General features: G+C 66.6%; 51 protein-coding genes, 2 tRNA genes and 1 riboswitch (1 of these 54 running past the window's edge). Of the genes, 19 read left to right on the forward strand and 34 right to left on the reverse strand.

Features of this window, described 5'->3' with window-relative positions:
• Positions 1 to 50: 50 nt before the first annotated feature.
• From G342_RS0101050 to mnmA, 3 genes are all read right to left on the reverse strand, one after another.
• Positions 51 to 127: transfer RNA gene (locus G342_RS0101050), tRNA-Met, on the reverse strand.
• Between the two features lie 80 nt (positions 128 to 207).
• On the reverse strand, positions 208 to 897 hold the full coding sequence (locus tag G342_RS0101055; RefSeq protein WP_018181244.1) for a class I SAM-dependent methyltransferase: 690 nt from the start codon (positions 895 to 897) through the stop codon (positions 208 to 210).
• A 9-nt stretch (positions 898 to 906) separates the two neighbouring features.
• Positions 907 to 2,097, reverse strand: a complete 1,191-nt coding sequence (mnmA, locus tag G342_RS0101060) for a tRNA 2-thiouridine(34) synthase MnmA (protein WP_026303993.1) — start codon at positions 2,095 to 2,097, stop codon at positions 907 to 909.
• A 342-nt stretch (positions 2,098 to 2,439) separates the two neighbouring features.
• Here mnmA and sciP point away from each other — a divergent pair, with 342 nt between their 5' ends.
• Entirely contained in the window at positions 2,440 to 2,715 is a 276-nt protein-coding gene (sciP, locus tag G342_RS0101065) for a CtrA inhibitor SciP (protein ID WP_026303994.1), read from the forward strand.
• A 252-nt stretch (positions 2,716 to 2,967) separates the two neighbouring features.
• Here the strand turns inward: sciP and G342_RS0101070 are convergent, their stop codons facing one another.
• A complete protein-coding gene (locus tag G342_RS0101070) occupies positions 2,968 to 3,669 on the reverse strand; it encodes a metal-dependent hydrolase (RefSeq protein WP_018181247.1) in 702 nt (233 codons plus the stop codon).
• 159 nt (positions 3,670 to 3,828) lie between these two features.
• Between G342_RS0101070 and G342_RS0101075 the strand changes: the two genes are divergently transcribed.
• Both G342_RS0101075 and ruvX read left to right on the forward strand, forming a co-directional pair.
• The gene (locus tag G342_RS0101075) at positions 3,829 to 4,443 is read left to right on the forward strand and encodes a YqaA family protein (RefSeq protein ID WP_018181248.1); all 615 of its coding nucleotides are present in this window, start codon (positions 3,829 to 3,831) and stop codon (positions 4,441 to 4,443) included.
• Between the two features lie 10 nt (positions 4,444 to 4,453).
• Entirely contained in the window at positions 4,454 to 4,969 is a 516-nt protein-coding gene (ruvX, locus tag G342_RS0101080; RefSeq protein ID WP_018181249.1) for a Holliday junction resolvase RuvX, read from the forward strand.
• Here the strand turns inward: ruvX and G342_RS0101085 are convergent.
• The 3 genes from G342_RS0101085 to topA all read right to left on the reverse strand — a co-directional run bounded on the left by G342_RS0101085 (position 4,948) and on the right by topA (position 12,080).
• Complete coding sequence (locus tag G342_RS0101085) at positions 4,948 to 6,591, reverse strand: acyl-CoA dehydrogenase family protein (protein WP_018181250.1); 1,644 nt, start codon at positions 6,589 to 6,591, stop codon at positions 4,948 to 4,950. The genes ruvX and G342_RS0101085 overlap by 22 nt on opposite strands.
• A 198-nt stretch (positions 6,592 to 6,789) precedes the next feature.
• Positions 6,790 to 9,180 (reverse strand): ribonuclease R, encoded by a 2,391-nt coding sequence (gene rnr, locus G342_RS22860; protein WP_018181251.1) that lies wholly within the window; start codon positions 9,178 to 9,180, stop codon positions 6,790 to 6,792.
• 134 nt (positions 9,181 to 9,314) lie between these two features.
• Positions 9,315 to 12,080: a type I DNA topoisomerase gene (topA, locus tag G342_RS0101100; RefSeq protein ID WP_026303996.1), complete on the reverse strand. Its 2,766-nt coding sequence runs from the start codon at positions 12,078 to 12,080 to the stop codon at positions 9,315 to 9,317.
• A gap of 240 nt (positions 12,081 to 12,320) precedes the next feature.
• On the opposite strand from topA, the gene G342_RS25080 reads away from it, so the two are divergent.
• Positions 12,321 to 12,593 carry a hypothetical protein gene (locus G342_RS25080; protein ID WP_026303997.1) on the forward strand — a complete coding sequence of 91 codons (273 nt, stop codon included), beginning with the start codon at positions 12,321 to 12,323 and terminating at the stop codon, positions 12,591 to 12,593.
• Here G342_RS25080 and dprA read toward each other — a convergent pair whose 3' ends face one another.
• From dprA to G342_RS0101125, 4 genes are all read right to left on the reverse strand, one after another.
• Entirely contained in the window at positions 12,594 to 13,766 is a 1,173-nt protein-coding gene (dprA, locus tag G342_RS0101110) for a DNA-processing protein DprA (RefSeq protein ID WP_018181254.1), read from the reverse strand. It abuts the gene before it with no gap.
• Positions 13,767 to 13,770: 4 nt separating this feature from the next.
• The gene (gene plsY, locus G342_RS0101115) at positions 13,771 to 14,388 is read right to left on the reverse strand and encodes a glycerol-3-phosphate 1-O-acyltransferase PlsY (protein ID WP_026303998.1); all 618 of its coding nucleotides are present in this window, start codon (positions 14,386 to 14,388) and stop codon (positions 13,771 to 13,773) included.
• Positions 14,389 to 14,461: 73 nt separating this feature from the next.
• Complete coding sequence (locus G342_RS0101120) at positions 14,462 to 15,784, reverse strand: dihydroorotase (RefSeq protein ID WP_018181256.1); 1,323 nt, start codon at positions 15,782 to 15,784, stop codon at positions 14,462 to 14,464.
• 7 nt (positions 15,785 to 15,791) lie between these two features.
• Positions 15,792 to 16,748 (reverse strand): aspartate carbamoyltransferase catalytic subunit, encoded by a 957-nt coding sequence (locus G342_RS0101125; protein WP_018181257.1) that lies wholly within the window; start codon positions 16,746 to 16,748, stop codon positions 15,792 to 15,794.
• A gap of 209 nt (positions 16,749 to 16,957) precedes the next feature.
• On the opposite strand from G342_RS0101125, the gene G342_RS0101130 reads away from it, so the two are divergent.
• The 3 genes from G342_RS0101130 to rpmG all read left to right on the forward strand — a co-directional run bounded on the left by G342_RS0101130 (position 16,958) and on the right by rpmG (position 18,973).
• Positions 16,958 to 17,407, forward strand: coding sequence for a DUF983 domain-containing protein (locus tag G342_RS0101130; protein ID WP_018181258.1), 450 nt, complete (start codon positions 16,958 to 16,960; stop codon positions 17,405 to 17,407).
• Positions 17,408 to 17,539: 132 nt separating this feature from the next.
• Positions 17,540 to 18,718 carry an MFS transporter gene (locus tag G342_RS0101135; RefSeq protein WP_018181259.1) on the forward strand — a complete coding sequence of 393 codons (1,179 nt, stop codon included), beginning with the start codon at positions 17,540 to 17,542 and terminating at the stop codon, positions 18,716 to 18,718.
• An 87-nt stretch (positions 18,719 to 18,805) separates the two neighbouring features.
• Positions 18,806 to 18,973 (forward strand): 50S ribosomal protein L33, encoded by a 168-nt coding sequence (rpmG, locus tag G342_RS0101140; RefSeq protein ID WP_018181260.1) that lies wholly within the window; start codon positions 18,806 to 18,808, stop codon positions 18,971 to 18,973.
• Positions 18,974 to 19,382: 409 nt separating this feature from the next.
• On the opposite strand, the gene G342_RS0101145 is transcribed toward rpmG, so the two are convergent.
• Positions 19,383 to 19,754, reverse strand: coding sequence for a response regulator (locus G342_RS0101145; RefSeq protein WP_018181261.1), 372 nt, complete (start codon positions 19,752 to 19,754; stop codon positions 19,383 to 19,385).
• Between the two features lie 95 nt (positions 19,755 to 19,849).
• Here G342_RS0101145 and G342_RS0101150 point away from each other — a divergent pair, with 95 nt between their 5' ends.
• Entirely contained in the window at positions 19,850 to 20,143 is a 294-nt protein-coding gene (locus G342_RS0101150; RefSeq protein ID WP_018181262.1) for a DUF3572 domain-containing protein, read from the forward strand.
• Positions 20,140 to 20,772, forward strand: a complete 633-nt coding sequence (locus tag G342_RS0101155) for a GNAT family N-acetyltransferase (RefSeq protein ID WP_018181263.1) — start codon at positions 20,140 to 20,142, stop codon at positions 20,770 to 20,772. The genes G342_RS0101150 and G342_RS0101155 overlap by 4 nt, the downstream gene beginning before the upstream one ends.
• Positions 20,773 to 20,798: 26 nt before the next feature.
• On the opposite strand, the gene G342_RS0101160 is transcribed toward G342_RS0101155, so the two are convergent.
• On the reverse strand, positions 20,799 to 21,236 hold the full coding sequence (locus G342_RS0101160) for a flagellar export protein FliJ (protein ID WP_018181264.1): 438 nt from the start codon (positions 21,234 to 21,236) through the stop codon (positions 20,799 to 20,801).
• Between the two features lie 462 nt (positions 21,237 to 21,698).
• Between G342_RS0101160 and ctrA the strand changes: the two genes are divergently transcribed.
• Entirely contained in the window at positions 21,699 to 22,400 is a 702-nt protein-coding gene (gene ctrA, locus G342_RS0101165) for a response regulator transcription factor CtrA (protein ID WP_018181265.1), read from the forward strand.
• 269 nt (positions 22,401 to 22,669) lie between these two features.
• On the opposite strand, the gene chpT is transcribed toward ctrA, so the two are convergent.
• Positions 22,670 to 23,419: a histidine phosphotransferase ChpT gene (gene chpT, locus G342_RS0101170; protein ID WP_018181266.1), complete on the reverse strand. Its 750-nt coding sequence runs from the start codon at positions 23,417 to 23,419 to the stop codon at positions 22,670 to 22,672.
• 289 nt (positions 23,420 to 23,708) lie between these two features.
• On the opposite strand from chpT, the gene G342_RS0101175 reads away from it, so the two are divergent.
• Positions 23,709 to 24,284 carry a DUF1134 domain-containing protein gene (locus tag G342_RS0101175; RefSeq protein ID WP_018181267.1) on the forward strand — a complete coding sequence of 192 codons (576 nt, stop codon included), beginning with the start codon at positions 23,709 to 23,711 and terminating at the stop codon, positions 24,282 to 24,284.
• A 209-nt stretch (positions 24,285 to 24,493) separates the two neighbouring features.
• Entirely contained in the window at positions 24,494 to 25,606 is a 1,113-nt protein-coding gene (locus G342_RS0101180) for a coiled-coil domain-containing protein (protein WP_156830747.1), read from the forward strand.
• On the opposite strand, the gene G342_RS0101185 is transcribed toward G342_RS0101180, so the two are convergent.
• Positions 25,607 to 26,617: an NAD-dependent epimerase/dehydratase family protein gene (locus tag G342_RS0101185; protein WP_018181269.1), complete on the reverse strand. Its 1,011-nt coding sequence runs from the start codon at positions 26,615 to 26,617 to the stop codon at positions 25,607 to 25,609.
• Positions 26,618 to 26,711: 94 nt separating this feature from the next.
• Here G342_RS0101185 and G342_RS0101190 point away from each other — a divergent pair, with 94 nt between their 5' ends.
• Entirely contained in the window at positions 26,712 to 27,620 is a 909-nt protein-coding gene (locus G342_RS0101190; protein WP_018181270.1) for a LysR family transcriptional regulator, read from the forward strand.
• A gap of 71 nt (positions 27,621 to 27,691) precedes the next feature.
• Here the strand turns inward: G342_RS0101190 and G342_RS0101195 are convergent, their stop codons facing one another.
• The 3 genes from G342_RS0101195 to G342_RS26365 form a co-directional block, all read right to left on the reverse strand.
• Positions 27,692 to 29,050 carry an esterase-like activity of phytase family protein gene (locus tag G342_RS0101195; protein WP_018181271.1) on the reverse strand — a complete coding sequence of 453 codons (1,359 nt, stop codon included), beginning with the start codon at positions 29,048 to 29,050 and terminating at the stop codon, positions 27,692 to 27,694.
• Between the two features lie 205 nt (positions 29,051 to 29,255).
• Positions 29,256 to 29,330 (reverse strand) — tRNA-Glu (locus tag G342_RS0101200).
• Between the two features lie 119 nt (positions 29,331 to 29,449).
• Positions 29,450 to 29,845: a hypothetical protein gene (locus tag G342_RS26365; RefSeq protein WP_018181272.1), complete on the reverse strand. Its 396-nt coding sequence runs from the start codon at positions 29,843 to 29,845 to the stop codon at positions 29,450 to 29,452.
• On the opposite strand from G342_RS26365, the gene G342_RS0101210 reads away from it, so the two are divergent.
• From G342_RS0101210 to G342_RS0101220, 3 genes are all read left to right on the forward strand, one after another.
• On the forward strand, positions 29,844 to 30,854 hold the full coding sequence (locus tag G342_RS0101210; RefSeq protein ID WP_018181273.1) for an RluA family pseudouridine synthase: 1,011 nt from the start codon (positions 29,844 to 29,846) through the stop codon (positions 30,852 to 30,854). The genes G342_RS26365 and G342_RS0101210 overlap by 2 nt on opposite strands.
• Before the next feature lie 123 nt (positions 30,855 to 30,977).
• On the forward strand, positions 30,978 to 31,895 hold the full coding sequence (rpoH, locus tag G342_RS0101215; protein ID WP_018181274.1) for an RNA polymerase sigma factor RpoH: 918 nt from the start codon (positions 30,978 to 30,980) through the stop codon (positions 31,893 to 31,895).
• 180 nt (positions 31,896 to 32,075) lie between these two features.
• On the forward strand, positions 32,076 to 33,887 hold the full coding sequence (locus G342_RS0101220) for an adenylate/guanylate cyclase domain-containing protein (protein WP_018181275.1): 1,812 nt from the start codon (positions 32,076 to 32,078) through the stop codon (positions 33,885 to 33,887).
• Between the two features lie 41 nt (positions 33,888 to 33,928).
• On the opposite strand, the gene G342_RS0101225 is transcribed toward G342_RS0101220, so the two are convergent.
• The 7 genes from G342_RS0101225 to G342_RS0101255 form a co-directional block, all read right to left on the reverse strand.
• On the reverse strand, positions 33,929 to 34,873 hold the full coding sequence (locus tag G342_RS0101225) for an ABC transporter substrate-binding protein (protein ID WP_018181276.1): 945 nt from the start codon (positions 34,871 to 34,873) through the stop codon (positions 33,929 to 33,931).
• Between the two features lie 29 nt (positions 34,874 to 34,902).
• Positions 34,903 to 35,700, reverse strand: coding sequence for an ABC transporter permease (locus tag G342_RS0101230; protein WP_083930998.1), 798 nt, complete (start codon positions 35,698 to 35,700; stop codon positions 34,903 to 34,905).
• 62 nt (positions 35,701 to 35,762) lie between these two features.
• Positions 35,763 to 35,868, reverse strand: a riboswitch (TPP riboswitch).
• A 51-nt stretch (positions 35,869 to 35,919) separates the two neighbouring features.
• Positions 35,920 to 36,843 (reverse strand): lipid kinase YegS, encoded by a 924-nt coding sequence (gene yegS / locus G342_RS0101235; RefSeq protein ID WP_026304002.1) that lies wholly within the window; start codon positions 36,841 to 36,843, stop codon positions 35,920 to 35,922.
• 24 nt (positions 36,844 to 36,867) lie between these two features.
• Positions 36,868 to 38,706: a hypothetical protein gene (locus G342_RS25085; RefSeq protein WP_018181279.1), complete on the reverse strand. Its 1,839-nt coding sequence runs from the start codon at positions 38,704 to 38,706 to the stop codon at positions 36,868 to 36,870.
• Between the two features lie 52 nt (positions 38,707 to 38,758).
• Positions 38,759 to 40,051, reverse strand: coding sequence for an adenylosuccinate synthase (locus G342_RS0101245; protein WP_018181280.1), 1,293 nt, complete (start codon positions 40,049 to 40,051; stop codon positions 38,759 to 38,761).
• A gap of 151 nt (positions 40,052 to 40,202) precedes the next feature.
• Positions 40,203 to 41,852 (reverse strand): mucoidy inhibitor MuiA family protein, encoded by a 1,650-nt coding sequence (locus tag G342_RS0101250; protein ID WP_018181281.1) that lies wholly within the window; start codon positions 41,850 to 41,852, stop codon positions 40,203 to 40,205.
• A gap of 137 nt (positions 41,853 to 41,989) precedes the next feature.
• Entirely contained in the window at positions 41,990 to 42,502 is a 513-nt protein-coding gene (locus G342_RS0101255) for a ClbS/DfsB family four-helix bundle protein (protein ID WP_018181282.1), read from the reverse strand.
• 166 nt (positions 42,503 to 42,668) lie between these two features.
• On the opposite strand from G342_RS0101255, the gene G342_RS22875 reads away from it, so the two are divergent.
• Complete coding sequence (locus G342_RS22875; protein WP_018181283.1) at positions 42,669 to 43,598, forward strand: DMT family transporter; 930 nt, start codon at positions 42,669 to 42,671, stop codon at positions 43,596 to 43,598.
• Positions 43,599 to 43,857: 259 nt separating this feature from the next.
• Here the strand turns inward: G342_RS22875 and serA are convergent, their stop codons facing one another.
• Together serA and G342_RS0101270 are read right to left on the reverse strand one after the other, a co-directional pair.
• Positions 43,858 to 45,444 (reverse strand): phosphoglycerate dehydrogenase, encoded by a 1,587-nt coding sequence (gene serA, locus G342_RS0101265; protein ID WP_018181284.1) that lies wholly within the window; start codon positions 45,442 to 45,444, stop codon positions 43,858 to 43,860.
• A 196-nt stretch (positions 45,445 to 45,640) separates the two neighbouring features.
• Positions 45,641 to 46,813, reverse strand: coding sequence for a phosphoserine transaminase (locus G342_RS0101270; protein WP_018181285.1), 1,173 nt, complete (start codon positions 46,811 to 46,813; stop codon positions 45,641 to 45,643).
• A gap of 208 nt (positions 46,814 to 47,021) precedes the next feature.
• Between G342_RS0101270 and G342_RS26525 the strand changes: the two genes are divergently transcribed.
• Positions 47,022 to 47,147 (forward strand): hypothetical protein, encoded by a 126-nt coding sequence (locus G342_RS26525; protein ID WP_018181286.1) that lies wholly within the window; start codon positions 47,022 to 47,024, stop codon positions 47,145 to 47,147.
• Positions 47,148 to 47,213: 66 nt separating this feature from the next.
• Here G342_RS26525 and G342_RS0101280 read toward each other — a convergent pair whose 3' ends face one another.
• A complete protein-coding gene (locus G342_RS0101280) occupies positions 47,214 to 48,008 on the reverse strand; it encodes an outer membrane protein (RefSeq protein WP_018181287.1) in 795 nt (264 codons plus the stop codon).
• 300 nt (positions 48,009 to 48,308) lie between these two features.
• Positions 48,309 to 49,652 carry a phosphoglucosamine mutase gene (gene glmM / locus G342_RS0101285; protein WP_018181288.1) on the reverse strand — a complete coding sequence of 448 codons (1,344 nt, stop codon included), beginning with the start codon at positions 49,650 to 49,652 and terminating at the stop codon, positions 48,309 to 48,311.
• 298 nt (positions 49,653 to 49,950) lie between these two features.
• On the opposite strand from glmM, the gene G342_RS0101290 reads away from it, so the two are divergent.
• Positions 49,951 to 50,511 carry a cysteine hydrolase family protein gene (locus G342_RS0101290; protein ID WP_018181289.1) on the forward strand — a complete coding sequence of 187 codons (561 nt, stop codon included), beginning with the start codon at positions 49,951 to 49,953 and terminating at the stop codon, positions 50,509 to 50,511.
• A 69-nt stretch (positions 50,512 to 50,580) separates the two neighbouring features.
• On the opposite strand, the gene ftsH is transcribed toward G342_RS0101290, so the two are convergent.
• The 5 genes from ftsH to tolB all read right to left on the reverse strand — a co-directional run.
• Positions 50,581 to 52,503, reverse strand: a complete 1,923-nt coding sequence (ftsH, locus tag G342_RS0101295; RefSeq protein ID WP_018181290.1) for an ATP-dependent zinc metalloprotease FtsH — start codon at positions 52,501 to 52,503, stop codon at positions 50,581 to 50,583.
• Between the two features lie 126 nt (positions 52,504 to 52,629).
• Positions 52,630 to 53,955, reverse strand: a complete 1,326-nt coding sequence (tilS, locus tag G342_RS22880; RefSeq protein WP_018181291.1) for a tRNA lysidine(34) synthetase TilS — start codon at positions 53,953 to 53,955, stop codon at positions 52,630 to 52,632.
• The gene (gene ybgF, locus G342_RS22885; protein ID WP_018181292.1) at positions 53,942 to 54,934 is read right to left on the reverse strand and encodes a tol-pal system protein YbgF; all 993 of its coding nucleotides are present in this window, start codon (positions 54,932 to 54,934) and stop codon (positions 53,942 to 53,944) included. The genes tilS and ybgF overlap by 14 nt, the downstream gene beginning before the upstream one ends.
• Before the next feature lie 155 nt (positions 54,935 to 55,089).
• Positions 55,090 to 55,605, reverse strand: a complete 516-nt coding sequence (gene pal / locus G342_RS0101310; RefSeq protein ID WP_018181293.1) for a peptidoglycan-associated lipoprotein Pal — start codon at positions 55,603 to 55,605, stop codon at positions 55,090 to 55,092.
• Between the two features lie 258 nt (positions 55,606 to 55,863).
• Positions 55,864 to 55,904, reverse strand: partial view of a Tol-Pal system beta propeller repeat protein TolB gene (tolB, locus tag G342_RS0101315; protein ID WP_051094049.1) — the 3' end only. Its footprint extends 1,264 nt past the window's final position; 41 of the gene's 1,305 nt are visible here — the last part of the coding sequence; the start codon falls outside the window, past its right edge; its stop codon occupies positions 55,864 to 55,866.

The raw sequence follows: 55,904 nt of genomic DNA on the forward strand, positions 1-55,904 counted from the left end.
AAAGGCGCCTCGGAGGGCGCCTTGCAACGTACTGATCTCATTGAGAGATTTGGTAGCGGAGGAGGGACTTGAACCCCCGACACGCGGATTATGATTCCGCTGCTCTAACCAGCTGAGCTACTCCGCCCCAGGACCGGCGCGCCGCGCCGGCTGGAATGGCCCGCTTATAGGGAGCGGGGCCAAGCCCTGTCAAGCATCGACAGCGCTTCACACACGCTCGAATACGAGGAGTGTGAAAAACCCGATCGGACCGACCCGCCGGCGGTCGACCAGACGCAGGTCGGAACGGCCGAGAATGCGGCCAATGTCGAAATCCATGTGCCAGCCGAGCGAGGCGGAAAGCGGCGCCAGCGTCTCGCCGAGCCAGCCGCGCCAGCCCTTCTGTTCCGGAAAATGGCTGACCAGCACAACGGCGCCGCCCGGCCGGGTGACGCGGGCGAGCTCGCCCATCACCGCCTTCGGATCCGGCACGACCGTCAGGACGAACATGGCGACGGAGGTGTCGAAGCTGCCATCTGCCATCGGCAAATCGCCGGCGTCGGCCACTTCCAGCGCCTCGACATTGTCGAGCGGGCCGGTGGTGACGCGCTCGCGGGCGATGTCGAGCATCTCCGGCGAGAGATCGATGCCGGTGATGCGGTGGTCGGCGCGGTAATGCGGCAGGGAGATGCCGGTGCCGACGCCGCATTCAAGGATTCGGCCGGCCGGCAGCTCGTTGACGAAGGCGACGGCGGCGCGGCGGCCGGAATCGAAGACATAGCCGAAGACCCGGTCATAGACGGGCGCCCAGCGGGCATAGGTGCTGCGGACGGCGCTCTCGTCGATCCGCGCCGAACGCTTGCGGTTGTCGGCGAACGACTTCCACTTGCGGGCGACGTCCTCAAAAAATTCTGGCATTGCTCTCCCTCAAGCTGCTGCGACATGGTCGGGCACGATCAGGCGCCGGAGCGCTGCCTCGGCTTCGCCATCCCGTTCGGCGCGCGCGATCCAGCCTCCGCCGAGAACCCGCGCGCCCTCCCCTTCGCCCGCATAGAACACGCAGGCCTGGCCGGGTGCGACACCCGTCTCGCCATCGATCAGCGACACCTGCGCCTCGCCGTTCTCGACGACGATGCGCGCCCGCTGCGGCGCCCGCGTCGAGCGGACGCGGGCGAAGATCTCAATGCCGTCGGCGCCGATCGCCTCGAGCGGCGCGTCGCCCAGCCAGTTGACGTTGCGCAGCACCAGCCGGCGGGCGGCGAGCGCCTCGCGCGGGCCGACGATGACGCGCTGCCGGCGGGCATCGAGATGGATGACATAAAGCGGATCGGCGGCGGCGACGCCGAGGCCGCGCCGCTGGCCGACGGTATAGTGGATGATGCCCTCGTGACGGCCGATGACGCGGCCATCGAGATGGACGATGTCGCCGACTTCGGCGGCGCCCGGCTTCAGCCGCTCGATGACGTCGGAATACTTGCCGCTCGGCACGAAGCAGATATCCTGGCTGTCATGCTTGTCGGCGATCTCGAGCCCGAGCTCGCGCGCGATCTCGCGCGTTTCCGGCTTGGTCAGCCGGCCGAGCGGAAAGCGGATGAAATCGAGCTGCTCGGGCGTCGTCGCGAACAGGAAATAGCTCTGGTCGCGGTCGAGATCGGCCGGGCGGAACATGCCGCGATGGCCATTGTCGAGCAGACCGCTGCGGACATAATGGCCGGTCGCCAGCGCCGCCGCGCCGAGTTCGCGGGCCGTGGTCAGGAGATCGGAGAACTTGACCGTCTGGTTGCAGGAGACGCAGGGGATCGGCGTCTCGCCGGCGATGTAGCTCTCGGCGAAGCGATCGATCACCGACTTGCGGAAGCGCTCCTCATAGTCGAGCACGTAGTGCGGGATGCCGAGCCGCTCGGCGACGCGCTGGGCGTCGTGAATGTCCTGGCCGGCGCAGCAGGCGCCCTTGCGATGCGTCGCCTCGCCATGATCGTAGAGCTGCAGCGTCATGCCGACGACGTCGTAGCCCTCGCGTTTCAGGAGACCGGCCACCACGGAAGAATCGACGCCGCCCGACATCGCGACGACGATGCGCGTGTCCTCGGGGCGGCCGGGAAGATCGAGACTGTTCAACATGGTGGTCACTGCTTTGCCGTGTCGCCGCACGATTCTTTTTTCAAAGCAGCGGCTGGAACGCGTGAGGCGGCTACGCCGCGTTAGGGCCGGACTATAATGTCGATCGCGTCATCTTCAAGGCGCGAGTGCCCCGCAAACCCGCCAAAATGCGAGGGAAAGGCCGGGAAACCGGCACGATCCGGCCGTTTCTTCGCCCCGCAAACGAGAGCAATCCGCCATTCGGCGGCCGGTTGCAGGTCGTTGCAAACCTTACCGAATGATTGCCGACGGTTTAGCCAATTTTTAAAGCCGACGTCGTAGTCTCGCTTTCGACAAGGTCAGGTTGAGTGTGAGAGTAGAATGACCGATCAAATGCGTCCGCGCGTCAAATACGTCATCGGACCGGACGGAAGTCCGCTTACGATTGCGGATCTGCCGCCGCGTGACACGAAGCGTTGGGTTATTCGCCGTAAGGCGGAAGTTGTCGCGGCGGTGCGGGGGGGCCTGCTCAGCCTTGAAGAGGCGTGTCAGCGTTATACGTTGACCGTCGAGGAGTTTATCTCCTGGCAGCAATCGATCGACCAGCACGGCCTCGCCGGGCTCAGGACGACGCGGATTCAGCAATATCGCCAATAGATCGCCGGCCGTTACCCCGGCCGAGCCACAAGAACCGAAAAGGCCGGCGTTTCGCCGGCCTTTTCTTTTTTGCGACCGTGACGGAGAGCTCCCCTTCCTTCGCCACCCTCCGCCGTCATCCTCGCGAAAGCGAGGATCCATTCAGCCGAGGCGCGGGGAGGCTCGCTTTCCTATCAACCCGGCTGAATGGATCCCGGGTCTCCGCCCGGGATGACGCCGAGCTGCGGGTGGGTGTTGGCGCTAACCGCCCCCTCAGAGCGTCAGTGTCTCGCCGACCGCCGGCACTGCCACCTTCGTCTCGGCACCCTGCATGGCGGCGACGAACTTGTCCGCCGTCGCGTCGATCAGCGGAAACGTGCCGTAATGGCAGGGGATAACCGTCTCGAAATGGAAGAAGCGGCGCGCCGCCAAGGCGGCGACGGCGCCGCCCATGGTGAAACGGTCGCCGATCGGCAGGATGCCGATCTTCGGCTGGTAGATCTCGTCGATCAGCGCCATGTCCGAAAAGATGTCGGTGTCGCCAGCGTGATAGAGCGTCTTCTCGCCCTTGGCCGCGATGACGAGGCCGTGCGGATGGCCGAGCGAATGCGACACGCCGTTTTCGTCGAGCGTCGCGGACGAATGATGCGCCACCGTTAGCGACACGCGAAACGCACCCTGGTCCGTCGTGCCGCCGGAATTCATCGGATCGACCTTGGCGACGCCCTTGCGCGCAACGAAATCGGCGAGATCGGCGTCGGCGACGACCTTGGCGCCGGTCGCCTTGGCGATCGCCACCGTGTCGCCGAGATGGTCGCCATGGCCATGCGTCAGCAGGATATGGGTGAGGCCGCGCGTCCAGCGCGCCGTATCGCCGGCGAAGGCGGGATTTCCCGTGAAGAACGGATCGATCAGGATGACGGCGCCGTCGATCTCCAAATGAAAGGCGGAATGGCCGAGCCAGGTGAGCTGCATGATGTCGCGTCGTCCTTCTGTCGCGGTTCTGTCGGGATTTTCCGTCTCAATATGGCGACACGCGCCGAATTGACCAAGCCGCGCCACCCGGATGCTTGCCGCGCCGGGCGTGATCCTTGATAAGGGCGGGACCAATCGACCGGAGGGAATGGGACGGACATGGAAGCGAGCGCCTCAGAGATCCGACGTCGCGGCGTGATGAAGCGCCTGTTCGACCGGATCATGGTCATGTCCGCCGGGCCGCATGCGCTGTGGTTGCTCGCCGTGGTCTCCTTCACCGAAGCGTCGTTCTTCCCGATCCCGCCCGATCCGATCCTCGCCGCCATCGTGCTGGCCCGGCGCGAGCGCGCCTGGATCGCGGCGCTGGTCTGCACCGTCGCCTCCGTCGTCGGCGGCTTGTTCGGCTATGCCATCGGCTATGGCCTCTACGAGACGATCGGCGCGCCGGTCATCGCCTTCTACAATCTGCAGGAAGCCTTCCACACCTTCCAGCTGCGCTTCGACGAATGGGGCGGCTGGATCATCGTCGCCAAGGGACTGACGCCGATCCCGTTCAAGCTGGTGACGATCGCGTCGGGTGTCGCGCACCTGAACCTCTGGACCTTCGTCATCGCCTGCATCATCACGCGCGGCTTGCGCTTTCTCGTCGTCGCCGGGCTGTTCTATGCCTTCGGCCCGCAGGCGCGCGCCCTGATCGACAAGCATTTCTCCACCGTGATGATCGTCGGCACGATCCTCGTGATCCTCGGCTTCGTCGCCGTCATCTACATCTGAAGGCGACACCATGGCCGGCACGATCCTCGACCTGACCGAACTCGAGCAGGCGCTTCCGCCGGCCGCAGCCCTGATCGGACTCGATCTCGGCACCAAGACGATCGGCGTCGCCATCTCCGATCTCGGCCGGCGCATCGCCTCGCCGCTGGTGCTGATCAACCGCGTGAAGTTCACGCAGGACGCCGAGGCACTGATCAAGCTGATCGGCGAGCGTCAGGTCGCCGGCATCGTCATCGGCCTGCCGCTCAACATGGATGGTTCGGAAGGGCCGCGCGCCCAGGCGACGCGCGCCTTCGTGCGCAATCTCTTGCCGAAGATCGAGATCTCGGTGTCGTTCTGGGACGAGCGGCTGTCGACGGTCGCCGTCACGCGGACCTTGCTCGAGGCCGATACCAGCCGCAAGCGGCGCGGCGAGCTGGTCGACAAGATGGCGGCCGGCTTCATCCTGCAGGGCGCGCTCGACCGCATGCAGAAGCTGAAGCGCGACCGCGACGAAGCGTCCGATCAGACCTTCGGGCAGATATAGTCGACAAAGGCGCGCGCATCGAAGCGGGCGTCGAGCATGCCGTAGGTCGAACGCCACGGCTTGCCGAGACGCGATTCCAGAAAGGCATCGGCGACGACGGCCGGGAAGCGGCGGCGCATCGCGGCGGCGGCCACCGTCATGGCGAGCTGCTCGACCAGGATGCGGGCCGAGCCCTCGTCCGCCAGGCCGACGGCGGTCGCCGCCCGCAGCACGTTGAGCGTCGAACGCGCCGCCTGGCCGAGGCCGTCCTCGATCACCCGAAGCACCGCCTCGAGCGAATCCGACGAACGGCGCAGGATGCGCATCACGTCGAGGCAGAGCGTGTTGCCGGGGCCGTCGGCCAGCGCCGGCGCCAGCGCGTCGCGATAGAGCCGCGCCAGGTGGTTTTCCTCGACATAGCCATTGCCGCCGACGCATTCGATCGCCTCGGCGACGATCGACGGCGTCACCTTGGTGATCCAGTACTTGACCACCGGCGTCATCAGCCGGGCAAAGGCTGCCTCGACCGGATCGTCATGCGAGCGGTCGACGGCTTCCGCCAGGCGGAAGGCGAGCGCCGCCGAGGCGGTGACGTCGAGCGCCATGTCGGCGAGGACGCGGGTCATCAGGGGCTGGTCGAGCAGCGGCGCGCCGAAGGCGCGGCGATGGCGGGCATAATGCACCGCCTCCGACAGCGCGGCACGGGCGATGCCGGCCGACGTCAGCGCGCTGTCGACGCGGGTCAGCGTCACCGTCTCGTTGATGGTCGAGACGCCGCGTCCCGCCTCGCCGACGAGGAAACCGGTCGTGCCGGGGAATTCGACTTCGGCGACCGCGTTGGAGCGCGTGCCGAGCTTGTCCTTCAGCCGCGTCAGCCGGATCGGGTTGCGCTTGCCGTCGGGCAGGAAGCGCGGCACCAGGAAGAAGGAGAGACCCTCCAGCGTCTGCGCAAGCACCAGCAGCGCGTCGCTCATCGGCGCCGAGACGAACCATTTGTGGCCGACGAGCCGGTAGCTGCCGTCACCGAGCGCATCGGCGCGCGTGGTGTTGGAACGCAGGTCCGAACCACCCTGCTTCTCGGTGGTGGCGAAGGCGAACAGCGCGCCCGCCTTCTGCGCCGCCGGGATGACACGCGAATCATAGCGGCGCGAGCGGATCATCGGCAGCCAGGTTTCGGCGAGCTTCGGCGCATGCGCGAGGGCCGCGACGCTGGCGCTGGTCAGCGACATGGCGCCGACATGACCGGCCTCGACCTGCGCCGTCATGTAGATGCGGGCCGCGCGCGCCACGGCGCGAACGCTCGCCTCGTCGCCGCTGGCGTCCCAGATCGACGCCTGCAGGCCGGCGGCGACGCTGCGCCGCATCAGGGCGTGATAGGCCGGGTGGAATTCGACCAGGTCGGCGCGCTTGCCGGTCGCGTCATAGGTCTTCAGGACGGGCGGCACGTGGTTGGCGAGACGGCCGAGATCGGCCATTTCCGCCGATCCCCATTGCGCGCCATGCGCCGCCAGCCCCTCGACGACCGGACGCGGCAGGCCCTCGACAAGGGCGGCGAGCACCGGGTCGGACGCATAGAGGTTCGCGCCGACGCGGAACGCGACCTGGTTGTTGACTTCGTGCGTCTCGTAATCCGGCGAAACCATGCGACTCCCTGCCCCGTCCTCGGCCCGCGTCCCTTATGGCCCGCCAAGGTTAATAGGGGCAAAAGGCGCGGGTGTCTTGCCTCAAGACGATGAGATTTACCGAGATCCCGCTGCTTCGATCGGAAACGACGGGATCCCTAACTCTTTGTTTGGGCGCAGGAACCGATCCGGAATTCGACGATCCCGGCCGATCCTGCCTCAGCGGCGCTTGCCTCCCGGCCTTCCCTTGAACGAACCGCCTGCCGGCCGGCCGCCGCGCCCCCGGAACGCGCCGCTATCCGCCACCTTGCGCTCTCCCTTGGGCAGCATCTTGCCGTCGGACATCAGCTCGAAGCGAAGCGCGCCGGCGACCGGCGCCACTTCGACCAGCTTGACCTCGACCGCGTCGCCGAGACGGAACATCTCGCCGGTCCGCGAACCGATCACGGCCTGGCGGGCCTCGTCGAACTGGTAATAGTCCGAACCGATCGAGCCGATCGGCACGAAGCCGTCGGCACCGGTCTCGTCGAGCTTGACGAACAGGCCGGCCCGGGTAACGCCGGCGATGCGGCCGTGGAAATGCGCGCCGATCCGGTCGGCCAGCCAATGCGCGACGAGACGGTCGATCGTCTCGCGCTCGGCCGCCATGGCGCGACGCTCGGCGCCGGAGATCTCCTGCGCGATCGCCTCGAGATCCTTCTCCATGCCGTCCTGCAGACCGCCCTCGCCCATCTCCAGCGAACGGATCAGGGCGCGGTGGACGATCAGGTCGGCATAGCGGCGGATCGGCGAGGTGAAATGGGCGTAGCGGCGCAGATTGAGGCCGAAATGGCCGATATTCTCCGGGCTGTAGATCGCCTGGCTCTGCGAACGCAGCACCACCTCGTTGACGAGGGCGGCGTGCTCGCTGTCCTTCACCCGGTCGAGGATCAGGTTGAAGTGGCTCGGCCGGAGATTGCCGCTCTTCGGCAGGTTCATCTCGATCGAAGCGAGGAACTCGCGCAGCGCCTCGAGCTTGGCCAGCGACGGCGCGTCATGCACGCGATAAACTAGCGGCGAACCCTTGCGCTCCAGCGTCTCGGCGGCCGCGACGTTGGCCTGGATCATGAACTCCTCGATCAGCTTGTGCGCGTCGAGACGTTCGGGAACGACGATCCGGTCGATGCCGCCATCGGCGCCGACGATCACCTTGCGCTCCGGCAGGTCGAGATCGAGCGGCTCGCGGTTGTCGCGGCCGCGCTTCATCACGGCATAGGCCGCCCAGAGCGGCTTCAGGATCGGCTCCAGCAGCGGCCCGGTCTTGTCGTCCGGGCGGCCGTCGATGGCGTCCTGCGCCTGGCTGTAGGCGAGCTTGGCCGCCGACCGCATCATGATGCGGTGGAACCAGTGGAACTTCTTCTTGCCCTCGGCGGTGAACTGCATCTTCACCGCCAGCGCCGGGCGGTCCTCGCCCTCGCGCAGCGAGCAGAGATCGTTCGAGATCCGCTCCGGCAGCATCGGCACGACGCGATCCGGGAAATAGACCGAGTTGCCGCGCTTCAGCGCCTCGCGGTCGAGGGCCGAGTTCGGCCGCACATACCAGGCGACATCGGCGATCGCGACGGTGACCAGATAGCCGCCGGGATTCTCGGGATCGGGATCCGGCTCGGCATAGACGGCGTCGTCATGATCCTTGGCGTCGGCGGGATCGATGGTGACGAGCGGTACCTCGCGCCAGTCTTCGCGACCGCCGGAGATCTTCGCCGGTTTCGCCTTCTCGGCGTCGTCGAGAACCTGCTGCGGGAAGATATAGGGAATGTCGTGCGCGTGGATGGCGATCATCGAGACCGCCTTCTCGCTCGACATGTCGCCGATGATCTCGACGACGCGGACGCGCGGCGGGCCGTAGCGCGTGGCGCGTTTCGGCTCGACGGAGACGAGATCGCCGTCCTTGGCGCCGTTCAGATCGTCCGGCTCGACGTCGGCTTCCTTCTGCTTGCGGTCGACCGGCTCGATGCGGGCGCCGCCGGGCGTGATCCGTACGACGCCGAGGATCGAGGCGGCCCGCTTCTCGAGCACCTTGATGATGCGGCCGGTATGGGCGAAGCCCGTCTCTTCGAGATCGGCGGGATCGACATGGGAGAGCACGCGGTCGCCGATGCCGGGCGCGGGAACCAGCGGCTTGCCGCGATTGGCGCGGATCAGGACGCGCGGCGCATCGCCATGATCCCTGTCCCAGTTGACGGGCTGGGCGACGAATTCGCCGTGTTCGTCGCGCTCGACGATGAGAAGGACGGTGACGGGCGGGATATCGCCCGGACGGGTCAGCTTCTTGCGGTTCTTCTCGACGAGACCGTCCTCGCTCAATTCCTTGAGCGTGCGCTTCAGCGCGATGCGGGCACCGCCGGAAATGCCGAAATGCTTCGAGATCTCGCGCTTGGTCGCCTTGCCGGGGTGCTCGGCGATGAAGGCGAGGATCGCCTCGCGCGACGGCATGCCGTTGGCGGGCGGGGCGACGGGGGCCACGGGCTTGCCGGAGGCCTTGGCGAAGGCGGCGGAACGCGTCGCGGATCTCGCGCCGGGCGTCCGGACCTTGGCGGCTTTGGGGGGAGTTTCTGGCTTCTTGGCCAAGTAAATAATGTCCAGTTCGGAATGGGGTGTGGATGGGGCGGAAGCCCCTCCTCTCCCAGGGGGAGAAATGAGAATGGCCGGCCGCGCCACTTCTGGCAACAGCCGGCCTCGTTAACGCGTCCCGGGACGAGCGCCTATTCGACGTCCGCCTCGGTGCTTGCCTTCTTGGCCGCGGCCTTGGTCGCAGCCGGCTTCTTCGCCGCCGGCGCCTTCTTGGCGGCGGCCTTCTTGGCGGGAGCCTTTTCGGAAACGCCGTCCTCGGCCGCGACCTTGGCGGCGGCCTTCTTGGCCGGTGCCTTCTTCGCGGTCGCCGCAGCCTTCGGCTTCGCCGCCGCGCGCGTCTTCTTGACCGGTGCCTTGCCCGCCTTCTCGGCGATCAGGGCGACAGCCTCGTCGAGCGACACGGTTTCCGGCGGCAGCGTCTTCGGCAGCGTCGCATTGACGGCGCCGTGTTTGACATAGGGGCCGTATTTGCCCGCATGCACGGTGATCGGCCCACCCAATGTCGGGTGGTCGCCAAGCGTCTTCAAGGGCTCGGCGCCGGCCCGAGCCGGACGTCCGCCCCGCGCCTTCTTCTCGGCGATCACCGCGACGGCGCGGTTGATGCCGACCTCGAAGACCTCTTCGACGCTTTCAAGGTTGGCGTATTTGCCGTCATGCAACAGGAACGGACCATACCGGCCGATACCGGCCTGGATCGGCTTGCCGTCTTCGGGATGCAGGCCGACCTCGCGCGGAAGCGACAGGAGCGCCAGGGCCTTTTCAAGCGTAAGGCTCGCCGCATCCCACCCCTTGGGCAGGCTCGACCGCTTCGGCTTTTCCTTGCCCTCGGGCTCGCCGAGCTGGACATAGGGACCGAAACGACCGGTGCGCAGCGTCACCTCGAGATCCGTCGCCGGATCCTTGCCGAGGACCTTCGAACCGTCGGCGCCGAGAACGGAACCGTTCTCGCCATTCTCGCCCGGTGTTGCGTCGTCGCCCGACGCCACCAGCTGGCGGGTGAAGCGGCATTCCGGATAGTTCGAGCAGCCGATGAAGGCGCCGAACTTGCCGAGCTTCAACGACAGGCGACCGGCGCCGCAGGACGGGCAGGCGCGCGGGTCGCCGCCGTCGGCGCGGGCCGGGAAGATGTGCGGGCCGAGCAAATCGTTGAGCGCGTCCAGGACCTGCGTGACACGCAGTTCCTTGGTCTCGCCGACATCGGCTGCGAAGCGCTGCCAGAATTCGCGCAGCACGTCCTTCCAGGCGATCTCGCCGGCCGAGATCTGGTCGAGCTTCTCTTCCAGATCCGCGGTGAAATCATATTCGACATAGCGCGAGAAGAAGCTTTGCAGGAACGCCGTGACGAGGCGGCCCTTGTCCTCGGGCACCAGGCGCTTCTTCTCGATCCGCACATATTCGCGGTCCTGCAGCACGCCAAGCGTCGCCGCATAGGTCGAGGGACGGCCGATGCCAAGCTCTTCCATCCGCTTCACCAGCGTCGCCTCGCTGTAGCGCGGCGGCGGTTCGGTGAAGTGCTGGGTGGCGGCGATCGCCTTCTTGGTCAGGACCTCGCCCTTCTCCATGCGCGGCAGACGGCCTTCATCGTCGTCGCCGTCATCGTCCTTGTCCTCATTATAGAGGGCGAGGAAGCCGTCGAAGGTCATGACCTGGCCCGAGGCGCGCAGATCGATCTTGCGACCGCCGGCATCGACGAGGATGTCGACCGCGGTGCGCTGCATCTCGGCCGATTCCATCTGGCTCGCGACCGTGCGCTTCCAGATCAGCTCGTAGAGGCGGGCCTGGTCTTGGTCGACATAGCGCGCGACCTCGCGCGGGCGGCGCTGCGGATCGGTCGGACGGATCGCCTCGTGCGCTTCCTGGGCGTTCTTCGCCTTGACCTGGTATTTGCGCGGCGCGCCGGGCAGGTGCTTGGCCGAGAAATCCTGGCCGATGACGCCGCGCACGGCGGCAACGGCTTCCGGCGCCATGTCGACGCCGTCGGTACGCATATAGGTGATGAGACCGACCGTCTCGCCGCCGATGTCGACGCCTTCATACAGGCGCTGCGCCAGCTGCATGGTGCGGTTCGGCGCGAAGCCGAGCTTGCGGCTCGCCTCCTGCTGCAGCGTCGAGGTGGTGAAGGGCGCGAAGGGATGGCGCTTGGCCGGCTTCGATTCAATCTCGGCGACCTGATAGCGGCCGGCATCGAGGGCGGCCCGGAAGGCCTCCGCCTCCTCGGCCGTGCCGACGTCGAGGCGGCTAATCTTCTTGCCGTCGGCGCCGACCAGGCGGGCCTGGAACTCGTCGCCGCGCGGCGTCGCCAGCGTTGCCAGCAGCGACCAGTATTCGCGGGGCTTGAAAATCTCGATCTCGTTCTCGCGGTCGCAGACGAGGCGGAGCGCCACCGACTGCACGCGGCCGGCCGAACGGGCGCCGGGCAGCTTGCGCCACAACACGGGCGACAGCGTGAAGCCGACCAGATAGTCGAGCGCGCGGCGCGCCAGATAGGCGTCGACCAGAGCCTCGTCGATCGGGCGCGGGTTCTTCATCGCCTCGAGGACGGCCTGCTTGGTGATCGCGTTGAAGACGACGCGCTCGACCGGCTTGTCCTTGATCGCCCGCTTCTGCTTCAGCACCTCCAGAACGTGCCACGAGATCGCCTCGCCTTCGCGATCCGGATCGGTTGCGAGGATGATGCGGTCAGCGGCCTTGGCGGCGGCGGCCATGTCGACCAGGCGCTTGGCGGACTTCGGGTCCGCCTCCCAGCTCATGGCGAAATCCTCGTCCGGCAGCACCGAGCCGTCCTTGGACGGCAGGTCGCGGACGTGACCGTAGGAAGCCACGACCTGGTAGGACGAGCCTAGATATTTGTTGATCGTTTTCGCCTTTGCGGGCGATTCCACGATGACGAGATTCATCAATGCCATTTACGAAAAGGCCGAACGGGCGAAGGGCCCGATCCGGCGAGGAATTGGAACGAGGCGGATTTCCGCCGATCCCACGAGGGTGGGCGCAATCGGGCTGGACAATCCCGGAAAGCACCTTGCCTGTCAATGAAGGGCTCATTTGGCAACTGCGCGATCAGTCAGATTGCATATAGTTCAAAAACGGAACTATATTCTTGCTAGTCGAATTTAACCGGGTCGAGGTCACGGAATATGGCGTTGCCGTTCGAGGATGCAAGCGCCGCGACGATGGCGCTGACCGAGCCCATCGATACGCGGCAATTGACCGTATCCGGCTACTTGGCCGAAATGGCGAGGGATCTGAAGGTCCTTGCCACCAATGCAGACCTCTCCCTCCTCGCCTATCTCCTCTCGGTCGCCGAAGAGGAAGCCCGCTCCACCAACCGCGCCTTGCGCAACCAGGTGGCAATGCCGGCCGAGGCGAAAGTCCCCGATCCCGTTCCGGCATCGCAGGACGCCCCCTAGTCAGGACGCCCCCTGGTCCAGCAGCGACACACGCTGTCCGGCATGCCGTTCGATCCGCCCGGCCAGGTCCAGTTCCAGCAGCAGGACCTGCACGACGCCCGCCGCGAGGCCCGTGCCTCGAATCAGGGCATCGATTTCCGTCGGCACCGGCCCCAGGCCCTCGATCAGCAGATCCCGGTCGCGATCGCCCGGATCCGCCCGCTCCGCCAAGCCGGCCGCATCCGGCCCGCCCCCTCGCCAGACCGCTGCCAACGGCTCCCGCGTCAGCATCGGCGCGACGATTTCCAGGATGTCGGCGGCGCCCGTCACCAGATGGGCGCCCTGCTTGATCAGGCGATTGGCGCCGGCGGCGCGCGGATCGAGCGGCGAACCGGGCACGGCGAACACCACCCTGCCCTGCTCGCCGGCGAGCCGCGCCGTGATCAGCGATCCCGAACGCTCGGCCGCCTCGACGACGACGACGCCGGCGGCGATGCCGGAGACGAGGCGGTTGCGCCTCGGGAAATCCCGCGCCCGCGGCTCCCAGCCGAGCGGCATTTCGGAGAGATGGACACCGCCGGACGCCAGGATGCGATCGGCGAGTGCTGCGTTCTCCGGCGGATAGAGCCGGTCGAGCCCGCCGGCGAAGACAGCGACCGTGCCGGATGCGAGCGCCGCCTCATGCGCCGCCGCGTCGATGCCGCGCGCCAGCCCGGAGACAATGACATGGCCGGCCTCCCCCAGATCGCGCGCCAGCAGCGCCGCCATGCGCCGACCGGCGATCGAGGCATTGCGGGCGCCGACGATGGCGATGGCGGGACGGGAGAGGATGGCCGGATCGCCGCGAATGGCGACCAGCGGCGGCGCGGCGTCGATCTCGCGCAGCCAGGCGGGATAGTCCGGCTCGGGAACGGCGAGGAATCGTCCGCCGGCGCGGGCGAGCGCTGCCAGCTCGCGCTCCGCTTCACCGGCCCCGGCGACGCGCACCCGGCGACCACTGCGCGCGGCGAGATCCGGCAGGCCGGCGATCGCCTCGGTGGCGGAGCCGAAATGATCGATCAGGCCGCGAAACGTCACCGGACCGACATTCTCGCTGCGGATCAGGCGCAGCCAGGCCAGAAGCTCGTCGTCGGCGAGGCGTTGCGCATCGGTCAGGCGGTCGGCGCGGGGTGGATCGTCGGCCCCGCGCGCCATCCCGTCAGCCCTTCTGGCCGATCCGGCTTTCGCTGCCGGAGAGGAGCCGGCCGATATTGGACCGATGCTTGTAGCAGAGGATCAGCGTCAGCACGGCGAACAGCAGCGCCTTGGGATAGTCGCCGACGGCCAGCAGCGTCAGCGGCACGGCGACGCTGGCGATCAGGGCGGCCAGCGACGAATAGCGGCTGAAATAGGCGACGGCGAGCCAGACGGCGGCGAACAGGATGGCGATCGGCCAGGCGAGGCCGATCAGCACGCCGAGAAACGTCGCGACGCCCTTGCCGCCCTTGAAGCCGAGCCAGACCGGGAAGACATGGCCGATGAAGGCCCCGAAGCCGGCGAGGATCGCCGCCTCGGCTCCCCAGAAATGGCCGGCGAGCAGCACGGCGGCCGTGCCCTTCAGCGCGTCGCCAATCAGCGTCGCGGCGGCCAGCTTCTTGTTGCCGGTCCGGAGCACATTGGTGGCGCCGATATTGCCGGAACCGATGGCGCGGACATCGCCGAGACCGGCGGCGCGGGTCAGGATCAGCCCGAACGGAATCGATCCGAGCAGATAGCCGAGCACGAGCGCCGCGAGCACGAGCGGCGTGCTGAGATCCCAGCCGAACGGCTGCGACATGGTCATTCCCCCGAACTCAAATCCTATGGCGCGGACGCCGGCTCGCTGTGGCCGACGCCGGGCGCGTCCCCCGTCAGCCGGCAGCGTAAGCGTAGACGGTGCGGCCCGCAACGATTGTCCGGAGCACCCGGCCCTCGAAGCGCGCGCCCTCGAACGGCGTGTTCTTGGAACGCGAGCTGAGCTTCTCGCCGTCGCAGACCCACGGCATGGCCGGGTCGACGAGGATGATGTCGGCCGGCGCGCCCGGCGTCAGCCTTCCGCCGGGAAGCCCGAGCAGGTCGGCCGGACGGGTCGACAGCGCGCGCGCCACCGCGAGCAGATCCGCCTCGCCATTGTTGACGAGCCGCAGCCCGACCGCGAGCAGGGTCTCGAGGCCGACCGCGCCATCCGCCGCTTCCGCGAAGGGGTGGCGCTTGGTGTCGACGTCCTGCGGGTCATGGCTCGAGACGATGACGTCGATGGTGCCGTCCGCGATCCCTTCGATCATCGCCTTGCGGTCATCCTCGGAGCGCAGCGGCGGCGACAGGCGGAAGAAGGTCCGGTACGGCCCGATGTCGAGCTCGTTCAGCGCCAGATGGGTGGCCGAGACGCCGCAGGAGATCGCCAGCCCCGCCTTCTTGGCGCGGCGGATGATCTCGAGCGACTCGGCGCAGGAGATCTGGGCGGCGTGATAGCGCCCGCGCGTCAGCGCCGCGAGGCGGACGTCGCGCTCCAGCATGATGATTTCGGCTTCCTTCGGAATGCCCGAGAGCCCGAGTCTCGTCGCCGTCTCGCCCTCGTTCATCACGCCCGAGCCGGTCAGGTCCGGATCGGCCGGGTGATGCATGATCAGCGCGCCGAAATCGCGCGCATAGGTCAGCGCCCGGCGCAGCACCAGCGCATTGGTGATCGAATGACGGCCCTCGGTAAAGCCGACGGCGCCGGCTTCACGCAGCAGGCCGAATTCCGTCATCTCGCGGCCCTTGAGCCCCTTGGTGACGGCGGCCATCGGCATGACGCGAACCAGCGTCGTGTCGCGGGTGCGGCGCGCGATGTAGTCGACCAGCGCCACGTCGTCGATCACCGGATCGGTGTCGGGCATGGTGATGATCGTGGTGACGCCACCGGCGGCGGCGGCATGGCCGGCCGAGGCGAAGGTCTCGCGATGCTCCGCGCCGGGCTCGCCGACGAAGACGCGCATGTCGATGAGGCCGGGCATGACGACCTTGCCGCGACAATCGACGATCTCGGCGCCATCGGGACGGGGAAGCGCGTCGGCTTCGGGGCCGGCGGCGACGATCTCGCCATCGGCGATGATCACGGTGCCGGCGGCGTCAAGCTTGCGCGACGGATCGATGACGCGGGCATTGGTGAGGACGAGCGGACGCTCGCTCGGGTTCAGGCGCTCGGAGTTCATATCGCCCTCATCCGTTTGGAAGGTTCTGGGCCAGTGCCTCGAGCACCGCCATGCGGACCGCGACGCCCATCTCGACCTGGTCGCGGATCAGGCTCTGTGGCCCGTCGGCGATGGCCGAGTCGATCTCGACGCCCCGGTTCATCGGGCCGGGATGCATGACCAGCGCATTGGGCTTGGCGAAGGCCAGCTTCTCGGCATCGAGGCCGAAGAAGTGGAAATATTCTCGCACCGACGGCACGAAGGAGCCGTCCATGCGCTCGCGCTGCAGGCGCAGCATCATGACGATGTCGGCGCCGGCGAGGCCCTTGCGCATGTCGGTGAAGATCTCGACGCCAAGGCGGTCGAGCCCCTTCGGCAGCAAGGTCGACGGGCCGATGCAGCGGACCCGCGCGCCGAGTGCGTTCAAAAGCATGATGTTCGAGCGGGCAACGCGCGAATGCAGGATGTCGCCGCAGATCGCCACCGTCAGGTCGTGGATCGGCCCCTTGTGGCGGCGGATCGTCAGCGCATCGAGCAGCGCCTGGGTCGGGTGCTCGTGCGCGCCGTCGCCGGCATTGATCACCGAACAGCCGACCTTCTGCGCCAGGAGGTGCACCGCGCCGGCGGCGTGATGGCGGACCACCAGGATGTCCGGGTTCATCGCGTTCAGCGTCATCGCCGTGTCGACGAGCGTCTCGCCCTTCTTCACCGAGGAGGAGCCGACCGACATGTTCATGACGTCGGCGCCGAGGCGCTTTCCGGCGAGCTCGAAGGAGGACTGCGTCCGCGTCGAGGCCTCGAAGAACAGGTTGATCTGGGTGCGTCCGCGCAGGACGGATTTCTTCTTCTCGACCTGGCGGCTGACTTCGACGGCCTGTTCGGCGAGATCGAGAAGGGCGATGATCTCCTCGGGCAGGAGACCTTCAATGCCTAGCAGGTGGCGTTGCGCGAACACTGCGGCGGGACTTGATTTGAGCGCGTTCATTTGAAGCGATCCCTATATTGAGAGTCGTCCCGGGCGACAAGGCCGCGGGGCTCGTTCAACCGTCTTTTGTCGCGCTGCCCGGCCACGCCGCCTGTCTGCCGCCATCGCCCGCAAAGGGCAAGCCGCCTCCGCCACCGACGCGGTGGATTGCCGCGTCGGCTTGTACCACGGGACGCAGTCGCGATATCAACCGCGACGAGGAGAAGCGCATGAACGAATGGATCAGTAGTTCGGCTGCGGTGGCGCGACCCAAACGCGCGTTGTGGCAAGCGCTGGGCCGAGGCTTCACGTGCCGGTGCCCTGCCTGCGGCCAGGGCCGCCTGTTCCATCGCTATCTCAAGGCGGTCGACCATTGCGACGCCTGCGGCGAGGACCTGTCGCACCAGCAGGCCGATGACGCGCCGCCCTATTTCACCATCACCATCGTCGCCCACATCGTCGTGCCGCTGATGCTTCTCGTCGAGATGACGTGGCATCTGTCGAATATGACGCATCTGGCGATCTGGCTGCCGCTGACAGCCTTGCTCACCATCGGCCTGCTCCAGCCGGTCAAGGGATCGGTCGTCGGGCTACAATGGGCGCTGTACATGCACGGCTTCGACCCGGACGGCGATCCGGACGAGCACGGTCTCGCGCCGCGAGCGCCGGACAGCCGCTAGTCGTTCCCTCTCGACCCCGGCCGGCGCAGCGTCTAGAAGGGCGCCGTCATTGCATGACCGGGCCCCTCCGGCGTCCGGCACCGCAAGCCTCCGCAATCCAAGACTCCGCATCCAGTTCTCCGAGGCGAATACATGACCATGGCACCCGAGCGACGGACCGATGGCGGCGGCACGATCGGACTCGTGGCGGCCATCGGATCGGTCGCCGCTGTCGGCCTCGGCTTCTCGATTACCCTGCCGCTCCTGGCGCTGACGCTGGAAGACCGGGGCATCTCGTCGACCTGGATCGGCCTCAACACCGCGACCTGGGGCCTGGCCGCGATTGCCATCACGCCCTTCGTTTCGAAGCTGGCGGCGCGAATCGGCACCGCCCAGCTTCTGGCGCTGGCGATCCTGCTGCTGGCGGCGACGCTGCCGCTCTTCTACCTCTCGCCGTTCTGGGCCTGGTTCATCCTGCGTCTCGTCGCCGGCGCCGCCATCACCATCACCTTCGTGCTGTCAGAATTCTGGATCAGCTCCGCCGCGCCGCCGGCCCGGCGCGGCTTCGTCATGGGACTCTACGCCTCGATGTTGTCGGGCGGTTTCGCGCTCGGGCCGGTGATTCTGTCGCTGACCGGCACGCGCGGCATGCTGCCCTTCGCCGTCGGCGCCATCGTTCTGACACTCGGCGTCCTGCCGGTTCTGGCCGGAATGCGCGTCGCGCCGCGGCTCGACCATCGCGAGAAGCACGCCTTCCGCAAATATCTGTTCCTGGCGCCCGCGGCGACGGGAGCAGCCCTGCTGTTCGGCACGATCGAGAGCGGCGCCTTCGCGCTGCTGCCGATCTACGGCCAGCGCGTCGGCCATGCGCGCGATCTCGTCATCCTGCTCGGCATCGGCGTGACGGTCGGCAACATCCTGCTGCAGATGCCGATGGGCATGCTGTCGGACCGGATGGACCGGCGCCGGCTGCTGACCATCATCGCCGCCTTCGGCCTGCTCGGCGCCGCTGTGCTGCCGGTGGTGGCTGGGTCGTTCTGGCCCTTCATGATCGCGCTCGGCCTCTGGGGCGGCGTCATCGGCTCGCTCTATACGGTGGGCCTCGCCCATCTCGGCTCGCGCTTCACCGGCGCGGACCTCGCCGCCGCCAATGCCGCCTTCGTCTTCTGCTACTCGCTCGGCGGGCTGATCGGCCCTGCCACCCTGGGTGTCGCCATGGACATCTGGAATCCGCACGGCTTCGCCGTCGGGTTCGGCGCGTTCTTCGCCGCCTATCTGCTGATGCTGATCATTCGCATGGGACGAACGCGCCGCGCGCAGAACCTTTCTTGACTTTCGATCCTGAATCCGTAGGGTGCGCGCACAAAGGCGCCGGGCCAGTTCTTGCTACGCTGCGCGCAACAATTTTGAGGTTTGACCATGGCCAAGGCCACCACGATCAAGATCAAGCTCGTGAGCTCCGCTGACACCGGCTTCTTCTACGTCACGAAGAAGAACTCGCGCACCATGACCGAGAAGTTCTCGGCCAAGAAGTACGACCCGGTCGCGCGCAAGCACGTCGAGTTCCGCGAAGCCAAGATCAAGTAAGATCGGTTTCATGACTTTCGAAAAAGGCGCCGCTTCGGCGCCTTTTTTGTTGGGCGGATGATGGCCGGGGTGCCTGGCGACCTCAGAGCCATCGACATTGACGGCAGAGAAGTCTGCAGCCCCACCCCCGCCGTCACCCCGGACGCAGCGGAGATCCCGAATCCATTCCGCGGAAGCCGAATGGATTCGGGACCGGGTACAGACCCGCCTCGTCGGCCCGAGCTATCGATCGAAGAACGCGGCTGCATGGATCCCCGCCTGCGCGGGGATGACGCCGAGGGTGGATAGTCGGCTGGGCAGCGCACAAGTCGCCTTCGGCGGCGCCGCGGGTCGAAACTGTCCCGATAGCCCTCGCCCGGAGGCGCGCGCGTCCCCATCCCACGGGAGAGGCTCCAGCCGGGCCGATGACTCAATTGTCGCCGATATAGGTCTTTACCGTCTCGATGAACTTGCCGATCGAGATCGGCTTGGAGAGATAGGCCTCGCAACCGCCCTGGCGGATGCGTTCCTCGTCGCCCTTCATGGCGAAGGCGGTGACGGCGATGATCGGGATGACGCGCAATTCGTCGTCCTCCTTGATCCATTTCGTCACTTCCAGCCCGGAAACCTCCGGCAGCTGGATGTCCATCAGGATCAGGTCGGGACGATGCTTGCGGGCAAGGTCGAGCGCTTCCAGACCATTGCGGGTCTGGATGATGTTGTAGCCATGCGCTTCGAGCAGGTCGTGGAAGAGCTTCATGTTGAGCTCGTTGTCTTCCACCACGAGAACGGTCTTTGCCATTCGCCCCTTCTTGCAGCCCTCGATCCCGTCGACGGCGTCTACTAGATGGTATCGAAGGTGAAGTTAGCGAAGATTCGTTTCGGAAAGGCAAATGGATGATCCGGCAGAAAGAGCCGCCGCTCGACTTTGAGGGTGCCGAGAGGCTGGCGATCGAGGGGCTCGCCTTCCTGGCGTCGGAGCCGGAGGAGCTCGGCCGCTTCCTGGCGCTGGTGGGCCTCGGCCCGGAAACGCTGCGCGACGCCGCCGGCGATCCGGGCTTTCTCGCCGGCGTGCTGGAATATTTCCTCGAGAACGAGGCGCTGCTGCTCGTCTTCGCCGCGCGTGCGAACATCCGGCCGACGATGATCGCCGCCGCCCGCTATCTGCTGGACCGGGAAATGCCGGAATGACCGATACGATCGCACTCGACCTCGACGGCTACACCGACCTGCCGCACGGCCGGATCGCCAATGTCGTCACCTACCTGGAAATGACGGCGCCGCCGGTTGGTCTCGACACCGGTATCTCCAGCGGCCGCACGGTGCGCCATGTGGAGAAACCGGACCTCGCCGCCTACCGGAAGCTCTATTCGCGGATCGGCATGGACTGGCTGTGGTTCTCGCGCGCCGTCATGCCGGATGACAAGCTGGCGGCGATTCTCGCCAAGCCGACGACCGAGATCCATTTCCTCGAGGAAGACGGCGAACCGATCGGCCTGGCCGAGTTGCATCGCGGCGAAGGCGGGCCTTCGAATGTGGAGATCGCCATGTTCGGCGTCGTGCCCGAGGCGACCGGTACCGGCGCGGCGCGGCAGTTGATGAATGCAGCGCTTGCCGCCGCCTGGGACGGGGGAACGGAGCGCGTCTGGCTCCATACCTGCTCGTTCGACCATCCGGCCGCCCTGCGCTTCTACAGGCGATCCGGCTTCGCGCCGTTCAAGCTGGCGATCGAGGTCTCGACCGATCCGCGCCTCGAGGGCCATCTGCCGCGCACGGCGGGCCCGCATGTCGCGCTCATCGATCCGGCGTCATCGGACTGAAGCGTTAACGCGTTGCTGACGGACGGTTACCAGGAACGCCGCTCGGCGGCGGCCGCACGGGTTGCCCGGCGGGCGGCGAGATCCGGCGCATGCGGTCGCTGTCCGGCGGCGGCCGTCGTGCCGCGTTCGCGGTCCTGGTCGCGCACGGCCATCAGCTCGACCTTCTTCAGTTCGTCGAGCGCCAGGTCGAGGCCTTCCTGGGCGGCCGTCAGCTGGCTTTCGAGATCCTGCGCCGAGGCGCGGAGATTATCGCGCCGCTGCATCGCCGCCTTGGCGAAGGTCGGATAGGCGAAATGGGAGGTATCGCGGATGCCGGCCCGCTCCTGCTCGACATTGATCTGGTCCTCGAGATCCCGGGCCATGCGCTCGAACTCGGCGACCATGGTCTGGATCTGGTTGACCTGCCGACGCTTCTCGTCGGCCTGGAACCGCTTCAGCCGAATGAGGCTCTCACGCGACTTCATACTCGTTACTCCCTGGAACACTGAGACGCGGGCGCCGCGAAGCAGGCGGTGACGACGGGAGTTTTCCCCATTGTCGCTGCCAAATGGCCATCAAACTTGTCAAAACCTTAAGCCACCGACCTCGCGCTAACCTTTCATTTACGTCTCGCGTTAATCATGGCGCAGGAGGGCTTAAGGGCGGGTAAACCTGTCCTGCGGTGCCTTCATCCTAATTCCGTGAGTCCGACCAATTGGTTACCGGATTTCGTGCAATTGAATGAAATGGTGCAATCCACACCAAATCGTTCGGAATCTCAAAGACGTCAGGCGATTTCCGAATAAATCGCCTGAGGCCCTTGTGAGCACGAATCAGAATTTGTTAACCATTAAGCGTTAGCCTTCGAATCGGGGTGAGCCGTTTTCCAAGCACCGGTTTTCGAGGCCGGAGCGCCAAGCCCAGGATAGGCAATTGAGGGGATTGGTATGCGAGTTCTGCTGATCGAGGACGACAGCGCCACTGCGCAGAGCATCGAACTGATGCTCAAGTCCGAGAATTTTAACGTCTACACGACGGATCTCGGCGAAGAGGGTGTCGATCTCGGCAAGCTCTACGACTACGACATCATCCTGCTCGACCTGAACCTGCCCGACATGTCGGGATATGAGGTTCTCCGGTCGCTGCGGGTTGCCAAGGTCAAGACGCCGATCCTGATCCTGTCCGGCCTCGCCGGCATCGAGGACAAGGTTCGCGGTCTCGGCTTCGGCGCCGACGACTACATGACCAAGCCCTTCCACAAGGACGAGCTCGTTGCGCGCATCCATGCGATCGTGCGCCGTTCGAAGGGGCACGCCCAGTCGGTCATCATCACCGGCGAGCTCACCGTCAACCTCGACACCAAGACGGTCGAGGTGCATGGCAGCCGCGTGCATCTGACGGGCAAGGAATACCAGATGCTGGAGCTGCTCTCGCTCCGCAAGGGCACCACTCTGACCAAGGAGATGTTCCTGAACCATCTCTATGGCGGCATGGACGAGCCCGAGCTGAAGATCATCGACGTGTTCATCTGCAAGCTGCGCAAGAAGCTGGCGACCGCCACCAACGGCCTCAACTACATCGAGACCGTCTGGGGCCGCGGCTACGTGCTGCGCGAGCCGGATGAAGCCGAGATGCGCGCAAGCGCATAGCCGGTCCCTCCCACCGGCTCAGACTGAAGACCCCGCTGCGGCGGGGTTTTTTGTGTCTGGAATCGGCGTGAATGCCGATTCCAGACCGCGAAGGACCGGTCGTCGGGCATCGCCTGCGAGCCCACCCCCTGCCCTTCCGCGCGCGAGCAAGCACCAGCCCAAACAAAAAACCGCGCCGATCGGTGCGATCAGCGCGGTTGCATTCGTCCGGGCGATGCGTCGCCGCCTCGCGGTCCCAATGGCTTCGCCGCGCCTCGCAGCGCCGGCTGTCAGGCCTCGGTCGAGGCCGTGGCGCCGTCGACAGTTGCCGGCTCGGCTGCCGCCACATCTGTCTCGGCGACCGCCGCGACAGGCTCCACCGCCGGTTCCGCGGCGGGCGCGGAACGCACCGTGATGATGACATCCGCCCCTTCCAGTACGGCCGCAACCTTCATGCCGGAGCAGCGCGCCAGCAGGCCGGCGTAATAGGGCTGCACGGCATGGGCGTCGATGTTGACGTCGACGAGGGCGCCGGGAATGAGCTTCTCGAACGCGGCCGGGATGCGGGCGCTCGGACCCGAGCAATGGAAGGTGACGTCCGGCTTGGTCGGATCCCCCTCGATCGTCACCTTGATCAGGCCGCCGCGCGGCACGGCGGCCACTGCCATCAGCACGAGGTTCAGGATCAGCTTGACCTGGTTCTTCGGCATCAGCGCGCGCGGCGCGGTCCATTCGAACGCAGCCTTCTCGCCTTCCATGTAGCCGCGCGCCACCTTCTCGGCATCGCCGATGTCGATCTCGGCACCGGCCGATCCAGCCGCGCCGAAAGCGAGGCGGGCGAATTGCAGCTTGGCGGAGGCCTGGCGGGCACTCTTGCGGATCAGGTCGAAGGCGAAGCTCTTCATCTCCTCGCTGGTCTCCTCGTCGAGGACCTCGAGGCCATTGTTGATGGCGCCGACCGGCGAGATGATGTCGTGGCAGACGCGACTGCAGAGAAGCGCCGCGAGATCGAGAGCTTCGAGTTCGATCTCATTGGTCATGACGCATCATTCCCTTGTTTGGCACGAATCAACACATTGCGAAGAGCGCCTCGGGGATACACCGCCCCGGGGATGCTGCCAACCGGAGACCGTCCTGACCCGTCCGCAGACGCGCTTGGCCTGCCCGAAGGTCGACTTGGCGAGCTTTCCCGCCGATCGGGATGCCAAGATGCCGCCCTTTTTGACTTACACTCTATGAGTGATTCGCGCGCCTAACGCCGGGTTCCACCCGCAGGGGGATCGGGTCCGTGCCATGTGCCGCCACGACACGACAAGGAGCCCGACCGAGATGTTTCGCAGCCTGCGCTTTACGTTCCTCATCGCGTTGATCGCGTTGGCAGCGCCGATCCTCGCCCTCCGTCCCGCCTTCGCCCAGAGCCCCGAAAACTATTCCTCCGACGAACTGGTCAATACCGGCCACAAGTTCTTCGGCGAAGTGTCCGGAAGCCTCGCGTCGGTGGTCGAGCACGCCGTGTCGAAATACGGCCTGCCGAACGGCTACATTCTCGGCGAGCAGGGCTCGGGCGCCCTCTTCGCCGGCCTGCGCTATGGCAATGGCACGCTCTACACCAAGAACGCCGGCCAGCATCAGGTGTTCTTCCAGGGCCCCTCGCTCGGCTGGGACATTGGCGGCGACGGCTCGCGCGTCATGATGCTGGTCTACAATCTCCCCTCGATCAGCGCGATCTACAACCGTTTCGGCGGCGTCAACGGCTCGGCCTATCTCGTCGGCGGCGTCGGCATGACCGTGCTTTCGCGTGACAACGTCTTCATCGTCCCGATCGTCTCGGGTCTCGGCGCCCGTCTCGGCCTCAATGTCGGCTACCTGAAATTCACCGACCGCCAGACCTGGAACCCCTTCTGATCCGCCTGTGATCCGCATCACGGCCCCGGGGCAACACATCCGCTAGAAGCAGAGCGAGCGCCCTGGCCGCGCGCGGTTGTTGCTGGACTCGCGGCTTCTTCCGATGTCATTAGGGAGACGGCGCGCGGTTTGACGCCGAGGAGCCGATGTCTGCGGGACGAGCCCCGCAACGCTTCCCTCGGGCGCGACGGACAGTCGGAGACGATACGTTGATCGAAGCAGTGATGTATTTCGCACTCGGCTTCCTGTCGGCGGGGATCGTCGCTCTGGTGCTCGGCCCTCCCCTCTGGCGTCGTGCCCTGCGCCTCACCCGCCAGGACATGGAGCGCACGCTGCCGATGACGCGTGCCGAGATCCAGGCCGAGAAGGACCAGCTCCGCGCCGGTTTCGCGCTGTCGATCAGCACCCTCAACCAGACCATCGGCCGCCTCAAGGCGCAGGTTACCGAGCAGTTCATCGACATCAATCGCAAGCGCGAGGTGATCACGCACCTGACCGCGCAGGGATCGCTCTCGGCCGACGACATCGTCGCGCTGGAGACGCGCCGCGCCGAACTGGAAGCGCGCATGGCGGAGGCCGACCTCGCGCTGGCCACGACCGCGGCCGAACGGGCGACGACCGAGCAGACCCTTGCGACCATCCGTTCCAACCTCGCCGCCGCCGAGGACGCGATCCGCGACCTGGCCTCGGAGCGCGAGGCGCAACGCCTCGAGATCATCGCCCGCGACACCGAGCTCGACAATCTGCGCGACACGCTGGCGGCGATGAAGCTGACCTCGACCTTCAGCGAGGTTGCCAGCGCCGATTTCGAGAGCGAGATGTCGGCACTGAAGGCCAATCTGGCGATCCAGCGCCGGATGAGCGAGGAACAGAGCGGGCGCGAAAGCGAGACCGAGGCGACGATCCGCGCGGCTGTGGCCGAACTGAAGAAGCGGGAAGCGGACCTGAACGACGCGCATGCCCGCATCGAGGATCTTTCCGTCCGCCTCGTCGAGGCGGAGACCGCCGAGATGGGCGCGATCGCCATCCGCGAAGAGAAGGCCGATCTCGCCCGGCAGATCGCGGCGCTGCAGATGATGAACGCCCGGCTCGAAAGCGACATCGTGGCACTGAGGCAGAACCAGGGCGGAGCCAATGCCGAGGAGACGGCGCTGCTGCGCGGCAAGCTGATCGAATTCGGCGCCGCCGTCGCCCGCATGGCGGCCGAGCGCGGCGACGGGCCGAGCCTGGTAACGGAATTGCCGCCGCCTCCCGAAGAGCCAGCCCCGACCGGCCTCGCCGATCGCATCCGCGCCCTGCAGCACGCCAGCGGCAGCCTCTGATCAACCCGCCCGCGCCAGGTCGGTGCCGGGAAGCCGCGCCACCGAATCCGGCAGGCTGCCTATGCCTTTCAGCGTTTCCCGCAGCGCGGTGACGAGGGGCGTGTGCGGCTCGGCACCGAGAACGCCGAGGAGCTTGCGATTGTCGAGCTCCAGTCGCTCGGTCCAGAGGTAGCGCATCTCGATCAGTTCGCGGAACATCTCGACGAAGGGCGCGCCCAGATAGACCGCGAACCAGGGAAAGCGCCGGATCTTCATGTCCGGCCGCCCGAGCGCCGCCTGCACACCCTCCGCCATGGCGACGCCCCGGTCGAAATAGTGACCGCGGAAATGGAACACCTCGAAGGGATCGAATGCATCCGACCGCTCGACGAGGCGCACGATCGTCTCCGCCAGATCGGGCAGATAGGCCCAGGCATGCCCGACATCCGGCTTGCCCGGATAGGAGATCCGCGTCGCCGGCTTCCCGGCCTTGACGATGCCCGCTCCGAACCAGTTGTTGCCGGCATGCGGACCGAAAAAGTCGCCGGCGCGCACGATGAGCACAGGCGTCCCCGCCTCCGCCGTCTCGCGTAGACGCTGTTCCATGGCGACGCGGATCCTGCCCTTGCGCGTTATCGGCCTCTGGGGCGACCGTTCGTCGACCAGCGGACGGGCATCGGGCCCGAAATTATAGACGGTGCCCGGAAAGACGATGCGCGCGCCGGAGGCTTTCGCCGCCGCGATCGTGCTTTCAAGCATGGGCAAGGCAAGCCCCTGCCAGTTCCGATATCCCGGCGGATTGGCGCCATGAAAGAGGATCGCCGCGCCCTGCGCCGCCGCGCTGACATCGGCGGCGTTCATCGCATCGCCCTCGACCCATTGGATGCCCTCGCCGCCGGGCTTCCGCGCCGCCGCCGCAGACGACCGGGTAAGGCCACGCACCGTCCAGCCGCGGCCGAGCAGAACCCGCGCCACCGCGCCACCGATACCGCCCGTCGCGCCAACGACCAAGGCAATTCTGTTCTCCGTCATGTCTCCGCTCCTTGCTGATGGATTGGAGGCAAGATCGTCCCGAATTCAGATATGTGGAATTGTTGAACTTCGGATAGTGATCATGCATTTTTGTATGATGACGCCATCCTGGGATCATCTCAGTTCGTTTCTCGCCGTGATGGGCGACGGCAGCCTGTCGGGCGCCGCCCGCAGCCTGCGCCTGACGCAGCCGACCGTTGGCCGTCACATCGACGAGCTGGAGGCGTCGCTGGGCGTCGTGCTGTTCACGCGCTCGCAGACGGGCCTGGCGCCGACGGATGCGGCGCTGGAACTGGCACCGCATGCCGCGACGATGGCGGCCGCAGCCGAGGCGCTGGTGCGCACGGCATCCGGCGAGGCAGCGGAGGATCGCGGCACGGTGCGCCTCGCCGCCAGCGAAATCGTCGGCACGGAGATCCTGCCGCCGATGCTGGCCGCCTTCCAGCAGGCGCATCCCCGCATCGCCATCGAGCTGATCGTCTCGAACCGGAACGAGGATCTGCTGCGGCGGGAGGCCGACATCGCCATCCGCATGGTCCGTCCAACCCAGGGAACGCTGCTGGCGCGCCGCATCGGCTCGGTCGAGCTGGGATTGCACGCGCACCGGCGCTATCTCGACCGGCGGGGCACGCCGGGGACCCTGGCCGACATGGGCGGCCACGCTCTGATCGGCTTCGACCGCGAGACGGCTGCCGTTCGCGCGCTGCAGAAGCTCGGCCTGTCGCTGACGCGCGAAATGTTCAGCCTGCGCACCGACAGCGACACGACCCAGCTTGCCGCCATCCGCGCCGGCCTCGGCATCGGCGTCTGCCAGGCGCCGCTCGCCGCGCGCGATCCCGATCTCGTCCGCCTGGTGCCGGACGCCTTCGCCTATCCGCTCGAATGCTGGGTCGCCATGCATGAGGATCTGCGCACGGTCCGCCGCATACGCCTCGCCTTCGACCATCTGGTGACCGGGCTGGACGCCTATGTGCACGGCAAGGGCCCGCCGCCGCGCCCATAGAAAAAGGCGCGCCGGCCGAAGCCGGACGCGCCCGCATGCCGTCGAACAGAAGGGCTGCGAAGCCTTCCGACCTACTTGGCGGCGAGGAAATCGGCCACGTCGAGCAGGATGAACTCGTTGTCGGCGGCCCTGCCGATCTCGCGGCCGCCCGAGAACGGCAGGTTGTTGTCGTTCGCCACCAGGATGTGGGTGACGTCGACGCGCATCACGTCCTCGATGGTGAAGAACGGGAAGGTGAAGATCCCCTTCAAATCACGATCCGCCGCGGTCTTGACGATCGCCTTGCCGTCGGGATCGCGGATCTTCATCAGGTCGACCTGGGCGATGCGGCGGATGAAGCCGTCCTTGTCGACGCTGGCCGTGTCGACCAGGACGATGTTCTTCACCTTGGCCGGCAGCGGATAGCAGGACGCCGTGTCTTCGGTCTTGCATTCGAGGCTCGGATCGCCCTCGCCATTGTCGCGCTCGATCACCAGCGCGCGCGTGTCGTCAATGAAGTTGAAATCGCCGATCGCGGTCGCGCCTTCCGCCAGGCGGAAGCGGAAGCTGTCGCCGGTCCAGGCCGCCTTGCCGGTGTCGAAGGTCATGACGGTGAGGAAGTCGCCTTCCGGCTTGCCGTCGGCGCCGAGCAGCGGCTTCTCCAGCATGGCCCAGAGCAGGTTCGTCTTCGGCTGCAGGGCCATGCCCTCGTAGCCGCCGGAACGCTGCACGCGGAAATCCTTGCCCGGCACGGAGGGCACGGTGACGCCCGGGGTATCCGGGCCGCGCAGCACTTCGCCGCCGAGTTCGGTCGGATAGACGTCGATCACCCGGCCGTCCAGCGTGGCGCGGATCAGGAACGGGCCGAACTCGTCGCCGATCCAGATCTCGTCGTTCAACAGCTGGATGCTCTCGGGATCGAAGTCGGCGCCGGTCAGATAGCGGCTGTCGGTGCCCTCATAGGCGATGCGGAAGGGCACCTTGCGGTCGGGGTCGTGCAGAAAGACCGATTCGAGCCGCTCGACCTTGCCGGTGGCGAAGTCGGGCTTCATGCGGTGGAAGAACAGCATGGCGTCCGGGCTGTTCAGCTTGGTGCCGAAGCCGTTGTCAGTCAGCGTGTAGGTGCTGCCGTCCGGCGCGCGGTTCATGGCGAAGCCGGACATGCCCTGCACCGGCTGGCCGAGGAACGGCAGCGAAATGCCGGTCGGATGGCTGCCATAGGCAGCGCCGACATCGCCAACGACGCTCATCGGCACTTCGTTGCGTTTCTTGCCGGTGAACTTGCCGGAGACAAAGGCATCGCGCGGCGCATCCGCCGGCGGCGCGATCATGGTCATGGCGGGCAGGAAGGCGTGGCCGGCGAGCTTCGCGGGGAAAGTCTCGGAGGCCGCAGCCGGGCCTGTCAGGGCCGCGACGGCGACGGCGGCGGCGAGCAGGGAGCGCAAACGCATCGGAACGTCCTTTCGGAGAAGAAAAAGCCCGCTCCGCATAGGCTGCCCACATGACAGGCCCGTCTCATTCCGATGGAGATTTGATGAAGCCGCAGCCCGGCAAGGATGACCTGTCGCCCGCACGAATGAAGAACGACAAACGCAGGAAGCCCGCGACAGATCGCAGGCACGGTCTATTCAGTTCGTATCGGCGGGATGCAAATTTTGGTACGCCCTAGGGGAATCGAACCCCTGCTTTCGCCGTGAGAGGGCGACGTCCTGACCGCTAGACGAAGGGCGCACATCCGTTTGCTTCGGATGACCGCGATATACCCACTGATCCGAAACTTGGCAAGGCCGTCTCGACAAACTTCTTCAAACAGCCTGTGAAGAACTTTGTCGCAGCCCGGCCGGCAGCGGCTACGAGCCGGCGCCGAGCTCGATGCGGCGGACGACCGCGCCCGACGCAATGTCGATGACGACGATCTGCGTTGCGCCGCTGACATCGATCGTCAGCGCCAGCAGCGGGCCGTCGAGCGCCGAGGAAATCACGCGGCCGCCGGCCGGAATCGCCTGCTCGATCCGCATCTCGACCGTGCCTGCGGCAAGACCGGGCTTGCTTCCCTCCGGCCCGATCCGATAGATGACGGCAAAGAGCACGGCAGCGAAGCCGAGAAGGACCGTCGCGCTCGAGACAATAATCAGCCGTTTCAGCCTTTGCCGCACGCGTTCGACCGCAGGATCGAGCGGCGTGTCGAGCCCGTCTTCCGGCGGGCCGGGCGGGTTTGAAACCGGAGAGGAAGTAGCGCGAACCATGGATCAGTTTCCGGATGACGGCGAGGAAATCGTCGACCTCGTGGTCGAACCGGACGCGGCAGGCCGACGCCTCGATGCCTATCTGGCCGCCGCGATTGCCGAACTGTCCCGCAGCCGCCTCAAATCCTTGATCGAGGCCGGCCACGTTTCGATCGGCGGCGCGACCATAGTGGAGGCCAAAAAGGCGGTCAACGCGGGCGACGTCATCCGCGTCGCCGTGCCGCCGGCTGTCGCACCGGAACCCGAAGGCGAGCCGATCCCGCTCAACGTTGTCTATGAGGACAGCGACCTGCTGGTCATCGACAAGCAGGCCGGCCTCGTCGTGCATCCGGCCGCTGGCAACTGGTCCGGCACGCTGGTCAACGCGCTGATCGCCCATTGCGGCGACAGCCTGTCGGGGATTGGCGGCGTGCGCCGACCGGGTATCGTGCACCGCCTCGACAAGGACACGACCGGCCTGATGGTGGTCGCCAAGAACGACCGCGCCCACAAGGGACTGGCGAAGCAGTTTGCCGACCATGGCCGCACCGGCCCGCTGGAGCGCGGCTACCAGGCGATCGTCTGGGGCGTGCCCGCCCTTCCCTACGGCCTCGTCGATGCCCCGATCGGCCGCTCGCCGACCAGCCGGCTGAAGATGGCCGTGCTGAAGACGGGCGGCAAGGAAGCGATCACCCACTACACGGTCGCCGAGCGCTTCGGCGACAAGGCGGCGCCGATCGCCAGCCTGATCGACCTTCGGCTCGAGACCGGCCGCACCCACCAGATCCGCGTCCATATGGCGGCGATGGGCCTGCCCCTGGTCGGCGACCAGGAGTATGGCAAGGGCTTCCTGACCAAGGTCACCCGCCTGCCCGAGCCGGCGCGCACGCTGGTTTCGCAGTTCCACCGCCAGGCGCTGCATGCATGGCTGCTCGGCTTCGAGCACCCGACGACAGGCGAGGCGCTGCATTTCGAGGCCGAGCCACCGGCCGATCTGGCCGAGCTGATCGAGGCTTTCAACGCCTTGTGAGACGATTCCGCACCCGTCGCTCCTGTTAAACCTGTATTTCGTGCCTATATATCCCCATGCGGGCCAATTTGGCCGCGACCGGCGTTGGCTTTCGGGGAACGTCGGCAAGAATGGAGGGGGCACATGGCTGCCAGAGCAAGTCTTCCTGTCATCGCGTCCGGCGAAGCCGGACTTTCACGCTATCTCGACGATATCCGGCGCTTTCCCATGCTCGCGCCGGATGAAGAGTACATGCTTGCCAAAGCATATAAGGAGCATGACGACCGCAGCGCCGCCCACCGGCTGGTGACGAGCCATTTGCGTCTCGTTGCCAAGATCGCCATGGGCTATCGCGGCTACGGCCTGCCGATCGGCGAAGTGATCTCCGAGGGCAATGTCGGCCTGATGCAGGCCGTGAAGCGGTTCGAGCCCGAAAAGGGCTTCCGCCTCGCGACCTATGCCATGTGGTGGATCAAGGCCTCGATCCAGGAGTACATCCTGCGCTCGTGGAGCCTCGTCAAGATGGGCACCACCGCCAACCAGAAGCGCCTGTTCTTCAATCTGCGCAAGATGAAGAGCCAGATCCAGGCGCTCGAGGAAGGCGATCTGAAGCCGCATCAGGTCGAGCAGATCGCCACCAAGCTCGGCGTCACCACCGACGACGTCATCTCGATGAACCGCCGCCTCGGCGGCGACGCCTCGCTGAACGCGCCGCTGCGCGCCGACGCGGAAGGCGGCGAGTGGCAGGACTGGCTGGTCGACGACAGCGACAACCAGGAAACCATCCTCGCCAACCAGGAAGAGGCGGACAACCGCCGCAAGCTGCTGCGCGATGCGATGGGCGTCCTGAACGAGCGCGAGCGGCGCATCTTCGAGGCCCGCCGCCTCTCCGACGATCCGATGACACTGGAGGAACTCTCCGCGGAATTCGGCGTCAGCCGCGAACGCGTCCGCCAGATCGAGGTGCGCGCCTTCGAGAAGGTGCAGAAGGCCGTGCGCCGCGGGGCGCGCGACCTCGAACGCAATCACGGCGAAGACGAACTTACCGGGACCGACGCCTGAATCCAGGCGCCGGTGGCGGCCGTTCGGCCGTGGCGCACTCCGCGCGATGCTTTTTCATCTCCCCCGATAAACGAACCTATTGCGAAAGCTGCCGAGATATTGTATCCGGCATAGAAGGCATGCCGTAGCGTAAGTACCGGATGCCATCACGCTCATTCATTCCGGGGTCGAGGATCAGCCATGGCGCGCCCGCGTCGTCGCCTGACAGTCATCGCTGCATTGGACGTGGTCGGTTATTCCGAGCTCATCCAGCGCGACGAGATGGGCGCGATCCGGGAAATGCGGTCGATCTACCGGACCCTGGTCCGGCCGACCTTCGGCCGCTACGGCGCCCACATCATCAAGACCATGGGCGATGGCGGGCTGATCGAGTTTCCGAGCGTGCTCGACGCCGTCGAATGGACGATGGCCTTCCAGAACGCCATGGCCGCCCGCAACGCGGCGCGTGACAGGCCGCCGGTCGAGGTTCGGGCGGCGATCGTGCTCGCCGACATCATCCTGACCGAGGACGACCGCTTCGGCGCGGCGATCGGCTTCGCCATGCGGCTGCAGACCGCGGCGCCGCCCGGCGGCATCGCCATCACCCATTCCGTGCGCTGGCAACTGCTCGGCGAACCGGCTGCCGCCTTCAGGCCGGCCGGCTTCCTCACCCTGCGCAGCATCCCCTACCCCGTCGAGGCATGGTTCTGGATGCCCGAAGGCAAGGCGTTGCCGAACCTGACCCCGACACCCAGCCAGATGCTCACCCCCGGCAGCCTCGGCGTGCCGCCGCTGCAGCGCGTCCAGGCGCCCGATCTGCGCCCGCTCGCCGTCGTGCTGCCCTTCGACGACCTGTCGCCCGCCAACGATCACGAGGCCTTCGCCGACGGCGTTGTCGAGGAAATGACGGCGACGCTGTCGCGCGTGCGCGACATCCGCGTCATCGCCCGCAACTCCGCCTTCACCTACAAGAACCGGCCGACCGACGTCCGCTCGCTCGCCCGCGATCTCGGCGTGCGCTACGTCGTCGAGGGCAGCGTCCGTAAGGCGGGCGACGTGTTGCGCGTGACTGCCCAGCTCGTCGACGCCGAAACGGGCGCGCATCTCTGGTCCGGCCGCAAGGACGGCACGGTGCACGATACGCTGACGCTACAGGACGACGTCGCGACGCTCGTCGCCGGGGCGTTGCGTCCGGCCGTCCGTTCGGCCGAGATCGAGCGGGCACGGCGCAAGGCGGCCGACACGCTGAAGACACATGACCTCGTGCTGAAGGCGATGCCGCATTTCTGGGCCCATCGCCGCGAGGACAACATCGCCGCGCTCGAACTGCTGGAGCAGGCGTTGGCGTCGGATCCGAATTCCGGCGCGGCGCTCAGCCTGAAGGCGTGGTGCCTGAGCCAGCAGATCACCTATCTCTGGTCGGACGATCCGGAGCGCGACCGGATGGCGGCGATCGAGCTGGCCGAGCGGGCCGCCGAGACGGCCGAGCCCGATCCGCTCGTCATGACGGCGATCGGCGCCACCTATTCCATCCTGCTGGCGGACCAGGCACGGGCGCTCGTCTATATCGAGCGCGCCATCGCCCTCGACACGACCTTCGCCTGGGCGTGGACGCGGCTCGGCTATGCGCAGGCCTATTCCGGGCGCCCGGCCGAAGGGCTGGAAAGCTTCGAGAAGTCGATCGCGCTGAGCCCGGAAGATCCGATCCAGTTCAATGCCTTCGCCGGCATCGCCACCTGCCAGTTCCTGCTCGGCCGCTATGCCGAGGCGGCGCACTGGGCGGCGCAGGCACTGCATGGCCGGCCCGGCATGGTCTGGGCCTACCGCCTGCTCGCCACCTCGGCCGCGCTCGCCGGCCAGACGACGCTCGCCCGCAGCGCCGTGCGCCGGCTGCTGGCCGAGACGCCGGGCCTGACGGTCGCCGGCATCGGCGCGGCGGTCCAGAACCTCGAAGGCCCGCCGCTCGAGAAATATCTGGAAGGCCTGCGCCTCGCCGGCCTTCCGGAGGGATAGAGACCCTCACCCGGCAAGCGGATGAGGGTCTCGCCTCGCCGTCAGCGCGGGGCGATGGCGTAGCTGTCGATCGGCGGCACGGCCGCGAGCAGCCCCTTGGCCTTCATGAATTCCGCGAAGCGGTCATAGCGGCCGATATCCAGCGCCGCCGGACGCTTGGCGAAGCGCGGCAGCGTCGCATAGAACGAATCGCGGTTGAGCTGGTTATCGAGCTCGCGATGCGCCTTGACGAACGTCGCCAGCGCCTCGTCGGGATGGTTGGTCAGGTAGATCGTGGCCTCCTCGACCGCGGCGAGGAAACGCGCCATGCGCGGATCGCCACGCAGTTCGTTGCGCGTCACATAGATCAACTCGTCATAGGCCGGCACGCCATGCTCCTCCAGGAAGAAGGCGCGGCCCGGCTTGCCTTCGAGGCCAAGCTGAATCAGTTCGACATTGCGGTAACCGTCGATCACCGCGTCGACCTGCCCCGACATCAGCGACGTCGTCAGGTTGAAGTTGACGTTGACCATTTCGACGTCCTTCTCGGTCAGGCCGACCGAGGCGAGGACGGTGCCGATATAGGCGTTCTGCAGGCTGGCGACCGAATAACCGATCTTCTTGCCCTTCAGGTCCGCGAGCGCCTGGACTGGGCCGTCCTTGAGCACGATCAGCGCGTTGAGCGGCGTCTCGATCAGCGTGCCGATCCGCGTCAGCGGCAGGCCTTCCTTCACCTGCAGCATCAGATCCGGCTGGTAGGTGACGGCGATGTCGGCCTGGCCGGCGGCGACCAGACGCGGCGGCGCGCTGGCGTCGGCCGGCGCGATCATCTCGACGTCGAGGCCATGCTTTTCGAAGATGCCCTGCTCCTTGGCGATCACCAGCGGCGCATGATCGGGATTGTAGAACCAGTCGAGCAGCACCGTGAGCTTGTCGGCGGCCTGGACGGGAGCGATGGAAAGGACGGCCGCGAGACCGAGCGCGGCCAGCCGGATGGAGGATTTCATCAGATCGATTTCCTTTGCAGGTTCAGGGATCAGGTAAGGGTTTCGGGCGCCCAGGGGGCGATGTGTCGGGTCGCGGCGTCGACCACGGCGCGAACAAGAACCGCCATGGCGGCAAGCAGAGCGAGGGCGGCGAACATGACGTCGGTCTGGGCCCGGCCATTGGCCATCAGCATGGCGTAGCCAAGCCCGGAAGAAGCGCCGACCCATTCGCCGATCAGCGCGCCGACCGGGGCATAGACGGCTGCCACCCGCAGGCCGGAGGCCAGCGCCGGCAAGGCGTAGGGAATGCGGAGATAGAGGATTTCCTGCCAGCTCTTGGCGCGATAGAGGCGGCCGAGGTCGATCAGTCCGGCCTCCGTCCGCGCCAATCCGTCATGGAAGGCGGAGGCGACGGGGAAGAAGATGGCGATCGTCGCCATGACAATCTTCGAGCCGATGCCGAAGCCAAACCACAGCACGAGCAGCGGCGCGATGGCGAAGACGGGAAAGGCCTGGGTGACGATCAGGAGTGGCATCAGGATACGCCGGATCGCCGGCACGAAGGTCATCACCAGCGCCAGGGCGATGCCGGCGAGCGAACCGGTGATCAGGCCGGCAACCGTCTCGATCAGGGTGGTGACGGCGTCGCGCTGCCAGAGATCCGGGCGCTCGACCAGGGCGCGCCAGACCCGGGCCGGCGGCGGCAGCATGAAGGGCGGCGGCGCGAAGACCAGGATCACCACCTGCCAAATGGCGAGCAGCCCGACCGCGACGACGAGCGCCCGTATCACCCCGCCCAGCCATCCGCCCCCTCGATGGGGCGCGTCGAATTCAGCCCGTGCCGCCATGGCGAAGCCGCTCCTCCGGAATACGGACGAGACATGCCTATGGCGATGAACGAGATGACGTCGCGAATCTTGCTTCCCGTCCCTTCGCCGGCATGACCCGGATCAGGTTCGAAGGGTTCGGCCCATGGCCATCTCAGCTCGCGTTAGCGAACACCCCTCGGAATGGCCGGAGCATGGCCGAGGACGGCAGCGGGCGCAAGAGCCGGCTGGGGATAGCAGCTATGCGGTACCGAAAAGCGGCGTCGGCCCGAGATGCACACGCAGCGCGGCCGGGCGGCATTCGATCCGGAAGGTGCGCGACCTGACCGGCTCACCATCCAGGTTGACGGAGAGTTCCTCGTCGGATTCGAACTCGAACCAGGACGAGCGCGTCGTCACCTGTAGGCTGGAAATAGCGGCCGCGCCCTGACGGAAAAGCTGCGACAGGGCGTCGAGCCGCGCATCGCCGACCAGCTCCGGCACGATCATCAGGTCGAGAAGGCCGTCATCGAGCCGTGCCTCCGGGCAAAGCACAATGCCGCCGCCCGCCTGGCGGCCATTGCCGACGGCGAGCGCGACAAAGCTTCCCTCCCAGTCGAAGCCCTCGGCGCGGATGCGGCCGCGGCTGGCGGAGAGTTCGCGGAAACGGGTGACACCGGTGACGACATAGGCGAGCCCGCCAAGCCGCCGCTTCAGTTCCGGGTCGGTCTCGACCGTGACCCGCGAGCCGAAGCCGCCGGAGACAAGATTGACGAAGACGCGGCCGTTGAGCGTGCCGATATCGATCGGCTTCGGCACGGTCGTGGTGACGAGCCGCAGGCAGGCGGCGAGATCGTCGACCGGCAGTCCGTTCGAGCGCGCGAAATCATTGGCGGTTCCGAGCGGCAGGATACCGAAGCTGCAAGGCTCCGGCGGGTTGGCCGCGAGCGCCAGCGCGAACACCTCGTTCACGGTGCCGTCGCCGCCGCCGGCGACGATGGCGTCGATCCGGCCGTTGCGAGCCTCGGCGACCGCCTCGGTGGCGAAACGGCCGGCATCGCCCGCCTCCCAGGTCACGCGGACCGAGACCTCGTGGCCGTCTTCGCGCACGGCGTGGACCGCCGCGCGCACGCGCGGCTCGCGCGCCGCCTTCCCATGCAGGATGAGCCTCAGCTTCATGGTCATCCCGCTACGCCTTGAGGACCGCGCCTAGTTGCTGCCCCAGGCGGCCATAGCCTTGTCGAACACGCGCTGGCCGGGCGTCCCCTTCTCAAAGGTCAGGATGGCGCGCTGATCATTGTTGTAGACCAGCGGCAGGTCGATCCAGTTGCGCTCGCGCAGCAGGGCGACGTTCTGCGCCATCGGCTGGGCGTCGTTCGAGAAGGCGATCCAGAAGAAGCCGTCCGCCACCTTGGCGGCGGCGCCGTCCAGCGGCTGGCCGCGCGATTCCTCGGTCGGCTTCATCACCAGCGCCGGGACCGACTTGACGCCACCGCCGGCGAAATCGGCCGGGGTGTCGACGACGATCTCGACCAGATGGCTCGCCGGCAAGGCGCTGTCGTTGTTCTTGCGGATGTTCAGCGTCACCTTCATGCCCTTTTCGGGCACCTCGAGCTGGGCCTGGATCTCCGGGCCGTTCGACGAATTGGCGTTGAACTTCCACGTCGCGGTCGCGTTCACGACCTTGACGTTCTGGCTGCCGTCGGTCGGCTGCTCGTAAAGGATTGCCTTCTGGGCCACGAGCGAATCATCGGCCGTCGCCGCGCCACTGCTAGCCGCGGGCTGCGGTGCGGCGGCGGGGGGTTCCGGCGCGGCGGGCTCGGCCGCGGGGCGCGTGCCTTCCGGCGCCATCACGCCAGCCAGCGGATCGACCTCCTGATCGTCCGGCGACGGCTCCGCCTCGACGGTGCGCACCGTCTTCGGCGCGTCGACCACCGGCTCGCCGCCCAGGCGATCGGCATTCTTGGTGCTGGCGGGTGCCGGCTCGGAATTCTCGCTCAGCGTCGGCTTGCCCCCGCTCTGCTCGGCCGAGCTGATCAGATCGCCGATCACGTCCTTGACGACGCTGCGCTGCGACCAGGCCAGCGCGGCGATACCGCCCAGCAACAGGCCGATCAGGATCAGGAGGATCAGCGTCGGCCAACGCGAGGGCTTGCTCCGCTCGGCATAGGCGGGGGCCCGCTCGGCCGTGCGGTCACGGTCCCGCTCACGACCCCGGTTACCATTCCGCCCACCGCGTCCGCGCGGCTCGTCGAATCCGGCGTCGGTCGGCGGATCGAGGAACGGCTCCGGCGCCCAATCGGCATCGGCCGACCGGCGACCATGATCGATGTCGTCATCGAGATCGAAGCGTGGCTCGTCGAGCGGCGCGGCCGAAAGCGTCGGCTCGCGCCGTCCGCCCTGAGCGCCCTGCCGGTCATTGGAAAACTCAGCCTTCGGCGATACCTGCGGCCATTGCGGCTGGATCGGCGGCGGCTGGCGAACCGGCTGCGGCGGCTCGATTTCGTGTTCGGGCTCGGACCATTCCGCTTCCGGCTCGACCGGATAGGAAAGCTCGTCGGGAAGCTCGTCCTCAACCGGCGCGGGCGGCGGGGTCGGCTTCGGTGCGGGCGCCACGGTCCGCGGGATCGGCGCGGGAACCGGCGCCGGACGGACGGGCTCTATCTGCCTCTGAACCGGAGGCGGAGTCGGCTGCGGCGGAGGGGGCGGCGTCGCCTCCTCGCGCTCTCCTTCCTCGAGATCGTGATCGAGGGTCTCGGCATAGTCCGGCTCGGGACTGGCGGCGAGCGCCTCGGCGACGGCGGCGGCCGCGCTGACCCGCACCGGTGTCGCGCGGGCAACGCTCGCCTCGCGCTCGACCTTGCGGATCGCCTCTTCCAGCTCCAGGCGCTGGCGCGAGATTTCGGACGTCGTCAGGGGAGGATCGATCGACTTCAACTGGGCGATCAGCGCGGTGCGCGCCTTGTCGTAAACCGAACGACGCGCGTCCCCGGATTCGCTCTCGAACCCGGAGACCGCCTTTTTCAATACCGCGTAATAGTCGGTCATCGTCCCATTCTACTAACTGACTTGTCCGAACCGGCGCCTGTGATCGACAGCCTTAGTCCTGAAACGGATCCTGAACCAGAATTGTATCGTCGCGCTCCGGGCTGGTCGACAGCAGCGCAACCGGCGCGCCGATCAGTTCCTCGACGTGGCGTACGTACTTGACGGCCTGGGCCGGCAGGTCGTTCCAGCTACGGGCGCCGGCGGTGGTGTCCTTCCACCCTTCCAGCGTCTCGTAGATCGGCTCGACCCGGGCCTGCGCCGCCTGCGAAGCCGGAAGATAGTCGATCTCGCGGCCGTCGAGCCTATATCCAACGCAAATCTTGATTTCTTCAAGGCCGTCGAGAACATCAAGCTTCGTCAGTGCAATTCCGGTGATACCGGAGGTGCGGATCGTCTGGCGAACCAGCACGGCGTCGAACCAGCCGCAACGACGCTTGCGCCCCGTCACCGTGCCGAATTCATGGCCACGCGTGCCGAGGAAATCGCCGATCTCGCCGGTCTGCTCGGTCGGGAACGGCCCCTCGCCGACGCGCGTCGTGTAGGCCTTAGTGATGCCGAGCACATAGCCGACCGCGCCCGGACCGACGCCCGAACCCGTCGAGGCCTGGCCGGCGACGGTGTTGGACGAGGTGACGAACGGATAGGTGCCGTGGTCGATGTCGAGCAGCGCGCCCTGCGCGCCTTCGAACAGGATGCGCTTGCCGGCCCGGCGCTCGCGATCGAGCAGCTGCCAGACCGAATCCATGAACGGCAGCACCTTGTCGGCGACCGAGGCGAGTTCTTCATAGAGCGAGTCGACCGAGATCTCGTCCTGGCCGAGGCCGCGGCGCAACGCATTGTGGTGCGCCAGCAGCCGCTCGATCTTCTCGCGCAGCGCCGGCAGGTCGGCGAGGTCCATGACGCGGATGGCGCGACGGCCGACCTTGTCCTCATAGGCCGGGCCGATGCCGCGCTTCGTGGTGCCGATGCGGGTGCCGGTCGTGCTGTTCTCGCGGAACGCGTCGAGGTCGCGATGGAGCGACAGGATCAGCGCGGCATTCTCGGCGATGCGGAGATTCTCGGGCGAAACCTTGACGCCCTGAGCCTCGAGGCGGCCGATCTCGGCGACCAGCGCATGCGGATCGACGACCACGCCATTGCCGATGACACCGAGCTTGCCCGGACGCACGACGCCCGAAGGCAGCAGGCTGAGCTTGTAGGAAACGCCGTCGATGACAAGCGTGTGGCCGGCATTATGTCCGCCCTGGAAGCGCACGACGATGTCGGCGCGCTCGGAGAGCCAATCGACAATCTTGCCCTTGCCTTCGTCGCCCCATTGCGATCCGACGACGACTACATTCGCCATTGAGACTTCCCTTTTCGACGTCCTGCCACAGCCAATGCCGCGATGCGCGGCGCGCGATAGGCCAGCGTCCCGGTAACCCACCAGGACGAGGCGCGCGGACTATATAGACTCCCCATCACCGACGCGACCCCCGCGACCGCATCTCCTGCCTTCAATTCTGCCAGAACACGTCCTGATCGGCCGGCCAGCGGATGGTGAAGGCGTTGCGGATCTCCTTTATTTCGCCGGGGGCGTAGTCATAGCGCCAGGCGACGACGCCGCGCTTGCCGTCGACGGCGGTCTCGGTCGGCGGTGTCGCCTCCGAAAGCGGCTCGACGGCGATGGTCTGCGCCTCGGAGACGGGAAGCCGGTCGAGCACGACGATCGGCATCGGCCGCCCATGCCGGTTCTCGACCTTGATGAGATAACGCCGCTCGTCGGTCTTTTCCGACGAGATCAGCCCGCGCTCGCCCGTCTTCTCCTGCACGATGGTGCGGGTGACCGCGACCTTGTCGTCGATGCCGAAGCCCAGCGCGATCTCCGCATCCGGCCCCGTGAAGGGCAGCGGTACGGTTCCGGCAAAGGCGCCGTCACGATAGAGCACGGCCTCGCCGCCGACATAGGGTGCGCCGGACCGGTTCTTGAAGCGCGCGGTCAGATAGGCGGCGTCGCTGATCGCCGGCACGGCGCGCACTTCGAGCAACGGCGCGAGGCTCTCGGTGGCGATACGGACGGAGCGGCTGCCATCGCCCGAGGCGACGGACACCGGATCCTGAATGCGGTATTCGGCGCGGAAATCGCCGAAATCGGCGATCGCCTCCGCCTGCTCGATCGCGTCATAGGCGCCGCCGCCCTGCGGCGCTTCGGCGGCCAGCGCCGGCGGCGCGGGCGCCGGACGGACGAGCGATTCGCGCGCCATCTTGGCGTCGTAGCGGGGGACGAAACGCACGACGCTCTCATAGGGCTCCGGCGCCTGGGTGCCCTCGGCCGGTCGGGCCGTCGACAGGGTCAGCGCGACGCCGGACCAGTCCTCGCCCGTCGCCTGATGCAGTTCGGCCCGGCGAACCAGCTCGAGCTTCGGCTCGGCGCCCGCCTCGCCAACCGACAGCGAAACGTCATAGGCAGGCGTCCATCCCGCCGTCTGCGTGCGATAGCCGAGCGACAGCCGCCCGGTCGCCGCCTGGCCGGCCGTCACCTCGATCCGCGCCGCCAGCTTCGGCAAGGCCGGCGGCAGGTCGTCCATCGCCCGCTGGCGGCCATCGATCGTCTTTTCGACGCCGCGCTTCTCGATCAGCACGGCAGCCCGCAGCGCGTCGATCTTCTCGCGCTCGGCGCCAAGCCCTTCGGCCGTCTGGATCCAGTCGCCGACGGCCTTGCCCTCGGCAAAGCCCTTGGCCAGGCCCTGCGGCAGGCTTTCCGCCAGGCCGTCGATGAACTTCACGCGCAGATCGAGCGCCGCCAGCCGGTCGTTGAGCCGTGCAATGCGGTCCCGCAACGTCTGGATCTCGGCAGCAATCGCCATCCGGACCGGATCGGCGTCCGGATCATAGGCCTGGCTGCGTGTCTCGACGGACCGGATCGACAGACCACCCGCCGCCAATCCCTCGACACGCAGGCTGTCCGGCGCCATGTCTGCCGGCAGATCGTCGACCAGAAGCACGCTCACGCCGGCCGGCACCGAAAACGCCGCTTCGCGCAACACCGCCGCGCTTTGCGGATGCACCGTGACGGCGGTGATGCGGCTGGCGAGCGGCACATCGGCGGCATAGGCGTTGGCGGTACAGGCGGCCAATGCCGCCAGCGACAGAGCGAGGATCTTCATGGCCGTGCTGACTTCCCCTGGGACTGGAGCGCCGCCGCCGCTCGAATTGCGACGGAGGCCAATGCCCGCATAGCGCGCGATTGTGGTATCGCCGCGCCGCAATTGCGCAGACCGTGTGACAAATGCGGCCCGCCGCGTCAGGCGATACCGTTTTCCTTCTTCCATTGGCGCAGCCGCCCGCGCGCATTGGCATAGGGGGACGACGTGTTGAACTGGATCATCCGGCCCATGGTGTATTTCTCGTACCAGGGCGTGCCGTAGAGCGCGGCATCGTCATGGCGCTCGATCAGCGTGACGATCCGACCCTTGGCCTCGGCGAAGCGCTGCAGCAGCGCCTCGAAGGAAAGATCGGCATAATCGGCGTAGAATTTCTGGGCCAAGGCGCCGAGCTCGTTCCACCGATATCCGCTCTCCGGAAAATCGACGGGCTCGCCGGCATCCCGCCCGGCATGCCATTTCAGAACCAGCTCGTTCCACCCCGTCAGATAGGCGACGAGATCGTGCACGCTCATTCGCGTGTCGCGCGCATGGCCCTCGAGCGTCTTCTCGCCGGCCCGTTCGGCCGGCACCGTCGCGAGATCCTTGGCAAGCTTCGCATAGGCGACGTCGATCGCCGCGAGAAGTTCGTCCTTGCTGGCCGGAACCGCCATATGCCGCCCACCCCTTTGTCCCTGATTCGCAGCGGCATGATCCACGCCCGATGCCTCGACCGACAAGGCCCCCAGAGCGAGGCTTCCCCATCGGCAGCGCCAGTTGGCACTTGGCACGGGTGGCCGGACAGGTCTATCCAGACGTTCCGCTGACCGAGGCCAGTCCATGTCGTTGCTTTCACGGGCCTTCTCCTGGTTGTTCAACCGGCCCTATCTGCTGCTTTCCCTCACTTTCCTGTTCTGGGCGATCAATATCGTGCTCGGCCGCTATGTCGCCGGCTCGATTCCGCCCGTGGCGCTGTCGCAGATCCGCTGGCTCGGCGCGTCGCTGATCATCCTGCCGATCGCCTGGCCGCATCTGAAGCGCGACTGGCCGACGATCCGGAGCCATCTCGGCCTCATGGTGCTGCTCGCCGCCGCCGGCATCGGCGCCTACAACACGCTCGCCTATTACGGGCTGCAATATACAGAGGCGCTGAACGGCCTCCTGATGCAGTCGATCGCGCCGCTGGTCATCGGCGTCTGGTCGCTGATCCTGTTCCGGGACCGCATGACATCGGCGCAGATCACCGGTGTCGGCCTGTCGCTCTGCGGCGTCGTGCTGATCATCTGCCGCGGCGATCCTACGGTGCTGCTGCACCTGACGCTGAATGTCGGCGACATCATCATGCTGGTCGCGATCAGCTGCTCCGGCTTCTATTCGGCGCTTCTGAAGAAGGCGCCGCGCATCCACTACTGGTCAATGCTCGGCTTCATCATCCCGGTCGGCGCGCTGACGATCCTGCCCTTCTTCGCGCTGGAGATGGCGAGCGGCAAGATCATCCAGGCGACGCCGCTGACCTTCGCCGTACTCGCCTATGTCATCGTCATTCCGTCGGTCGTCGCCTATCTTTTCTTCAACCGCGGCGTCGCGCTGATCGGCCCCAACCGCGCCGGTCCGTTCTTCCACCTGCTGCCGGTCTTCGGCTCGGCGATCGCCATCGTCTTCCTCGGCGAGCAGCCGCGCTGGTATCACGGCGCCGGCTACGCCCTGATCATCGGCGGCATCACCATCGCGCAATTGAGCCTGGCTCGCATCCGCGCGTTCGGGCGGTAGCTTTTCTCGCCCTCTCCCCACCCTCGCCGTCATCCCGGGCGGAGACTCGGGATCCATTCAGCCGGGTTGGCCGTTTCGCGAAACGCTCGGCAGCGCGGCTGCATGGATCCTCGCATCCGCGAGGATGACGGAGGATTCGGGTCGTCCCGCGCGCCCTTCAACAGGGGGCGGACCGCAGTCATGACGCCCCCCCGAGCCCAAACGAAAAAGAGCGACGGTTATCCGTCGCCCCTCTTCATTCCAGCAATGGGACCGCGTCTCAGAATGTCAGGCGCTTGGCCTGGACGACGCCCTCGAGCGCGCTGACGCGGTCGATGACGCTGTCCGAGATTGCCTCGTCGACTTCGATCAGCGCGATCGCATCTTCGCCGGCGGCCTTGCGGCCGAGGTTGAAGGTGGCGATGTTGATGCCCTCGGCGCCGAGCAGGCTGGCAAAGCGGCCGATGAAGCCCGGCTTGTCCTTGTTGGTGACGTAGAGCATGTGGAGGCCGAGCTCGGCCTCCATGTTGATCCCCTTGATCTGGATGATGCGCGGCTTGACGTCGCCGAACACCGTGCCGGCGACCGAACGCTCCTGGCGCTCCGTCGTCACCGTCAGGCGGATGTAGTTCTCATAGGCGCCCTGCTGCTCGCGACGGACTTCCTCGATGGCGATGCCGCGTTCCTTGGCGACGGCCGGGGCCGAGACCATGTTGACGGTCTGCAACTGCGGACGCAGCACGGCGGCGACCGCAGCGGCGGTCAGCGCGCGCACGTTCATCTCGGCGACGTCGCCCTCATATTCGAGCTTGATCGCCTTGATGCCGGTCTCGGTGAGCTGGCCGGCGAACGAACCGAGCTGCTCGGCGAGCTTGACGAACGGCGTCAGACGCGGCGCTTCCTCCGCGGTGATGGAGGGCATGTTCAAGGCATTGGAGACAGCACCCTTGACCAGGTAATCGGCCATCTGCTCGGCGACCTGGAGGGCAACATTCTCCTGCGCTTCCGTGGTCGAGGCACCGAGATGCGGCGTCGCGACGACGTTGGGCAGGCCGAACAGCACGTTCTCGGTGGCGGGCTCTTCCTCGAATACGTCGAAACCAGCGCCGGCGACCTTACCGGACTTCAGCGCCTCGGCGAGGTCCTTCTCGACGACCAGGCCGCCGCGCGCGCAATTGATGATGCGGACGCCGTCCTTCATCGTGGCGATCGCCTTGGCATCGATGATGCCGCGCGTCTTCTCGATCAGCGGCGTGTGCAGGGTGATGAAATCGGCGCGGCGGAACAATTCGTCCAGCTCGACCTTCTCGACGCCGAGATCGACGGCGCGGTCCGGCGACAGGAACGGGTCGAAGGCGATGACACGCATCTTCAGGCCAACGCCGCGCTCGGCGACGATCGAGCCGATATTGCCGCAGCCGATGATGCCGAGCGTCTTGCCCGTCACCTCGACGCCCATGAAGCGGTTCTTCTCCCACTTGCCGGCCTGGGTCGAGGCGTTGGCCTCGGGGATCTGGCGGGCGGTCGCGAAGATCATCGCGATCGCGTGCTCGGCAGTGGTGATCGAGTTGCCGAAGGGCGTGTTCATCACGATGATGCCCTTGGCGGTCGCCGCCGGAATGTCGACATTGTCGACGCCGATGCCGGCGCGGCCGATGACCCGGAGATTCTTCGCCGCCGCGATGACCTTCTCGGTCACCTTGGTATTCGAGCGGATGGCGAGACCATCATAATTGCCGATGATCTCGAGCAGCTTCTCCTTGTCCTTGCCGAGATCCGGCATGTAGTCGACCTCGACGCCCCGATCCTTGAAGATCTGGACGGCGGTCTTGGAGAGCTTGTCGGAAATGAGAACGCGCGGTGCCATGTGCTTTGTGTCCCTGGTTACCTAGCGCCGTCGTCATCCCGGACTAGCGAAGCGAAGATCCGGGATCCATTCAGCCGAAGCCTAGGCTGTATGGATCCCCGCTTTCGCGGGGATGACGCCTGAGGGCGTGCGGACGCTGGTATGAAAACTGGAATGTCGAGCGAACGGGCGGGGCCGAGGCCCCGCCGTCTGGAACTCAGGCGGCCTGGAGGGCGGCCTTCTGCGAGGCGAAGGCCCAGTCGAGCCACTCGGTCAGGATGGCCAGATCCGAGGCCTCGATCGTGGCGCCGGTCCAGATCCGCAGGCCGGCCGGCGCATCGCGGTACGAACCGATGTCATAGGCGACGCCGGCCTTGTCGAGCGCGGTCACGACCGACTTGGCGAACGCGGCCTGCGCCTTGTCGTCAAGCGCCTTGATCGCCGGATCGGTGATGATCAGGCAGACCGAGGTGTTGGAGCGCGTGTCCTCGGCGACCGGCAGGAAATCGATCCAGTCGGTCTTGGCGACCCAGTCGGCCAGCACCTTGAGGTTGGCGTCAGCGCGAGCGGCAAGAGCCTTCCAGCCGCCGAGCGCCTTCGCCCAGTTGAGCGCGTCGAGGTAGTCCTCGACTGCCAGCATGGACGGGGTGTTGATCGTCTCGCCGACGAAGATGCCGTCGATCAGCTTGCCGCCCTTGGTCATGCGGAAGATCTTCGGCAGCGGCCAGGAAGGCTTGTAGGTCTCGAGACGCTCGACGGCGCGGGGCGACAGGATCAGCATGCCGTGGGCGCCCTCGCCGCCGAGAACTTTCTGCCAGGAGAAGGTCACGACATCGAGCTTGTCCCAGGCGAGATCCTGCGCGAAGGCGGCCGAGGTGGCGTCGCAGATGGTCAGGCCGGCGCGGTCGGCGTCGATCCAGTCACCGTTCGGGACGCGCACGCCCGAGGTGGTGCCGTTCCAGGTGAAGACGACATCGCGGTCGAAGTCGACCTGGCCGAGATCGGGGAGCTTGCCGTAATCGGCGTTGAAGGTGCGGACGTCCTCGAGGTTCAGCTGCTTGACGACATCGGTGACCCAGCCTTCGCCGAAGGATTCCCAGGCCATCATGTCGACGCCGCGGGCGCCGAGCATCGACCATAGCACCATCTCGACGGCGCCCGTGTCGGAAGCCGGCACGATGCCGATGCGATAGTCGGCGGGAACGCCGAGCACGTCGCGGGTGAGATCGATGGCCTGCTGGAGCTTGGTCTTGCCGATCTTGGCCCGGTGGGATCGGCCGAGGGCCGCATCCTTGAGCGCATCGAAGGTCCAACCAGGACGCTTGGCGCAGGGGCCGGAAGAATAATTAGCGTTCACCGGCCGGCGGCCAGGCGTAGCGAGATCTGCCATAGTCTATCCTCACAGATAGTAAGCGCCTCGTTGGGGAGGCGTGTCCCGCCGACGCGTGTACGCCTCGGCCGGGGGGAACGCAAGACGATGGCGGAACTTTTTCTGGAACGGACGATGGCGTCGCCCGCTCGGCGGCAGCTAGAAGGGGGACATGCCGTCCAGCCGCCGCGATGGATGCGCGCGATCGCAGCCTGTTGACGAGGTGCCCATGCCCGAAGACCCGAAACTCCCACGCCGAGACTCCGGCTGGCGACCCAGCCGAGCCATCATCCTTGCCGCCCTGATCGTCGTGCTGACGGTGCTGCAGACCGCGAAGATGCGCGGCTGGTTCTAGAAATGCCGGCACGAAAAACGCGCGCCCCCGCGGGCGCGCCTTTTCCTTGATTCGGGTCGGATCCGATCAGTTGAACTCGTAGCGGATGCCGAAGTTGACGTCGTGCGAGGTGATGTTCTTGAACTTGAAACCATCATTGTCGCGCGGCGTCTCGTTCGGGTTCGAATTGTAGGCTCTCGCCGTCGTCGCGTTGCCGAGGTCGACATAGCTGTAACCGAGATCGAAGATCAGGTTCTCGGTGACGCGGAAGCCGACGCCCGCATGCAGCGCCCAGGCGAAGTTCCACTGCGAATCCGTACCGGCGAAACCGCTGGCGTTCCGCTCAGTGTTGATGTCGCGGAAACCGGAAATCGTGTTGCGCGACGTGCCGATGCCGGCGCCGACATAGGGGGTGATGCCCTTGTAGGTGCCGAGGTCGACATAGCCGTTGGCGAGGAACAGCCACTCGGATTTGCGGGCCGTGTAATCGTCGGTGTAAACGGCCGGCTGGCCGACGCCCTCGAGGTCGAACACGCGCTGCGAGGCGTAAAAGTCCGCCTTGCCGCGATACTGGCCGGTCAAATCGGCGCGGAACCAGTCGTTGAACTTGTAGCCGGCGCCGAGGCTGAAGGTCGGAGCGGAGGAGAAATCGCCCTTGTTGATCCACTCCGTGGCATAGCCTGGCGCCTCGAAATACTGGTATTCGAGGTTGTCCAGCCGCTGATTGCTCATGCCGATGGCGCCGCGCAGATACCAGCCGCCGACGGCCAGCGGCACAGGCTCGACGATCGGATCCAGATCCGCCGCGACGGCCGTTCCCGTCAGGCCACCGCAACCCAGGCCGGCGGCGACCGCGATCGCCCATATCCGCGAAGTGCGCATCTCATAACCCCCTCGAAGACCGGATCACGCGACGAGGCGCGATCTCGAAAACTCACATGGGGGAGGATTTCAACCGGAACCCTTTAACATGGGATTAACTACAACTCTTAACCACGATCTTTCGTCCGTAACGGAAGGTTAAGCATAATCCGGTGTGGCGAAGTTGCATCGCCCCCGCGGCGACGCAGCCATTCCGCCGCGACCTGCGTCGCGCCAGGAGCGGCGCGGCGAGCGGCAGCCAAGGCTGGATTGACGATCGAAACATCAGCCGGCGGCTTGGCGCCGACGGCGGCGGCCGCCTCAGGCGACCTGCTTCAGCGCGCCGATGATGTCATCGACGACGGCTTCGACCAGCATGTGGTCGTCGCCCTCGGCCATGACGCGGATCAGCGGCTCGGTGCCGGAGGGGCGGATCACGACGCGGCCGGAGCGGCCGAGCCGCGCCTCGCCATCGGCGATCGCCGCCTGGACACTGGCGATCTCGAGCGGCCTGCCGCCGCCGAAGCGGATGTTCTTCAGGATCTGCGGCACCGGCTCGAAGCGCCGGCACACCTCGCTGACCGGCTTGCCGGTCTTGCGCACCACGGCGAGGATCTGCAGCGCCGAGACCAAGCCGTCGCCGGTTGTCGAGAAATCCGACAGGATCAGGTGGCCGGACTGCTCGCCGCCGACATTGAAGCCGTGCTGGCGCATGTGCTCGACGACATAGCGGTCGCCGACCTTGGTGCGGGCGAGCGACAGGCCGAGCGAGTCCAGATAGCGCTCGAGGCCGAGATTCGACATTACGGTGGCGACAATGCCCGGCTGCGACAGCAGGCCGTCTTCGGCCCAGGACTGGGCGACCACGGCCATCAGCTGGTCGCCGTCGACGACCTCGCCATTCTCGTCGACGATGATGACGCGGTCGGCGTCGCCATCGAGCGCGATGCCGATATCGGCGCGGACCTCATGCACCTTGCGGCGCAGCGCATCCGGCGCCGTCGAACCGACGTCGAGGTTGATGTTGAAGCCATCGGGTTCGGCGCCGATGGTGATCACCTCGGCGCCGAGTTCCCACAGCGCTTCCGGCGCCACCTTGTAGGCGGCGCCGTTGGCGCAATCGATGACGACGCGCAGGCCGGTCAGGTCGAAGGCCTTCGGCATCGTCCGCTTGGCGAATTCGATGTAGCGGTCGCGCATGCCGTCGATGCGCTTGGCGCGGCCGAGATCGGCGGAGGCAGCGAGGCGATCGGAGAGATCCTCCTCGATCAGCGCCTCGATCTTGGCCTCGGTCTCATCGGAGAGCTTGTAGCCGTCCGGACCGAACAGCTTGATGCCGTTGTCCTCATAAGGGTTGTGCGAGGCGGAGATCATGACGCCGAGATCGGCGCGCAGCGAACGGGTCAGCATGGCGACGGCCGGCGTCGGCATCGGACCGAGCAGGAACACGTCCATGCCGGCGGCGGTGAAGCCCGCCGTCAGCGCCGGCTCGATCATGTAGCCCGAGAGGCGCGTGTCCTTGCCGATCACGACGCGGTGTCGATGGCCGCCATTCCGGAAAGCCAGCCCGGCGGCGATCCCGACCTGCAACGCGAGTTGCGGCGTGATCGGAAAGGCGTTGGCCTTGCCGCGGATGCCGTCCGTGCCGAAAAATTTGCGTACCATGCGTGAATCCGTCCCCGTCGATAGGCGCGCAGTCATAAACCAGCATTGCGGCGAAAGAATTCAAAAATCGTGAGCGTCTGTTACACGCCCACCGGCGAAGCGGGAAACACCGGACAGCCACAACCGGAGACGCCCGCGATTATTTGACCATAAGGTACAGATTTGATTGAGAAATTCCGGTTTCCGGGCTTTCGGCGGCATTCGGGTGTCGAATGTTTCACGCCGTTACGGAACGTGCTTTCCCTGACGGGAAGCGAGCTGGCATGGAGGCCTCCCTTCCCCCGAACCGGAGCAGGACATGAAGGCCCTCATCGTCGTCGACATGCTGAACGACTTCTATACCGGCGTACTCCAGAACGAGACGCACGCCTCGAGGATCGTGCCGGCGATCCAGACGCTGATCGAACACGCCCGGAGCCATCCCGACTGGCTGGTGGTCTATTCCAACGACGCCCACCGCGCCGACGATGCCGAGATCGCCATCTGGGGGCCGCATGCGATGGCGGGCACGCGTGGCGCCGACGTGATCGACGCACTGGCGCCAATCGGCGCGCCACGCGAGATCGTCTCGCCCAAGCGCTTCTACAGCGCCTTCGACGAGACCGACCTCGACGCGGCCTTCCAGCAATACGGGGTCACCGACGTCGTCGTCGTCGGCCAGCACACCCATTGCTGCGTCCGCCACACTAGCTACAGCGCCTTCGTGCGCGGCTACGGCATCGAGATCCCGGCCGACGGCGTCTGCGTGTTCGACGGCGTCGACAACCAGGCCGCCATCGAGTACCTGCGCACCATCTATGGCGCGGTGATCACCGACAGCGCCTCGATCATCGCCGCCGACACCCGCAAGGCCGCCTGACCGGCAAGCGCGCATGAAAAAGGCGGGACCGCGAGGTCCCGCCTTTTTTGTTTCAAGCCAGCGCGCCGGTCAGACCTGCGGCTGCGGCTCGAGGCCGGTATCGCCCTTCGGGCGCGGCCCACGCGTGGTCGGCACCACCGAGGGGCGCGACGGCGGCGTATCGTCGCCGGTGTCGCGGATCGGCGGCTTGCCGTCGAGCAGGTTCTTGATCTCCTCGCCCGACAGCGTCTCGTATTCGAGCAGCGCCTCGGCGATGGCGACGAACTTGTCACGGTTCTCGGTGATGAGACGCCGTGCCTCGCTCTCGCCCTCCTCGATCAGCTTGCGCACTTCCTCGTCGATGATCTTGGCGGTCTCGTCGGAGATGTTGGTCGACTGGGCGACCGAATGACCGAGGAAGACCTCCTGCTCGTTCGAACGATAGCGCACGCGACCGAGACGCTCGGACATGCCCCACTCCATCACCATGGAGCGTGCGAGGCTGGTTGCCATCTGGATGTCGCCCGAGGCACCGGTCGTCACCTTCTCCGGACCGAAGGTCAGGATCTCGGCCTCGCGGCCGCCGAACAGCATGATCAGGCGCGACTTGGCCTTCTCATAGGTCCAGTTGTAGCGGTCCGATTCCGGCAGCGTCATCACCATGCCGAGCGAACGGCCGCGCGGGATGATGGTAGCCTTGTGGATCGGGTCGATCGTCGACGACAACAACATCGCGATGATGGCGTGGCCGGCCTCGTGATAGGCGGTGTTGCGCTTCTCGTCGGCGGTCATGGCGAGTGACTTGCGCTCGGCGCCCATCATCACCTTGTCCTTGGCGTCCTCGAACTCGGCCATGGTGACGATGCGCTTGTTGCGGCGGGCCGCCAGCAGGGCACCTTCGTTGACCAGGTTCATCAGATCGGCGCCGGAGAAGCCGGGCGTGCCGCGGGCGAGAGTCTTCAGGTCGACATCCGGCGCCATCGGCACCTTGCGGGCGTGCACCTTCAGGATCTTCTCGCGGCCGATGACGTCCGGGTTCGGGATCACGACCTGGCGGTCGAAACGACCGGGACGCAGCAGCGCCGGGTCCAGCACGTCCGGACGGTTGGTCGCGGCGATGATGATGACGCCTTCGTTCTGCTCGAAGCCGTCCATCTCGACCAGGAGCTGGTTCAGCGTCTGCTCGCGCTCGTCATTGCCGCCGCCGAGACCGGCGCCGCGATGACGGCCGACCGCGTCGATTTCGTCGATGAAGATGATGCAGGGCGAGTTCTTCTTCGCCTGCTCGAACATGTCGCGCACGCGGGACGCGCCGACACCGACGAACATTTCGACGAAGTCGGAACCCGAGATGGTGAAGAACGGCACATTGGCTTCGCCGGCGACGGCGCGGGCCGTCAGCGTCTTGCCGGTACCCGGAGGGCCGACCAGGAGCACGCCGCGCGGAATCCGGCCGCCGAGGCGCTGGAACTTCTGCGGGTCGCGCAGGAACTCGACGATCTCCTGCAGGTCTTCCTTGGCCTCGTCCACACCGGCGACGTCGTCAAAGGTGACGCGGCCATGCGCTTCGGTCAGGAGCTTGGCCTTGGACTTGCCGAAGCCCATCGCCTTGCCGCCGGCGCCACCTTGCATCTGCCGCATGAAGAAGATCCAGACGGCGAGGATCAGGAACATCGGGAACCACGAGATCAGCACGCCGATCAGCGAAGTACCGCCTTCGGTCGGCGGCTTCGCCGTGATCGAGATGCTCTTGTTCTCGAGCCGCTTGACCAGATCCGCGTCGTTCGGCGCGAAGGTCTGGAAGCTGGCATTGTCCGTGTAGCTGCCGGTGATCTGCTGGCCGGCGATCACAACGCTACGCACGCGACCGCTGTCGACGTCGCTCAGGAACTGCGAATAGGCAATGTCCTGACCGGCGGCGCGGGGGCCGGGGTTCTGGAACAGATTGAACAGGGCGATCAGCAGCAGGCCAATGATGACCCACACTGCGAAGTTGCGAAAATTCGCGTTCATCAGAATCCCTTCAAGGGCAGGATGCGGCCGGGTGCCGCTCATTTGAAGCTAAGATAGGTGGCCAGACCGCTTAAGCCAATATGAGCATTGCCAATGAAAGCGCGGAAAATGCGGCAATGGTTTAGATCAGGCGCCCGGATCGTCGTGGCGGAGGGGATCCCGCATCCGCGCCGCAACCAGGGATGAGGCTGAAAAGCCGATCCCGAGCGCAGGATCGGCCGCGATTCCAAGGCCCGGACAAGCGAGCATCGCCGCGCCGCGCCGGAGCGCCGGCAATGCCTCGATCGCCCGCGGCAGGCCCTGCGGTACACAGACGGCAAATTGTCGCCGTCCCGCCTCGCCGAGCGCCGCGATGGTAAACGCCCCGGCTTCGCGGGCGGAAAGGTGGACCCGGAAACGGCCGTCCCAGATGCCGTCGAACCCATCCTCGACGACGAACGCCGGCAGTCCGTCGCGACCGGGCTCGCGCTGGAAGCGGAATTCGCCCTTCCGGAGGTCGATGATTGTTCCGGCCAGAGTACGGGCGGCGAAGCCTTCGTCGGCACGCATGGCGGCTTCCAGCGCCTCCAGGCTCTCGAGCCGAGGCACATAGGCGCCACCGCCGACGGCGCGCAGAATGCGGGCGAGCGCCCGCAGGCGGATTTCGTCCGGCTCGTTCGCCCAGAGGTCGGCCCGCAACCGAACCGCGCCCGTCGCGTCGGCGACGGCTGCTTCGTCGAACAGCCGGCCGACATAATGATCGAGTGCTGTGGCGGCGCGGGACAGGCGGCGCGCGGTCGCCGCCAGCGTCGCAGCGTCGAGCCCTTCCCCGGCGAGCATGGGCATCAGCTGGCGCATGCGGACGCGGTCGAAGCTGCGATCGCTGTTGTGCGGATCGGCCGCCGGCGTGATCCCGGCGGCCCGCACGACTTCGACGAGGACCGCGTGCGGAATGTCGAGCAGGGGCCGGACCAGATGGACACCTCCGCGATCGACATCCACCGCCATGGCGGCAAGTCCATAGACGCCGGAGCCGCGCGCCAGACGCATCAGGAAGGTCTCGGCCTGGTCGTCGCGATGATGCGCCGTGACAAGGTGTGTCGCCCCGGCGGCGCGGGCCGCATCGATCAGAAGCCGATACCGCGCGGCGCGGGCGGCGGCCTCGACGCCGGCGGCTGGAGCCGGGCCGGCCCAGGAAAGGCCTTGAAACGGCAGCTGGTAGCGGGCCGCGACCCGGCCGACCAGGCGCGCCTCCTCCGCCGATTCGGGCCGGAGGCCGTGATCGACCGTCAGGACGAGAAGAGCGGGCCCGTTATCACGGGCCGAGCGCCAGCGTTGCGCGAGGATCAGGAGAGCGAGGGAATCGGCGCCACCGGAGACGGCGAGCGCCAGGCGCTCCGCCTTGGCGAACGGCGCGAAGATCGCTTCGAGCGTCGCGTCCGCAATTCGTCCGGGGTCTTCAGCAGCTGGCACTGGCCTGTTCTTGCTTCACTCGCTGCAGCAGCGCATTCGAGCTCTTCGGGTATTGCTTCAGCACTTCGGCATAGGTGGCGCAAGCCGCCTCGCGCTGGTTGAGGCCGGCGAGCGACATGCCGAGCTTCAGCAGCATGTCGGCGGCCTTGCCGCTCTTCGGATACTGCTTGTAGCCGGACAGGAACGCATCGGCCGAGCCGCGGAAATCCTGGCGTGCATAGAGGCTCTCGCCAACCCAGTACTGGGCATCGGCGGCGAGCGGATCCTTCGGATGCGCCTGCAGGAACTGGCGGAACGCCGCCTCGGCGACGTCGTAGTCGCCCTTCATCACCAGGGCATAGGCCGCCTCGTAGTCGGCGCGCGCGCTGGCGGTCGCCTGCGGCGCGGAACCCGCCCCGCCCCCTTGCGACAGATCCATCGGCTGGCCGCCGACGGGGGCGTTGGGATCGAGCGTCAACTGGCCGAGCGCGCGCGGCGGCGCGCCCTGCCCGGCGCCCGGACCCTCCATCTCTCCATCGGTCGAACCGATGGCATCACCAATGGCGTCGCCCGGAACCGGTTGCGGCGCCGGGTCGGCCGCGGCGGCGCGATTGTTGGCGCGCGGCTTCGCCGCCGGCGCCTCGGAACGCTTGCCGCCACCCTCGACGCCCTTCAGGCGGAAATCGGTATCCTGCTGCGCGCGCTGCAACTGTTCCTGGAGCTGGCGCACCTGGAAGGTCAACTGCTCGATCTGGCCCGTCATGTCGCGCATCTGCTGCTCGATCCGGTCCATGCGCAGGGCGGACTGGCCCTCGCTCTGCGGCGACTGCACGTTGACGACACCGTCGCCGACGCTGCCAGGCGGGTGCAAACCCTGCTCGGCATTGTCGGGATTGCGCTTCAGGCGATCGAACAGCCCGGCATCTGCCGGCCCCGTCGTCGCGAAAGTCAGACCTGCCGCGAACAACACCGCGGTCAGGATCGGAATTCTCTGTCTCATCAGCCCATCCGTTGAACGATCGTCGCGGCGCGGCCCTGCCGCATCGCACCCAAGCGTCTATCTGGGCGGGTCGAGTTCGGCCAAATTGGGGCGCGGGCATACAGAAACGGCGGCCAGAGGCCGCCGTTTCCGTCAAACCGTATGGTGGACTGCGATCACGAGCCGGCGTTGTTCAACACGGTGACAGCGCGGCGGTTCTGCGACCAGCACGAGATGTCGTTGCAGACGGCGACCGGGCGCTCCTTGCCATAGGAGATGGTGCGGATGCGGTTCGGCGCGATGCCGCGCGAAACCAGGTAGTTCTTGGTGTTGGTGGCGCGACGAGCGCCGAGCGCGATGTTGTATTCACGCGTGCCGCGCTCGTCGGCATGGCCTTCGATCGTGACCTGGTAGCGCGGATACTGCTGCAGCCACTGGGCCTGCTTGTCGAGCGTCGAGCGATTGGCCGACGAAACGTCGGTCTGGTCGGTCTCGAAGAAGATGCGGTCGCCGACATTGACCACGAAATCCTGGGCGCTGCCCGGGCTCGCGGAACCGATGCCGCCGCCCATACCGCCGGCGCCACCCGCGCCGCCGGCACCCGGCTTGTTGGCGCAGGCTGCCAGCGCGAGCGCCGCACCGAGGAACACGACGAACTTGGCGCCGCGCAGAATGGGGTGAGTATTCGTCATGAAGATAACTCCTTGTCCACCATACTCGGACATGACGCGGTCATAACAGCCCGTTGGTTAAACGCGGGTTCAAAAACGTGGTTGAGAGGAGGTTAACGCCATCGCCGCGAAGGCGGGTCAATCTCGGAAAACGCTAGGCCCCGTCTGGGTTCCAACATGCCTAACGAGGCGCGGGAACATCGTTACCGAATTACGCACGGCGTCAAAAAAATGCCGCCGGCGCGAAGCACCGGCGGCATGGAAACTAGCGAGTTGGGCCTAGTTGATCAAGGGTGACCAGGCCGGATCGGATCCGAATG

The organism is Kaistia granuli DSM 23481 (assembly GCF_000380505.1).
Lineage (GTDB): Bacteria > Pseudomonadota > Alphaproteobacteria > Rhizobiales > Kaistiaceae > Kaistia > Kaistia granuli.

Excerpts from the sequence above, each read along its gene's own strand:
- G342_RS0101055 (WP_018181244.1), bottom strand. The coding sequence starts at position 897 with ATGCCAGAATTTTTTGAGGACGTCGCCCGCAAGTGGAAGTCGTTCGCC.
- sciP (WP_026303994.1), top strand. The coding sequence starts at position 2,440 with ATGACCGATCAAATGCGTCCGCGCGTCAAATACGTCATCGGACCGGAC.
- G342_RS0101070 (WP_018181247.1), bottom strand. The coding sequence starts at position 3,669 with ATGCAGCTCACCTGGCTCGGCCATTCCGCCTTTCATTTGGAGATCGAC.
- G342_RS0101075 (WP_018181248.1), top strand. The coding sequence starts at position 3,829 with ATGGAAGCGAGCGCCTCAGAGATCCGACGTCGCGGCGTGATGAAGCGC.
- ruvX (WP_018181249.1), top strand. The coding sequence starts at position 4,454 with ATGGCCGGCACGATCCTCGACCTGACCGAACTCGAGCAGGCGCTTCCG.
- G342_RS0101085 (WP_018181250.1), bottom strand. The coding sequence starts at position 6,591 with ATGGTTTCGCCGGATTACGAGACGCACGAAGTCAACAACCAGGTCGCG.
- topA (WP_026303996.1), bottom strand. The coding sequence starts at position 12,080 with ATGAATCTCGTCATCGTGGAATCGCCCGCAAAGGCGAAAACGATCAAC.
- G342_RS25080 (WP_026303997.1), top strand. The coding sequence starts at position 12,321 with ATGGCGTTGCCGTTCGAGGATGCAAGCGCCGCGACGATGGCGCTGACC.
- dprA (WP_018181254.1), bottom strand. The coding sequence starts at position 13,766 with ATGGCGCGCGGGGCCGACGATCCACCCCGCGCCGACCGCCTGACCGAT.
- plsY (WP_026303998.1), bottom strand. The coding sequence starts at position 14,388 with ATGTCGCAGCCGTTCGGCTGGGATCTCAGCACGCCGCTCGTGCTCGCG.
- G342_RS0101120 (WP_018181256.1), bottom strand. The coding sequence starts at position 15,784 with ATGAACTCCGAGCGCCTGAACCCGAGCGAGCGTCCGCTCGTCCTCACC.
- G342_RS0101125 (WP_018181257.1), bottom strand. The coding sequence starts at position 16,748 with ATGAACGCGCTCAAATCAAGTCCCGCCGCAGTGTTCGCGCAACGCCAC.
- G342_RS0101130 (WP_018181258.1), top strand. The coding sequence starts at position 16,958 with ATGAACGAATGGATCAGTAGTTCGGCTGCGGTGGCGCGACCCAAACGC.
- G342_RS0101135 (WP_018181259.1), top strand. The coding sequence starts at position 17,540 with ATGACCATGGCACCCGAGCGACGGACCGATGGCGGCGGCACGATCGGA.
- rpmG (WP_018181260.1), top strand. The coding sequence starts at position 18,806 with ATGGCCAAGGCCACCACGATCAAGATCAAGCTCGTGAGCTCCGCTGAC.
- G342_RS0101145 (WP_018181261.1), bottom strand. The coding sequence starts at position 19,754 with ATGGCAAAGACCGTTCTCGTGGTGGAAGACAACGAGCTCAACATGAAG.
- G342_RS0101150 (WP_018181262.1), top strand. The coding sequence starts at position 19,850 with ATGATCCGGCAGAAAGAGCCGCCGCTCGACTTTGAGGGTGCCGAGAGG.
- G342_RS0101155 (WP_018181263.1), top strand. The coding sequence starts at position 20,140 with ATGACCGATACGATCGCACTCGACCTCGACGGCTACACCGACCTGCCG.
- G342_RS0101160 (WP_018181264.1), bottom strand. The coding sequence starts at position 21,236 with ATGAAGTCGCGTGAGAGCCTCATTCGGCTGAAGCGGTTCCAGGCCGAC.
- ctrA (WP_018181265.1), top strand. The coding sequence starts at position 21,699 with ATGCGAGTTCTGCTGATCGAGGACGACAGCGCCACTGCGCAGAGCATC.
- chpT (WP_018181266.1), bottom strand. The coding sequence starts at position 23,419 with ATGACCAATGAGATCGAACTCGAAGCTCTCGATCTCGCGGCGCTTCTC.
- G342_RS0101175 (WP_018181267.1), top strand. The coding sequence starts at position 23,709 with ATGTTTCGCAGCCTGCGCTTTACGTTCCTCATCGCGTTGATCGCGTTG.
- G342_RS0101185 (WP_018181269.1), bottom strand. The coding sequence starts at position 26,617 with ATGACGGAGAACAGAATTGCCTTGGTCGTTGGCGCGACGGGCGGTATC.
- G342_RS0101190 (WP_018181270.1), top strand. The coding sequence starts at position 26,712 with ATGATGACGCCATCCTGGGATCATCTCAGTTCGTTTCTCGCCGTGATG.
- G342_RS0101195 (WP_018181271.1), bottom strand. The coding sequence starts at position 29,050 with ATGCGTTTGCGCTCCCTGCTCGCCGCCGCCGTCGCCGTCGCGGCCCTG.
- G342_RS0101210 (WP_018181273.1), top strand. The coding sequence starts at position 29,844 with ATGGATCAGTTTCCGGATGACGGCGAGGAAATCGTCGACCTCGTGGTC.
- G342_RS26365 (WP_018181272.1), bottom strand. The coding sequence starts at position 29,845 with ATGGTTCGCGCTACTTCCTCTCCGGTTTCAAACCCGCCCGGCCCGCCG.
- rpoH (WP_018181274.1), top strand. The coding sequence starts at position 30,978 with ATGGCTGCCAGAGCAAGTCTTCCTGTCATCGCGTCCGGCGAAGCCGGA.
- G342_RS0101220 (WP_018181275.1), top strand. The coding sequence starts at position 32,076 with ATGGCGCGCCCGCGTCGTCGCCTGACAGTCATCGCTGCATTGGACGTG.
- G342_RS0101225 (WP_018181276.1), bottom strand. The coding sequence starts at position 34,873 with ATGAAATCCTCCATCCGGCTGGCCGCGCTCGGTCTCGCGGCCGTCCTT.
- G342_RS0101230 (WP_083930998.1), bottom strand. The coding sequence starts at position 35,700 with ATGGCGGCACGGGCTGAATTCGACGCGCCCCATCGAGGGGGCGGATGG.
- yegS (WP_026304002.1), bottom strand. The coding sequence starts at position 36,843 with ATGACCATGAAGCTGAGGCTCATCCTGCATGGGAAGGCGGCGCGCGAG.
- G342_RS25085 (WP_018181279.1), bottom strand. The coding sequence starts at position 38,706 with ATGACCGACTATTACGCGGTATTGAAAAAGGCGGTCTCCGGGTTCGAG.
- G342_RS0101245 (WP_018181280.1), bottom strand. The coding sequence starts at position 40,051 with ATGGCGAATGTAGTCGTCGTCGGATCGCAATGGGGCGACGAAGGCAAG.
- G342_RS0101250 (WP_018181281.1), bottom strand. The coding sequence starts at position 41,852 with ATGAAGATCCTCGCTCTGTCGCTGGCGGCATTGGCCGCCTGTACCGCC.
- G342_RS0101255 (WP_018181282.1), bottom strand. The coding sequence starts at position 42,502 with ATGGCGGTTCCGGCCAGCAAGGACGAACTTCTCGCGGCGATCGACGTC.
- G342_RS22875 (WP_018181283.1), top strand. The coding sequence starts at position 42,669 with ATGTCGTTGCTTTCACGGGCCTTCTCCTGGTTGTTCAACCGGCCCTAT.
- serA (WP_018181284.1), bottom strand. The coding sequence starts at position 45,444 with ATGGCACCGCGCGTTCTCATTTCCGACAAGCTCTCCAAGACCGCCGTC.
- G342_RS0101270 (WP_018181285.1), bottom strand. The coding sequence starts at position 46,813 with ATGGCAGATCTCGCTACGCCTGGCCGCCGGCCGGTGAACGCTAATTAT.
- G342_RS26525 (WP_018181286.1), top strand. The coding sequence starts at position 47,022 with ATGCCCGAAGACCCGAAACTCCCACGCCGAGACTCCGGCTGGCGACCC.
- G342_RS0101280 (WP_018181287.1), bottom strand. The coding sequence starts at position 48,008 with ATGCGCACTTCGCGGATATGGGCGATCGCGGTCGCCGCCGGCCTGGGT.
- glmM (WP_018181288.1), bottom strand. The coding sequence starts at position 49,652 with ATGGTACGCAAATTTTTCGGCACGGACGGCATCCGCGGCAAGGCCAAC.
- G342_RS0101290 (WP_018181289.1), top strand. The coding sequence starts at position 49,951 with ATGAAGGCCCTCATCGTCGTCGACATGCTGAACGACTTCTATACCGGC.
- ftsH (WP_018181290.1), bottom strand. The coding sequence starts at position 52,503 with ATGAACGCGAATTTTCGCAACTTCGCAGTGTGGGTCATCATTGGCCTG.
- ybgF (WP_018181292.1), bottom strand. The coding sequence starts at position 54,934 with ATGAGACAGAGAATTCCGATCCTGACCGCGGTGTTGTTCGCGGCAGGT.
- pal (WP_018181293.1), bottom strand. The coding sequence starts at position 55,605 with ATGACGAATACTCACCCCATTCTGCGCGGCGCCAAGTTCGTCGTGTTC.